The 57,671-nt window shown below is 57.8% G+C and carries 40 protein-coding genes and 2 pseudogenes (1 of these 42 running past the window's edge); 19 read left to right on the forward strand and 23 right to left on the reverse strand.

Annotated elements, in window-relative coordinates; genetic code table 11:
- Positions 1–52: 52 nt before the first annotated feature.
- Positions 53–283: pseudogene (locus tag AC07V9_RS02550) on the forward strand (IS630 family transposase); the annotation flags it as partial.
- A 31-nt stretch (positions 284–314) separates the two neighbouring features.
- Here the strand turns inward: AC07V9_RS02550 and AC07V9_RS02555 are convergent.
- The 6 genes from AC07V9_RS02555 to AC07V9_RS02580 all read right to left on the reverse strand — a co-directional run bounded on the left by AC07V9_RS02555 (position 315) and on the right by AC07V9_RS02580 (position 9,654).
- The gene (locus AC07V9_RS02555) at positions 315–2,870 is read right to left on the reverse strand and encodes a CHAT domain-containing protein (RefSeq protein WP_495014135.1); all 2,556 of its coding nucleotides are present in this window, start codon (positions 2,868–2,870) and stop codon (positions 315–317) included.
- Positions 2,871–3,084: 214 nt separating this feature from the next.
- Positions 3,085–4,956 carry a helicase-related protein gene (locus AC07V9_RS02560; protein WP_495014136.1) on the reverse strand — a complete coding sequence of 624 codons (1,872 nt, stop codon included), beginning with the start codon at positions 4,954–4,956 and terminating at the stop codon, positions 3,085–3,087.
- Between the two features lie 50 nt (positions 4,957–5,006).
- Positions 5,007–6,596 (reverse strand): DEAD/DEAH box helicase, encoded by a 1,590-nt coding sequence (locus tag AC07V9_RS02565; protein WP_495014137.1) that lies wholly within the window; start codon positions 6,594–6,596, stop codon positions 5,007–5,009.
- A complete protein-coding gene (locus AC07V9_RS02570) occupies positions 6,580–7,356 on the reverse strand; it encodes a Hachiman antiphage defense system protein HamA (RefSeq protein WP_495014138.1) in 777 nt (258 codons plus the stop codon). Before AC07V9_RS02570 ends, AC07V9_RS02565 begins: the two co-directional genes overlap by 17 nt.
- A gap of 14 nt (positions 7,357–7,370) precedes the next feature.
- On the reverse strand, positions 7,371–8,177 hold the full coding sequence (locus AC07V9_RS02575) for a restriction endonuclease (protein ID WP_248800156.1): 807 nt from the start codon (positions 8,175–8,177) through the stop codon (positions 7,371–7,373).
- Positions 8,178–8,460: 283 nt separating this feature from the next.
- Positions 8,461–9,654 (reverse strand): SIR2 family protein, encoded by a 1,194-nt coding sequence (locus AC07V9_RS02580; protein ID WP_495014139.1) that lies wholly within the window; start codon positions 9,652–9,654, stop codon positions 8,461–8,463.
- A 781-nt stretch (positions 9,655–10,435) separates the two neighbouring features.
- Between AC07V9_RS02580 and hyoA the strand changes: the two genes are divergently transcribed.
- The 3 genes from hyoA (at position 10,436) to AC07V9_RS02595 (ending at position 17,366) form a co-directional block, all read left to right on the forward strand.
- On the forward strand, positions 10,436–14,791 hold the full coding sequence (gene hyoA, locus AC07V9_RS02585; protein WP_495014140.1) for an NACHT domain-containing antiphage protein HyoA: 4,356 nt from the start codon (positions 10,436–10,438) through the stop codon (positions 14,789–14,791).
- 161 nt (positions 14,792–14,952) lie between these two features.
- A complete protein-coding gene (locus AC07V9_RS02590; protein WP_495014141.1) occupies positions 14,953–16,512 on the forward strand; it encodes an AAA family ATPase in 1,560 nt (519 codons plus the stop codon).
- Positions 16,509–17,366 carry an HNH endonuclease gene (locus AC07V9_RS02595; protein WP_495014142.1) on the forward strand — a complete coding sequence of 286 codons (858 nt, stop codon included), beginning with the start codon at positions 16,509–16,511 and terminating at the stop codon, positions 17,364–17,366. The genes AC07V9_RS02590 and AC07V9_RS02595 overlap by 4 nt, the downstream gene beginning before the upstream one ends.
- A gap of 248 nt (positions 17,367–17,614) precedes the next feature.
- On the opposite strand, the gene AC07V9_RS02600 is transcribed toward AC07V9_RS02595, so the two are convergent.
- Positions 17,615–18,502, reverse strand: a complete 888-nt coding sequence (locus tag AC07V9_RS02600) for a BrxR family helix-turn-helix transcriptional regulator (protein ID WP_495014143.1) — start codon at positions 18,500–18,502, stop codon at positions 17,615–17,617.
- 133 nt (positions 18,503–18,635) lie between these two features.
- Between AC07V9_RS02600 and AC07V9_RS02605 the strand changes: the two genes are divergently transcribed.
- The 4 genes from AC07V9_RS02605 to AC07V9_RS02620 all read left to right on the forward strand — a co-directional run bounded on the left by AC07V9_RS02605 (position 18,636) and on the right by AC07V9_RS02620 (position 26,138).
- A complete protein-coding gene (locus AC07V9_RS02605; protein WP_150652725.1) occupies positions 18,636–20,114 on the forward strand; it encodes a hypothetical protein in 1,479 nt (492 codons plus the stop codon).
- Complete coding sequence (locus AC07V9_RS02610) at positions 20,101–20,826, forward strand: hypothetical protein (protein WP_150652724.1); 726 nt, start codon at positions 20,101–20,103, stop codon at positions 20,824–20,826. The genes AC07V9_RS02605 and AC07V9_RS02610 overlap by 14 nt, the downstream gene beginning before the upstream one ends.
- Before the next feature lie 63 nt (positions 20,827–20,889).
- A complete protein-coding gene (locus AC07V9_RS02615) occupies positions 20,890–25,152 on the forward strand; it encodes a hypothetical protein (protein WP_495014144.1) in 4,263 nt (1,420 codons plus the stop codon).
- Positions 25,153–25,154: 2 nt separating this feature from the next.
- A complete protein-coding gene (locus AC07V9_RS02620; protein ID WP_495014145.1) occupies positions 25,155–26,138 on the forward strand; it encodes a hypothetical protein in 984 nt (327 codons plus the stop codon).
- A gap of 325 nt (positions 26,139–26,463) precedes the next feature.
- Here the strand turns inward: AC07V9_RS02620 and AC07V9_RS02625 are convergent, their stop codons facing one another.
- Positions 26,464–27,378, reverse strand: a complete 915-nt coding sequence (locus AC07V9_RS02625) for a LysR family transcriptional regulator (RefSeq protein ID WP_495014146.1) — start codon at positions 27,376–27,378, stop codon at positions 26,464–26,466.
- 473 nt (positions 27,379–27,851) lie between these two features.
- Here AC07V9_RS02625 and AC07V9_RS02630 point away from each other — a divergent pair, with 473 nt between their 5' ends.
- The 5 genes from AC07V9_RS02630 (at position 27,852) to pgm (ending at position 36,727) form a co-directional block, all read left to right on the forward strand.
- Positions 27,852–28,886, forward strand: a complete 1,035-nt coding sequence (locus tag AC07V9_RS02630; protein WP_495014147.1) for a zinc-dependent alcohol dehydrogenase family protein — start codon at positions 27,852–27,854, stop codon at positions 28,884–28,886.
- Positions 28,887–29,560: 674 nt separating this feature from the next.
- A complete protein-coding gene (locus AC07V9_RS02635; protein WP_495014148.1) occupies positions 29,561–31,066 on the forward strand; it encodes a hypothetical protein in 1,506 nt (501 codons plus the stop codon).
- A 49-nt stretch (positions 31,067–31,115) separates the two neighbouring features.
- Positions 31,116–32,513 (forward strand): aminotransferase-like domain-containing protein, encoded by a 1,398-nt coding sequence (locus AC07V9_RS02640; protein WP_495014149.1) that lies wholly within the window; start codon positions 31,116–31,118, stop codon positions 32,511–32,513.
- 98 nt (positions 32,514–32,611) lie between these two features.
- Positions 32,612–34,936: an ATP-dependent DNA helicase gene (locus AC07V9_RS02645; RefSeq protein WP_495014150.1), complete on the forward strand. Its 2,325-nt coding sequence runs from the start codon at positions 32,612–32,614 to the stop codon at positions 34,934–34,936.
- 144 nt (positions 34,937–35,080) lie between these two features.
- Positions 35,081–36,727 carry a phosphoglucomutase (alpha-D-glucose-1,6-bisphosphate-dependent) gene (gene pgm, locus AC07V9_RS02650; protein WP_495014151.1) on the forward strand — a complete coding sequence of 549 codons (1,647 nt, stop codon included), beginning with the start codon at positions 35,081–35,083 and terminating at the stop codon, positions 36,725–36,727.
- Between the two features lie 116 nt (positions 36,728–36,843).
- On the opposite strand, the gene AC07V9_RS02655 is transcribed toward pgm, so the two are convergent.
- Both AC07V9_RS02655 and AC07V9_RS02660 read right to left on the reverse strand, forming a co-directional pair.
- Positions 36,844–37,881 carry an LLM class flavin-dependent oxidoreductase gene (locus AC07V9_RS02655; RefSeq protein WP_495014152.1) on the reverse strand — a complete coding sequence of 346 codons (1,038 nt, stop codon included), beginning with the start codon at positions 37,879–37,881 and terminating at the stop codon, positions 36,844–36,846.
- Positions 37,882–37,981: 100 nt separating this feature from the next.
- A complete protein-coding gene (locus AC07V9_RS02660) occupies positions 37,982–38,467 on the reverse strand; it encodes a flavin reductase family protein (RefSeq protein WP_495014153.1) in 486 nt (161 codons plus the stop codon).
- A 379-nt stretch (positions 38,468–38,846) separates the two neighbouring features.
- Between AC07V9_RS02660 and AC07V9_RS02665 the strand changes: the two genes are divergently transcribed.
- From AC07V9_RS02665 to AC07V9_RS02675, 3 genes are all read left to right on the forward strand, one after another.
- A complete protein-coding gene (locus AC07V9_RS02665; RefSeq protein WP_495014154.1) occupies positions 38,847–40,265 on the forward strand; it encodes a purine-cytosine permease family protein in 1,419 nt (472 codons plus the stop codon).
- A gap of 128 nt (positions 40,266–40,393) precedes the next feature.
- Positions 40,394–41,647, forward strand: coding sequence for a serine hydrolase domain-containing protein (locus tag AC07V9_RS02670; RefSeq protein ID WP_495014155.1), 1,254 nt, complete (start codon positions 40,394–40,396; stop codon positions 41,645–41,647).
- Positions 41,648–41,866: 219 nt separating this feature from the next.
- Positions 41,867–42,397 carry a GAF domain-containing protein gene (locus AC07V9_RS02675; RefSeq protein WP_495014156.1) on the forward strand — a complete coding sequence of 177 codons (531 nt, stop codon included), beginning with the start codon at positions 41,867–41,869 and terminating at the stop codon, positions 42,395–42,397.
- Between the two features lie 103 nt (positions 42,398–42,500).
- Here AC07V9_RS02675 and AC07V9_RS02680 read toward each other — a convergent pair whose 3' ends face one another.
- From AC07V9_RS02680 to AC07V9_RS02705, 6 genes are all read right to left on the reverse strand, one after another.
- Positions 42,501–43,193, reverse strand: coding sequence for a YoaK family protein (locus tag AC07V9_RS02680; protein WP_495014563.1), 693 nt, complete (start codon positions 43,191–43,193; stop codon positions 42,501–42,503).
- A gap of 163 nt (positions 43,194–43,356) precedes the next feature.
- On the reverse strand, positions 43,357–43,827 hold the full coding sequence (locus tag AC07V9_RS02685) for a DoxX family protein (RefSeq protein ID WP_495014157.1): 471 nt from the start codon (positions 43,825–43,827) through the stop codon (positions 43,357–43,359).
- Positions 43,828–43,843: 16 nt separating this feature from the next.
- Entirely contained in the window at positions 43,844–44,593 is a 750-nt protein-coding gene (locus AC07V9_RS02690) for an HvfC/BufC family peptide modification chaperone (RefSeq protein ID WP_495014158.1), read from the reverse strand.
- Positions 44,590–45,420, reverse strand: a complete 831-nt coding sequence (gene bufB / locus AC07V9_RS02695) for an MNIO family bufferin maturase (protein ID WP_495014159.1) — start codon at positions 45,418–45,420, stop codon at positions 44,590–44,592. The genes AC07V9_RS02690 and bufB overlap by 4 nt, the downstream gene beginning before the upstream one ends.
- A gap of 51 nt (positions 45,421–45,471) precedes the next feature.
- On the reverse strand, positions 45,472–45,741 hold the full coding sequence (locus AC07V9_RS02700) for a BufA1 family periplasmic bufferin-type metallophore (protein WP_495014160.1): 270 nt from the start codon (positions 45,739–45,741) through the stop codon (positions 45,472–45,474).
- A gap of 139 nt (positions 45,742–45,880) precedes the next feature.
- Positions 45,881–46,786, reverse strand: a complete 906-nt coding sequence (locus tag AC07V9_RS02705; protein ID WP_495014161.1) for a LysR family transcriptional regulator — start codon at positions 46,784–46,786, stop codon at positions 45,881–45,883.
- Positions 46,787–46,908: 122 nt separating this feature from the next.
- Here AC07V9_RS02705 and AC07V9_RS02710 point away from each other — a divergent pair, with 122 nt between their 5' ends.
- Positions 46,909–47,667, forward strand: a complete 759-nt coding sequence (locus AC07V9_RS02710) for an SDR family NAD(P)-dependent oxidoreductase (protein WP_495014162.1) — start codon at positions 46,909–46,911, stop codon at positions 47,665–47,667.
- 38 nt (positions 47,668–47,705) lie between these two features.
- Here AC07V9_RS02710 and AC07V9_RS02715 read toward each other — a convergent pair whose 3' ends face one another.
- Both AC07V9_RS02715 and AC07V9_RS02720 read right to left on the reverse strand, forming a co-directional pair.
- On the reverse strand, positions 47,706–48,635 hold the full coding sequence (locus tag AC07V9_RS02715; RefSeq protein ID WP_495014163.1) for an AEC family transporter: 930 nt from the start codon (positions 48,633–48,635) through the stop codon (positions 47,706–47,708).
- A 243-nt stretch (positions 48,636–48,878) separates the two neighbouring features.
- Positions 48,879–49,726 (reverse strand): annotated as a pseudogene (locus AC07V9_RS02720) (SDR family oxidoreductase).
- A gap of 86 nt (positions 49,727–49,812) precedes the next feature.
- Between AC07V9_RS02720 and AC07V9_RS02725 the strand changes: the two are divergent.
- Complete coding sequence (locus tag AC07V9_RS02725) at positions 49,813–50,235, forward strand: winged helix-turn-helix transcriptional regulator (protein ID WP_495014164.1); 423 nt, start codon at positions 49,813–49,815, stop codon at positions 50,233–50,235.
- A gap of 166 nt (positions 50,236–50,401) precedes the next feature.
- Here AC07V9_RS02725 and AC07V9_RS02730 read toward each other — a convergent pair whose 3' ends face one another.
- From AC07V9_RS02730 to AC07V9_RS02750, 5 genes are all read right to left on the reverse strand, one after another.
- Positions 50,402–51,502, reverse strand: coding sequence for an SMP-30/gluconolactonase/LRE family protein (locus AC07V9_RS02730; protein ID WP_495014165.1), 1,101 nt, complete (start codon positions 51,500–51,502; stop codon positions 50,402–50,404).
- Positions 51,503–51,709: 207 nt separating this feature from the next.
- The gene (locus AC07V9_RS02735) at positions 51,710–52,936 is read right to left on the reverse strand and encodes a c-type cytochrome (RefSeq protein ID WP_495014166.1); all 1,227 of its coding nucleotides are present in this window, start codon (positions 52,934–52,936) and stop codon (positions 51,710–51,712) included.
- Positions 52,933–54,696, reverse strand: coding sequence for a GMC family oxidoreductase (locus tag AC07V9_RS02740; protein WP_495014167.1), 1,764 nt, complete (start codon positions 54,694–54,696; stop codon positions 52,933–52,935). Before AC07V9_RS02740 ends, AC07V9_RS02735 begins: the two co-directional genes overlap by 4 nt.
- A gap of 6 nt (positions 54,697–54,702) precedes the next feature.
- Positions 54,703–55,449 carry a gluconate 2-dehydrogenase subunit 3 family protein gene (locus AC07V9_RS02745; RefSeq protein WP_495014168.1) on the reverse strand — a complete coding sequence of 249 codons (747 nt, stop codon included), beginning with the start codon at positions 55,447–55,449 and terminating at the stop codon, positions 54,703–54,705.
- 453 nt (positions 55,450–55,902) lie between these two features.
- Positions 55,903–56,079, reverse strand: a complete 177-nt coding sequence (locus AC07V9_RS02750) for a hypothetical protein (protein WP_495014169.1) — start codon at positions 56,077–56,079, stop codon at positions 55,903–55,905.
- 52 nt (positions 56,080–56,131) lie between these two features.
- On the opposite strand from AC07V9_RS02750, the gene mrdA reads away from it, so the two are divergent.
- A protein-coding gene (gene mrdA, locus AC07V9_RS02755) for a penicillin-binding protein 2 (RefSeq protein WP_495014170.1) crosses the window boundary here: on the forward strand, positions 56,132–57,671 show its 5' portion. 395 nt of this gene lie beyond the right edge of the window; the window shows 1,540 of its 1,935 coding nt (coding positions 1–1,540); its start codon is at positions 56,132–56,134; its stop codon lies off the right edge, out of view.

A 57,671-nucleotide genomic window follows, 5' to 3' on the forward strand; every position in this document is an offset into this window, starting at 1 on the left:
TGTCCACTAAAAAATGGTGTCCACTATCTTGGCTAATTTGGAGGGCTGTCAGGAGAGGGTGCTGGCCGGACGGTTACCTGACACCAGCCATTGGAGCATTCGCACCATCAGTCAGGCGACCGGTATTTCTCCTGTCAATGTAATGCGCATATGGCATGCTTTCGAACTCAAGGCTCACCTTGAAAACACCTTCAAGCTTTCGACCGATCCAGCATTCGTCGACAAGGTTCAGGATATCGTCGGGCTCTATCTCAACCCGCCTGAGAAGGTTCTGGTGCTATGCACCTCAAGAGCGATTTACGGGCATATTCGGTTCAGAGGAGCCCGTGTATCGCCATGCCTGAGGTATGGTAGGGATGAGCAAAAATGCCTTTATCAGGTTGGTTTTGCATCGGCTGCAGTATTTTTGTGAGCATGTCGGTTGGCAGATGCTTTTCCAGCAAGGATTCCAAGTCGCTTTTACGCATACGATGTAATCGTGCGATAGCACTGGCTAGTGCAGATGATGGGGCCAGGCCGGAGTGCAGCGCTTCACCCACCGAAATCGAGAGGGCGAAGCTTACGATGTCAAAGACCTTCCAGGAACCTGCTAGCGCAACTGCATGTCCGTTGAGCAGGAACAGGTTTGGGATAGCAACTGAATCGTTTGTGACAATTTCCCCTATTCCATTTTTCGTGGATCGCGAGCCTGAGTAGCAGGTATTGAGGAGCGCGATTTTCAAGCGAAGATCGGGTGCAGCTGCCTGCATAGAGGACACCTTGATGAGGTGTGGCTCGCCAGGGTTTCCAAGGTGCGCGAAGTAGGCGTCCTGAAAAAATTTCAATGAATGCCCATGGGTCGACACAACCAAAGCGTCGTATGGTCGCAAGACATCCAGCAGACTCCCTTCTCCGTTGGTGTGTAGAGTGGCGGGGGATCGCAAGCCCGCGGCCCTGGAGAAGGCAGCTGCTTCATAAGGTGCGAGGTGCAAGTCGCCTTCAGGGTCGATGATCGCTACCGGAGCCACAACTGGCTCGACGGGGCCGGCGCCTTGTAGAACCGGTGTCGGCACCATACGAAATTCAAACGTCCCCTTTTCCATCTTGGTCGCTAGTTCGGCATTACGTAGCACTAACGCCATCAGAGGCAGTTCGCAGTGTCGATCCTCCAGGAATCGCACTGTTTTGCACCCACTTGCGCTGACTTGCTGGAACACCGGATCAAGCAAAGGAGCCAAGCAGTTGATGGCCTCCAGGAGCGAGCGTTGGAAGCCCGCGCGGTCAAGGAATTGCTGGGCGTGATCCACTTGCGCCTTGCTCCAATTGGTCACCACGTCCAGAGGAATTTGAACCCGCCGGTATTGCCCCTCAAGGAAGTACCATAGGAGGACTTCTTCCTTGGAGGAAGTCATCAGCATCACACAATGGTGTTCCTGAAGGCGCTGAAGGCAATGAACAACCTGATGCTCGGAGGTGGCCAGGTCGAGCGGTCGCTTGCCTTTGGCATAGATAAGTGCGGCTACATTCGATAGTTCATCCCAGGCTTGCGCAGCATTCTCCTCATTCCAGGCGTCGTCTTTCTGCTCATGCCCTCCGAAAAGGTGAGGCGCTCCAATTTCCCGGATACGCATGAGGGTGTCGTCGATCTTTTTGAGTACAGCAGGATCGACTGAGGCGTCGGCACGTGTGCGATCAGCCCACATGAGGATCGTAAGCCAATCACCCATGGCGTTTCCTTTGAGCGAAATCAACGGGGCTAAAACGTCATGGGTAAAGCCTGACGCGGGCAGGGAGGCGAGCAACTCTTCAATTCGCCAGAAATATCGGGCTCTCAGGCCCCGGCGGTGGTGAAGGCGGAGAACATCCTTGAGGACACTGTCGAGGCACGTCACAACTTCTTTGAGTCGGCTAATTAACAGAGGTGTATCACCGAGGAGTTGGACAATCTTTGCATCGCTCAGCGCCATTTCAAGCAGGCCTTCAGGATCCTTAAAATCCTGGTTTGCATGCTCGATAGCAATCTCCATCATTGACGCTGCTTGAGCAATGAGGCCGCAGCGACGTAGACAAATTGCGTAATTGGTGCGTACCTGGGGAAGAACATCTGTCGGCAAGTTCGAATCGCCCAACGCTAGCTCGTAACATCTGATGGCGTTTTCGGGATCATTCAAGTTCATGTAAGCCACTCCAAGGTTCGCCATGACCACGGCTGGAACTGGCTCCCTGGATTGGGTCAGGATGTCGATAGCTAGGTTGGCAGCATCGACCCCTTGCTGATATTCCTCGGCCTCGCAGTGAACAGCCAGCATGGTGAGATGACATTTGGCAACCAAACTACTGCATTGCATCTGCTCTGAAATGGATTTTGCACTGGTTACACACCTAGTAGCTGCCTGCGGAGCTCCGTGCCTGGAATACAGATTAGCCGCTTGGAGATACAGATCGACAATACGCTCTGATTGCTCGTACCGGCTGAAAAACGCCGCTACAGAGCTCATTATCCGGGGACGCTGGTCGATGCTGACGCCGAAGGTATCAATGTCCCCCAAGATATCGTCTGCCAGTTCTAGGATGGTGTCTTCGCTACGCTCATGATCCATTTGCGCGATCGACTCAAGGACAGTAAGGGCCGTACCAACATCTTTACGAATCAACTCTGTTCGAGCGTAAAGCTCCATATAAAGGATGGCTTCATCGGGCCTCTCCTGTGCGAGGTAGACATCTATAGCAGCCTTCGCTAGGGACACTACCTCTGACGGATAGTCAACGCAGCTGCGCATGAGGGCGTTGTAAACCTCGATGATGTAGATGCCATTGCAATCGAAGTAATCCTCATCTACAAGCCTCGCGAACTCCGTTGGTGGTAGTGAGAAGAGTTGACTCAGGTCCATATCGCTAGTCTCTCCAGGAGCTGAAGCTGAGCGGGCGTGGAGGTTGCTCCGGCTTGCAGGGCAAAATTACGAGGGGTTAGAGCACGCATATTCCACATAGGGCAGCGCTAGTCTACGCAGTCCACATTTTTCCAACGCTCGGCAGGACATAAAATTTTTACGATCGCCGCCCCACCGTTCACCCCAACCTTTTTGAGTTATGCAGTGGTCTGAATCACATATTTTGTATGTCATCTGGCCCCAAATAGACTATGTCGACCATGTTGCCGTTTCGTGCCATCTTCGCACGCACCAGTCCGGCTCGTGCGGGATTTAACGCAGCCTGAACCGTACCAAGCGGTGCGCCATCTGCTGCAAGAACGCGTGGTTGGCCGGCCCACTCGTAAATCTGAACAGGAGTTTCTGGAGGCGGGGGCGCGCCGAGCCATTCAACAGGTGCCTGATATTGTCGGTTAGCCCAAGTTTGTTGATCTCGGGGAGAGAAGCATTTCAAAAACTCTGCCCACATTGATTTTGTCTCTGCAGTGGGCCAATCGGGTGAGGCGCTCCAGATGGCGATAGCTTCTGAGTTGAGCCATTGCCGAAGTGCCAGGCCAGTCTGGAACGTTGCGCCCGTATCGTTGACTACTTTGATAGCTGCTAGTCGCGAATTGAAGCCCGCCTGGATGAGAATTGAAACCGAACGGTTCAGCGTCCCGGTTTCAACCGCGGCTGCGGCCAATCCGAGCTCATACTCATCGAGTAATAACCCGTCGACGGTGTCGCCATTCGCCGCCGCACGGACACGAATGGCCTCCATTGCCCAAGGAAGGCGAAAGACGAGCCCGCTCTCAAGGAACTGCAGTGTCTCCGATTCCTGCCCTACGGCAATTGGGGCAATAGGCTGTCCCAACAGCCATGCGCGTAAAATATCTCGCCAATTGAGCGGTATGGGGTCGGGTGTAAATGGGTAGAACGTGAAAGCGCGCTCGGCAATGCCGGTTATTGCTGCAATCGCAACTTCTGCGTTAGTTGTAAGGATGCCTCCGTTCGCTTGTATAAGAAGCGGGTTGACGTCCATGGCGATGGCATCAAGTGAATGTCCGGTTTGCAATCCCACTCCCGCCAGGAAATAGCCTCGACGTTGCTCCGCCGTCGACTGGTTCCAAATGAGCCGGGTACGTGAAACGAGGCCGGCCTTGAGTGCCTGCTGTGCATTTTCGTGTTGCCGCAGCAGGCGACGTTGCCAGAGAGAGGACTGAAGAATGGAATCCAGTGCAGTTTCAATATTTGCGTCTGGGATGTCATTCTCGCCAATCAAACTGAGGATAGCAGTGTCGAGTGTTGCGACGTGACGTTCCCAGTCGGCTATGGCACGCTCGCGATCCTCCAGCTTCTCATTCGCGACTTCGGGGAAGGACCAAGCTGCAGCGTTGTTAACGACATATTCGGTAAGTTGATTAAGGTCCCCTCCGATGCGGGCATGCATACGGCTAAGCAGCGTGACGACGAGCCGCACTAGGCCGCTCTCCATATTACGCGCTCCAAGATCGTTGATTAGAGCCTCCCAATTACGCCGCTTTTTCATGACGTCTTCGAACATAGGGAAGAGCACTATGCCTTCGATGTCGACATACGCTCGACCCGCTCGTCCAATTACATTCTTGAACTCTGAAATCTCGATCCTTTCACCGGCGCGATGGAGAGAATTCATGATGACGGCTGTAGCTGACAGGTTGAGTCCTTGGGCTAATGTTGGCGACGAAATCGTTACTTTCACTACGTTGTCGCGTAGTAGCCGTTCTACCTCTTTGCGATAAGGGGTCGGCAAGGCGCCATGGTGCAAAGCAACGCCGAGACGAAGGCATGCGAGGATAGGACTGTTCGGTCCGAGCCATTCCTCCCCTAGTGCGATAGCGGTGCTGAGGACTAAGGGGTCAGCCTCAAGCAATGTTCGGATCGCCCCACGTTCATGGAGATCGACGATGGCATCTGCGTAAGGCTCAACGCTGCGACGCTCAGGGCAAAAGATAAGAACAGTCTGTCCATCGTCGACCAACCGCCAAGCTGTGGCGATACAAAGCTCTCGCTGATCGCAAGGAAACAACTTGGTACGTCTACGCTTGGGTGGCGCCCAATTTGGTGGTGCTGCTCCCGTCAGGACCTCTGTATCCAGGGGCGTTCATCGCCGACTCGTAAATTCAGGCGCGCGGTAGGTGATGACCATACTACCTCGCCGAACCGCAGTCTTGTCGGGCGCCAGTCGTGCCTAACGAGGCCGCCCGGCTGGTCTCGTCGTAGCCATCCGGCGAAATCATCTAATTGCTCGCCATCTGGCAGAATTGCAGATAAGCAAACAATTCGCCGCTGGTGCGCATCCGGGCGACGAAGCAACCGCTGGATCTGTACCTCATAACGGACTTCACGCTCGTTGAGGCCAATCATATGGCCTTCATCAAAAACGATCAGGCCTACATTATCGAGAAGTGACGGATCGTTGCGAAGTGCGAAATCGAGTTTCTCGGGGGTCGCAACGACAATGTCACGCTCTCGAATCGCATCCTCATCAAACCCACTGACCCCGATGCTGCCGTATAGCGCAGAAATTGTCATACCGAGCGGAACAAACGTCTTCTGCAGAGTCGCTTCTGTCTGGGCTGATAGCGCGCGCAGTGGCGTAATGAAAGCCACGCGCTTGCCGCTGGCCAGGCAGCGCAAAATGCACAGTTCGGCGATACGAGTCTTACCGGCGCTGGTGGGAAGTGATACGACAAGGTCATCAGTTTGGTCTGCCGCACGAGCAGCGGCCTCGATTTGAGATGGCCACAAATCGATTTCTGCCTTCGGACGCTGATGTAAGAGCGCGATAAACAACTCTCGAAGCCGTGGCCATTCTGCCGCTTCACCACCAGCGGAAAGAAGGGGTACCCTCTCGTGGAAGGTACTCGACCAGAGGTCGTTCAAGAGGTGGATTGTTACACGGTGGACCCACCACTGAGGCAGTAGGTTGAATTCGCTACAAATGCCTAGGTTAATACGAAGTCGTTCTAGTGCTTGGTCGAGCAACGCTCGCTCGCCGCGCTCTGAGGCGAGGAGAAATAAGGACATGGCTGCCATGAATGAATCGGTCAGCGCTGTGTCGAGCCCGTCGAGCAGGAAGTCGTGACCATCCTCTACAAAGGCTTCTGCAACCTCTACTTGATTCAAGTCAGCCTGAATCTGAGCAGTGATATTGGCATCACTGCCTTGTCCAGATGCTCGATAACCGAGCACGCTAGAGCTAAGGGTATCGAGGTCTCGCCGCATCAACAGGGCGAGCATCCGTTCTGTGGGCGCGAAATTGTGGTCGGCTTGGACGATTGCGAGAAGTGAATAAGCGCGTGCTGAAAGATGCGCCAGATGATAGCTCGCAGCTGCCATGATGAAGTGGAAATCGCGGTCAACCTCTTGCTGGCTTCCCTTGGCAATAACAGCTTCAAGAGCGGTGGCAGCCTGCTCAAAGGCAACACGCGCCTGGGCAGGTTCGCCGCCAAGCTCGCGCAGACGAAGGCCAAGCCCGAGAAGCGTATAACCGTAGGAGTTCAAGTCATAGCTAAGTTGCGATGCGAAGGCCGGAGCGTCCGGCGGGAGTATGCCATCCCGCCATATGACTGCGCGCGCTTGGCCTCGTGCGATAAGACGTCCCCGGAAGCCGGCGGTCGCTGCTTCCGCGATATCGGCTGCAATTGCCTCAGGCGTTGTTGGCATTAGCGATCACTCCGTCGTAAACCGCACCGATGAAGGCAGCATGACCTTCTACGTGCAACCCAACCCCCCACTGATTGATCGGCCCTGGATACCCGTGGAGAGCGGCAACTAGCATATTGCCTGGCGCATTACCAGAGAACGTAAAAAGCAGATGCCGGACGTTCTGTATCGGTATGCCATGCTTGAGCAGTGCTTCATCGATTGCGTCGGCGAGAGGTAAGTCGTTCAGCTCAAAGAGACGTTCCGAGATAAAGGACAGCGCATGGGGAGACGGCTTCCCGCCATCCTTATCTAACCCGGCTCTGGCTTCTGTGAGGGTTCTAGCGGTGAGAGTTGCGCGGCTCTTTGCTTCGACTTTTAAGAAACATAACTGCTGGGTTTGGGGGTTTAGAAAGATACCGATAACGTCATCGCCACGCATTGCCATATTGCGATGGTCTTTCCAGCGGAGACGTTTGATGGGAGCGTGATATACGCTGAACTCAGCGATCCACTCTGTTGCATAGATCTCGCCTAGGTCACCGGATCGGATCGATTTAGTCGTTGGGAGCTTTCCTTGTATCAACGCTGCAGCAGCAGGCTTGCCGAGACGGGCGAGTGCACGTGCCACATGTTCTTCTGATGCATAGTGCTCGGGCACGATGGCCGTCGTCGCATTGATTCCTACCGGAAGGTTGGCCGGAAATGCAGTTAATACACTACGGAAGTGATCACCCACATGCTCATCAACCGACTGGCACCAATCGTTGAATTGCGCCACGTTCTTCCTCCCTGTTAGCGTGGAAATAGATCGCGGACGCGAACGAATGGTGAGCCGGACTCCGCAGCACGGCGAACCTTGCGCGCAAGGATCTGAGTAAGTGAGATCTCACGATCCAACATATCGTAAAGATCTAGGCCGTCCATGCAGATCACCCGCTTCCCCCGTCCGAAGGCGGTAAGACCGTCCTCTGTAAAACCGCTATTGCTGACGAAAAGACCACGTGTCCACGCTGCTTTTTGCTCGATCTTGCCATGGAAAGTATGTAGCTCCGCGACCCCGATGGGCTGGCCGTGCCATTTGGCTTCGAGCAAGTAGATGTCACTTTCAAGTTGGAAGCTACCATCGATCTGCTCGCCTCGTAGCCGAAAAGGTTCGTGGGCGGCAAGGCCGAACGCGTCGAATAATTTCTTGAGAAAGGCCTCGAAAGCATAACCGCGCGCCTGTGCACTGAGCGATGTGACTTGCAGGAGCTCTGCCTTGATCTTTGCAAACGTTAGCCTATTAACCACGCTGGCATTTGAGTTTTCCGCTGTCGGCGGTGGAGGGGAAAAGCTTGAAAGCCGAAGGATGAGCGCTTGATAGCGGGACTCTGAATTGATGACAGGGTCTTGATCGCCAGTGCGAGCTAGGTACTCAGCACGGTATTCCCAAAGTGCTGTAAGGGCGCGAACCGCGGTGACGTCATTGCACATTTGCAAGAAGTAACGCAGGCGCTTTCCCTTCGATCTGCCATTCACCGTGAATTTGGGATCGTCGATGTCGATCTCCAATTCAACGGCGAAAAAGCTCGAGAAGCTGGAATCGGAGAAATCCAGCACGTAGCCTGGACCGCGGACGAAGTCGACGAGGTCATCTATAAGGCGTAAGTCGATGGGGCGTATTGAGCTAATGATAGGTTCCTTCCGATGGATCGCATTCAGCTGTCAACTGATCTTCTCCTAACATTCCAGAACAATGCAACTGGGGGCGCCTAAGCTCTTGCTCAGCTATGTTGACGATTTGCCGGTGCCGCTCAATCCGTAAATGATGTTGATCTTCCCATCCTCAAAGGAATTCACTGGCTTTCTAGAGGCGCGAACTCGCGTCATAGGGGGCCTCTCGTTAAGTTGCTCCGGTCGCTTCGACGATGGACCAAAGCGCGTCAGACTTGGCCAGGCATGACTGGAGGCCGTCGGACCATACGGCACTCTTCCCGCGTGGATCCATCGTCCAACCGTCCTTCGCTCTGACGTCTTGCTCTCGAACCTGAGTCAGGTCCACATGAAGTTGATGGAAGAGTTCAATGTCGCGATCCTCGAGATCAAAGCCCTTGATCGCGCCAACGAAGTCGTCAGGCATTTCGTCTGCATTTTCGCCTGGGGTAGCCATTTGGCGATGCCAATATCCGATGTAGAGCAATGGCAGCTCCGGGCGCTGTGAGCGTGCGGCGTTGATCCAGGTGTTCAGGTGGCCGTCCGCCAATCCACTGCCGATCACTATGATCAAGTCCGCCTCCACAACCTCGCGGCTCAGGCCCGCGTAGTAGAAGGCAAATGGCAACTGTTGCAGACGGCTAAGTTTATCTAGGCCGGTCAGAATTGCTCCGCGTTGGAATGTTGTGCCATCCATTCGGCTGACGCCGGAGTTTGAAGCACTAATGCACTTCATGGCTTCACTCCGCTCGGGATACCAGACGATGTCCCCAATTGGGCCAGATGGGAAGTCCAAGCATTCGGCCATATGGATCGATCCATGCAGGTGAAAAATGCCTGGAACATCCCAGTTGGCCCAGTAGTCAGGCGCACTGACGCGCAGGAAGCTGCCACGGTCGTCAGTAAAACCGTTGAAGTAGCTATCGCCGGTTGCCTGCTGCACGAAGTCGTCGTAGTTGGTCGTGTAGATCCGAGGAACGAAACGATCTTCTAATTGATGGAAGAAGTTCTTCATAGAGTCCAGCGGCTTCTTCGGTGCGTCGCAGAACTTCGAAGTTTCCCGGTAGATGGACTCGAGCATGCATCGGCTGGCGGCACGAAGCGCATTCTGAGATTGTTTCATGACAGGTGTCAGGAACGGCAACATGACAGGGCTGAATTTGGGTACAGCTCCAGGCGTACGGTGGAAGGCATCGAGCTCGTGCAGGACATGGTAGACCCGCTCGAAGTGGGCCTCAGCGGCATCACCGTGATAGTACTCAATCAGCGCCTTCTTAACGTCCTCATAGGCTTGAGAGCCGCCGGTACGCTGGCACCACTCGTCGCCGGCAACATCCGCGTCGATGACTTTTCCAAACCCCACTGTAGTCGGAATGCCAAGCATCAACGGATGCTCCTGCTCCCATGATGACCACGGCGCGCTTCTTCGCTTTCCCTGACATTCCCAATTCTTCCTACTACATAAGGGGGGGGGGCGACATTGTCCCCGGTCGCCGCGAGCCGCCCTGCATGCTAAGGCACTCCTCGGGAAAGAGTCTGCAACTCTATCCCACAGAGCAGCGGCATACCAAAAAAGATGAAGACCAGTGCTGCTGCCAAGAGATACCGCGTGCTTGGCGTGAAAGGAATGTTTGGTGGGGGGGCGGTTCGATGTGGCGCTCGGTACGGAGCTCCGCTTGCTCGCTCATAAAGGCAAAAATGACCAGATCAACAGCCTGCCAAACTATGCCTAAAAACTCTCAGGCAAGCCAAAAAACATTTTGACTTGGCTCTAGCATGATGGTTTCAGGCTAAAAATATTTGGTCTTGCCCCCAGTATTGCCCCCAATCGCCGCCGGTAGGTTCCTGGTGTAGATGTCTCTTGTAGGTAGCTCTTGTTGGTGCCCAGATCGGTAGCTAGGGTGCGGTTCTGCGGTTCATGATGCATTCCTGAAGCAGGGACTTTTAGCTCACTGGATCATCGGTTCGTGTGACCAGACCACCAGGATTGCAGAGTCGATTTACGCGTTTATTGGGAGGATAGTGATCAAATATCCGAACAATTCACGTCCCGCCATGATCCGCAACCTGGGCGACATCTTAGAAGGGCTCGCTATTTCAGGTAGCATGGTGGAAGCCTCTGCGGGCCCGGCCGGGCCTGCCCATGAACTGTTTAGGACTTACATATGAACAGGCATTCGGACGCCTTCATTCAGCTCGATCGTACATTCTCCAAAATCCTGCTCGCTTCTGATGCTACCGATGACACCGACCTAGGCGGCCTCCATGGTGGGCAAGGGGAACTCTCCTGGCTTGACCTCCTGGGTCACAATCGAGTGGTTCTGTTGTCCGAGGCGGGTTCAGGAAAAACTGCTGAAATCCGTAATGTCGCTTTAGAGCTTCGCAGCCAGGGCAAATTCGCATTCTTTCTTCGCATCGAGAACGTAACCGCGGACGTTGAAGACGCCTTTGAGGTGGGCACGCATGAAGAGTTCGAGGCCTGGATCGATTCAGGCTCTGAGGGCTGGCTGCTCATGGATTCTGTCGACGAGGCTCGGCTGAATGATCCAAAAGATTTTGAACGGGCAGTTAAAAAGCTTGCCCGCCTGACCCGCAACATTGCATCCCATATGCACGTACTCATCACCGGACGAAGTACAGCATGGCGCGCAAGGACAGATCTTGCGCTTTGCGAGACGGCCTTTGCATTTGAACCTGCAGCTCGGCAAACATTTGTCACAACGGATGACGGCTCTGGAAATGTTGTTCAGACGGTACCAAGCCAATCACAACCGGATACGGCGTTCCTCCTGGTGACGTTGGATGACATCCATGGTGAGCAGGTTGATCGCTTCCTAACGGCCACTGGCGTTCAAGACATCAAAGCATTTCGTGCAGCAGTGGATCGCAAAGAAGCATGGTCGCTCACCACACGCCCTCTGGACTTCCTGGAACTCGTCGACTTCTGGCTTGAGCACAACCGAATAGGCTCCCGCTTGGAACTGATGCAGAGCAGCATTAACCGCCGCTTCGAAGAACGAGACCAAGATAGGGCGGAACAAAAGCCCATCGCCCCGGATAGACTCAGGGAGGGTGTTCGCCTGATCGCAGCGGCCACCACACTGGGGCAAACTTCTGCAATTCGCGTCCCGGATGGAGACGCCAATAAATCTGGAATTCCGATTCGCGACGTCCTTAAGGATTGGAACGACACAGAATCAGCAGCATTGCTGAGCCGGCCAATTTTTGAGCCTGGTATCTACGGGACAGTGCGTTTTCACCATCGAACTGTCCGCGAATATCTAACAGCCGAATGGCTCCACACGCTCATTCTTGGTGCGGCGTCACGAGTTAAGATCGAGAACCTATTCTTCCGGACGCAATACGGGCTGGAGGTGATCAATCCATCCATGCGCCCAGTGCTGCCGTGGTTGGCGCTGTTAGATGAGCGCATATGTGCTCGGCTAGAGGAAGTTGCTCCAGAGGTGTTTTTTGAGGGAGGCGATCCAGGACAACTCCCTCTGAGCACTCGTCGTAGAGTGCTGCGCAAAGCGTGCGAGCACTTGGCGCAGCCGGCTCACAGCTGGACGATGACTGACTATTCGGCCGTACAGCGATTCGCGCACCACGATCTCACTGAAGACATCAAAGAACTTCTGGCGCAATATGGTACCTACGATGACATCGCCTGGTTCCTTCTAAGAATGGTCTGGCAGGGCGAGGTGATTGGCGCGCTCGAAGAGACGAAGCGATTTGCCCTCAATTCCCCGCACAAACACACCCGCATAGCTGCAATCCGAGCAGTGATCGATCTTGGGACGCCGCAAGATCTCGCAGACATCCGCATAGGCCTGTTGACGGGTGACTCGAAGGTGAACCGGGACTGGTTAGCTGAGCTTGTGGATGGACTGCCGCTCGACAACCAGTGGCTTCCCTGGCTGGTGGAGGCGCTAGAGCGATCCGCGGACAAGGAACGTTTTAGCGGTAGGGACGACTTGGCGACCAAGCTTTCATCATTGGCAGCAGAATCGCCGCTGGAAAGTCTTCCCAACTTCATTCGCGGAATCAGTGCGCTGCTGAACAAACCACCCACTGAGACCCAGGGTTTCAGCACTATTTCTCAGGGATACAGCTGGCTTGTCGAGATTGCCGGCGTAGGCGTGCTTCGTTTGCTCCAGGCACGCGATCCGTCAGCGCTCGACGAGTCAGTTCTCGCGATCCTGAGTATCCTTGCCCAGATGCATAGCCACGAAGAGCGGGCCGCTCGTGAGCTTGGCGAAGCACTCAGGGAAATCGTGACTACGTGGCCTCAACTCGACTACCAGCTTTTCTGGTACGACGTTGCCTTGGCTCGGAAAGGACAAGTACATCGCGAGCCTGTAGTTAATGTTTGGCAATTACTCGGTTTCCAGCCATTTTGGTCGCTGAATAGGGAAAACTTCGACGTCGCCTGTGATCAGATCGTTAGCCTGACTGAAAATGACGACCGCCTGATGGCGCTCAGCATGGCATTCAATATCTACTCGCAACATGGAACTCCACCCTCGTGGAAGGTCAAGCTCCAACAGGTGACCGAGACCCACGTCGACCTCCGCGAGAAGCTTGAGCTGCTGCTGCATCCACCTGAACGGCCCGTGGAGGAGTGGGAAACCCAACAGGCTCGGTGGAAGCAAGAAGCGGCCAAACGCAAAGCTGAAGAAGAGGGAAATCGACAGGCGTGGAGAGAAGGGCTCGCGGCCAATGTGGGGTTGATTAACAGCTCTAATCCAGGCGTCATGAACCGTAATCAGGCGTATCTGATGGAACGGATGCGTGAAGACTCCTCGTCATTGAACACTCGAAGTACCGGGCATTGGCAATCACTCATCGCGGAATTCGGCACGTCGGTGGCACAGGCATTCCGAGACGGTGCCGTCAGATTTTGGCGGGAATATCGTCCGAAGTTGCCCTCCGAAGGGGCTGCGCCGAATTCAACGCCATATCAGGTGATATTTGGACTGATTGGTCTGGCTATCGAGGCTGAAGAACAGCTATCTACGTTCTCACAGATGTCCACTGAGGACGCAAAACTCGCTATCCGTTACGCCCTGCGCGAGCTGAATGGCTTTCCAGATTGGCTTGGGGAGCTGGCTAGGATTCACCCACTGCAGATCCAAGAAATTGTGTTGCGCGAGATCGAATATGAGTTAGACGCAGAGTATTCGGACTCTTACAACAACGAGGCGATTCGCAAAGTGCGCTCATCTGGTGACTGGATGTGGGAGGTCTTAGCTGTCCCACTCCTAGCCCGGCTAGGACACCCCATCAAAACCCTCGAGGCGCTGCAGCGAGTGTTGGGCATCGTACAGAACTCGTCAGTTGATGATGAAACCTTGGCGGATCTTGCTTCCAAGCGAGCAGTGGAAGAAGTCGACCTGGAAATGGCGCCGAGCTGGTACGCCGTGTGGATCGGCACGAATCCTGGGATTGCTATCCTAGCGCTGGCTGCCCGAATCGACTCGCTGCCATCAGACGCAGAAAAGGCGAAGTTCGCGATGCTTTGCTTGACGGCCATCGTGGGGAGCCACACTAACAGCCGCTGCCGCCAGAACTACAAAACGGTAGAGCATGCCAAGACTCTGTACCTGCTGACCCATACTCATGTACGGATCGAGGATGACATTGACCGGACGGGGGGAGGTGTCTACTCACCAGGCCTGAGAGACGACGCCCAAGACGCTCGTGATGGACTTCTGGCATTCATTCGCGAGACGCCGGGGAAGGAAGCATTTCTTGCCTTGGAGGAAATCGCCCACGCACATCCCGCGGAACGGCTGCGGCCATGGAGCGCTTATTACGCGCAGCAGAAAGCTACGGCTGATTCGCAGACGCCACCCTGGGAACCCGCAAAGGTCATCGAATTCCATAACTCATTGGAAAGCACGCCGTCCACCCATCGAGAACTCTGGAACTTGGCCATCGATCGGCTGCTGGATTTGAAGCATGATCTCGAAGATGGCGACTCGAGCTACGCGGAGCTTTTGTTACTGACCAATCAGGAAACCTCCGTCCGGAAGTTCATTGGTAACTGGTTGAGAGATCGCGCGGCCGGGCGGTACGTCATTCCGCAGGAAGAGCAGCTGGCTGACGACAAGCGCCCTGATTACCGATTCGAGAACAGCCAGGTGTACGCGCCAGTACCCGTGGAGCTGAAGCTGTCGCAAAACTGGAGTGGGCCTGCACACTTCGAACGGCTCGAGAATCAGCTCTGCAGAGACTATCTGCGCGATGTCAGCTCAAGCTGCGGCATCTTTTTGATTGTCGATCATGGCGGCCAGGCTACCTGGGAGACCCCGAACGAGGGGCCGGTAAGGTTTGAAGGCCTCGTCACGGCACTGCAGGAGCACTGGCTGACCATTGCCTGGAGGTTTCCCAGCGTTGAGGACATCCAGGTCATCGGAATTGATCTTACTAAGCGAGGGGGGCGGGCAGCGTTGAAAGCCATAGAGGCCAACCGAGCTCAAGTGGAGGCGACCCGAGGGGGCAGTGGGATGAAGCCTTGAGTTAAGCGGGGCTCTGGTCACTGAGAAATAAGTGCCACGACCAAGACGCAATGTTTTATAGGTCTGATTGAGTGACGATGGCAAGACTCCAATCGTCACCAGCTCACTGAGCATGATGAGATCGCTCATTCGAATTCATGTTGATGTTTATAAGGACTTAAATGGACTTTTACGTTGTTGGTCGAGATGATCGATTTCCCCCGACCGCCAGAAACTGCGCATATTTAAAATATGACCGATGGAACGACTATGATTTCGTGACGATGTTTTACGTCATCATCTACGACCAAAGCGGCGTCGAGCATGACTTAGGGAATGTGAAGATAGGTTTTCGCGGGCAGACCAAAGACACCAGTACCATGTCGAAGCTGCAGCGTCACTTTCCTGAACTGTCGGATGAGTTCTTTTCTCTTGGCAATAACGTTGAGTACTACAACAAGCTTGCCAACAGCGTACCTAAGCCGCTCGCAAAAGAGTACGTAGCGGGCATGAGAGATCTCGCGGCAAACCCTGAATTGCTTGAAAGCGTGATCGATGAGGAAGTTCTTTCTATATCACTGCTACGAGACGTGAGTCTGCCGAGCATCAAGCAGCAGTTCGTGCGCGTCTTGAGCGGTGGTGCGGTACGTACGAACTATGACTTCATTTATGAGAAATCAGGAGGGGAGGATACGGCAGGCATTGAGCTGAAATTCAGTGTGGAAGCCGACTCGGCACCTTCCAGCAATGTCCATGCACTCATTGGGCGAAATGGCATTGGTAAAACAACGATTCTCAACGGGATCGTAAAGGCCGCTCTCGGCCAGGGGAATACTCAAGATAGGCTGTACCATACTGGGCAGTGGCATATGGAGCGTATTCCCATCACGCGTGAATATTTCAGCAGCGTCGTCTCTGTGTCCTTTAGTGCCTTTGACCCATTCAGTCCGCCGCCAGATCAACCTGACCCATCAAAGGGCACATGCTTTTATTACGTGGGCTTGAAATGCCCCACTGAGCATGGTTACGAACTGAAGGGATCTTCGGAGCTTAAAAGCGAATATGTAAAGGCACTGCAAGCGTGCTTCAGAGATGATTATAAAAGGCGCATGTGGGAAAAAGCCGTAAAGAGCCTGCAGTCGGATGACAATTTTGCCCAGATGGAAATGCTGACCCAGGTGGAGCTGTCGAGTGCCAAGTACATTGATGCAGCCGAATTGCTTTTTTCCACGCTCAGCTCGGGGCATGCCATCGTCCTCCTGACCATTGCCAAGTTGGTTGAGCGGGTAGAGGAGAAAACACTGGTTCTGCTGGACGAGCCCGAAAGCCACCTTCATCCGCCTTTGCTGTCCGCTTTCATCAGGGCCCTGAACGATTTGATGCTCGATCGCAATGGCGTGGCAATCATTGCCACACATTCGCCCGTCGTGCTTCAGGAGATTCCGTCCTCCTGTGCCTGGAAAGTCAATCGAAAGGGGCTCTCTGCCGCCGCCAAACGCCCGCAAATTGAGACATTTGGAGAAAATGTTGGCGTACTGACGCGCGAAGTCTTCGGCTTGGAAGTTCAGCTGTCCGGTTTTCACACCATTCTTCAGGCTGCGGTAGACGAAGGCGAAACGTTTGACAAAATTCTTCGGAAATTTGATGGGAGATTAGGCTTCGAGGCCCAAGCTATCCTGCGAGCGCTTATTGCAGACCGTGACTCGAAGGCGAAGGACAGTCATTCGAAGGCGACCCCATGAAGAGAATGAATATTAAGGACTACGAGCCTGACTTCTCCTTCCGCCAATGTGTATCGGCAATTAACGAAGTATCTGACAGAGATCGGATGCTGAGCGAAATAGAATTTTTCAAGACCGCGGCGCTGGCTTACCTTGAGCATGCAAAAGCAGGCTCAGCCTGTACGATTCCTCCTTTACGAACAGCGAGAGGGGAGGATCCAATTGTCGTCGCTGACATAAAAAAGTCCGAGCTTGTCAAACTGTATGAATACTACATGGTGAAACGAGAGCCTGGACGCTCCCTTTATAACGCCATTCTAGTATCTGCTCATGATGTTTGCCCTCTTTGTGGGCTGGCTACGGATGTTAAGACACTCGATCATTATCTGCCAAAGGCAAACTACCCGCAGCTTTCCGTGCTGCCTTACAATCTCGTGCCTGCCTGTAGGGACTGCAATACTGATAAGGGCAATCCGATCATCACCGATCCTGCGCAACAGCATATCCACCCTTATTACGATCAGGCGTGCTTCCACGAGGACACATGGATCAAAGCCGAGGTCACTCACGAAACGCCCTGCGCTATTCAGTATAAAGTGTGCCCGCCTGATGAGTGGCTGGAGGTGAATAAAAAACGAGCTTCGAATCACTTCGATTTTTTCAACATCGCACGGCGTTATCGAGTGCGCGCTGCCGAAGACTTGGGAACCCTGGTTGATCAGCGAAGAGGCCATATGAAAAACCTGGCGCCTGAGGTGTTCCGTGAGCAACTGCGTTCCGTTGCGCAAAGCCAAAGCCTGCCCGCTAATCATTGGAGAAAGGTCATGTATAGGGCTTTGGTGGATGATGAATGGTTCTGCAGTGCTGAGTTATGAATCGAGCCGTAGTTATCGCAGCAGGACTGATGGCCCGGGAGCGTAAGCTTTGACCACCAAGGTGGTCGTGAACAAGTGAATGAGTGGCAGGGCGCCAAGCCAGCGCCCGATGCTTTTGTCCAGTTTGAGTTGAGGCGCCTACCACCTGGTACCGCGCCGCAACTCATGACCGACGCACATGAGTCGAAGGACGACGGAGCATCCACCGTCTTTTCAGAGCAGGTCTGCATGTCAACCTGCGGGCGATACTAGACCGCAGTTGACTCTGAAAATCCAGGGGCAAGCAGTGCGTTATCCACGCCTACAAGCACCTCATGATTCCTGAGCCACAGTCGGTACTCTGGGCCTCTGAGGCTGTGATCAGGTGAGCAGTCAACACTCCACTGGCGCAGGGTGTAGCCGGCAGTCAGCGCTTGAACAGTCATCCTCAGCACGCCCTCCTGCATCTTGTAGTCCAAGTGAGTTACTTCAGGCCGAGGTTGGTCAGGATGATGCACCATTTCCAGCATCACCTGATGGTTCCATTGGTTATCGGATTCCCGCGTTTCATAGTCCAGTGGCACGTCGTTATCGAGAATCCGCGGCTCGATGATCCAGGTGACAACAAAGTCTCGGAACTCTTGCGTTTTTCGATCAAAGCCACGTACATGCCATCGCAGCCCGTTGTCTACCAGCACATGCGGCACAATTACGCGCTCGCTTGCACCGCTTAAAGACTCGTAGCGGATGAGTAGGGGCTGCCGTTGAAAGATGGCCCGCGTCACTACGCCCAGCGTTTCAAGGCTTGGATTACCCAGGCGTGCGGGCTGCAGAGCAGGCACCCCTGCGGCCCACACACCAGGAAAACCGTCCGCAAACCCCTGAGACAGCCAAGTCATTACCCGTTGCGAGCTGAAGCTGTACATGGGCTTGAAGCTCGGGGTTATGAAAAAGGTCTTGGCTCTGACGTTGTAGCTCAAGTTGCCTGGATTCAAGCTGGTATACAGGGCCAGATCCCGGGTCGCTGACGCAGCCTTTATCTGGAAACGCCTCACCAGCATCTGCCGTCGCACTTCCCCGAGAAACCACAGGTTCAGCTCGATGTAGGCAAGGCGCTCCTGCTGCGCCTGCGAGTGATCTGCAATGTCTTTGGTCATCAAATCGTCTACGTTCTATTTTCTGGTTGCGATGCTTAGAGGCATAAAGCTAGTATCCGTCACACCACCTCATAATGATTCGGTTCTGGCTTGGCCGGTGCCAACGGCTCGACAAGGAATTCGTGGGCTGAATATGAACGACCTTTCTAACATGGCAGAGCCTCCTAACACGAGGAATGGTGACCTGGTCGATCTGACAGCCCACCAACGCAACTTGCTGCTCTTGCGCCCGATATTGCGCCTTGACATCAATAAGTCGATGCACCGCGGTGACGATGATTCCAAGGTGTTGGAGGGGCTGGATACCAATTACCTCTGCCTTGCCTCGCTTTTCTACATGATGGAAGGTGCTGCAATTAATCAGGGGTACACCCTCACCGAGGTACGTGATCACTTGATGGTCACCGCCGGCAGTATGCGCGCCGAGCTCAGCGAGCCCGCCAGATTGCGTGTGGCGGAAGTCGTGCTGGATACGTTGAGTAACGCCACCAATAAATACGCAGCACACCGTGAATCGTATTTTCACGCGCCCTCCGGTGAGACCAAAGAGTTCACCTTCAAGCTGGTTCGCTTGGAGCAGGATCATGAAGGTACCGTGCGCTTCACCCCGACCGAGCAGGGCTATGTAGTGCTCATGGGGATGCTAGATCTTGAAATTGAGGATTATCAGGTTCTCATCGAAAAGATGCTGGTTCACCTCATCGAAAACGGACGTTTTGAGCAAGCACTGGAGCTCGCGAATCGCGCACGTTTGCTGTCAATTGAGCACCGACAAATGATCCGAGAGATGATTCGCCAGGCCAATCGTTCACCGGGCACTGTAAATTGGCGCAAAGACATCAGCCCGCGGTTGAGTGAAGCACGCCATCACGTCTCAGAGCGCCAATCGGTCGATCATCACATGATGGAGTCGCTTGCCACCAAAATTCGCGGCATGGACAACCCGAACGCCATCGCCCCACTGGCCAAGCTCAACCTGCAACTGCAACGCGCCAACCTGCAGCGTTTGAACCTGCTGAATGACATTGGAGGGGCGGGTGATCGTTTTCTTCAGGGGCAGGCGTTGGGCTTTCGGGCTCGGCGCCGCTCTGGCTTGCCCGACATAGACCTTCAGCTGCTGCCAGCGCTCATGGAAAAGCCTCTGAGTGCAATCTCCAGCGTCACAGAAGACCTTTTACTCAGCTTCTACCCTGCAGTCCCCCCCAAGATTTTTGATTTGTCGACCTTATTGGATGCGCTTTTGGAGCGACGGGACGCTTACGTGTACGAGGGCGACGAAGAGGAAGTCGATGGGGAAATTGCAGAGTTTGTGCAGATCCCCAATCCCTTCTCGACTGAGGTTATTGCAACGGCCCTTGCATGGCTCGACGTGAAGATGCATTCCGGGCAGACCTGGCACCTTGGGCAACTGATCGAACTCGCTGAGCGTGAAGGCCTGTCGTTCGTGGAGCGTAAAGCTGTTGCCTACGAGCTCTATCGAGCCTACGCCGACAGCGAGTCACGCTACCCCCATCTTCATGCCCACGTGAGCGGTGAGTTCGAAACTTCCGTGGTATCAGGCGACGACCTGAAATATGTCATCAAGCAGGAGAGCAGTAATGAGCAGCAGTGATAGCCAGGATGCAGCCACGCTGCTCTACAAGGCAATGGCGGTCGCGGCCAATCCTGCAAACGACGCAGACTACCGGCATTTGGTGGCAAGGTTTCGCGGTGAACGCCTGTTCGCGGAGGTGGTCAACGGAGTCGCTGCCGGCATGGAGTTGGTCATTCTCGACGTGAGTGAGCGAGGGTTGGTGATTGCTCCTACGGGCAGAAACAGCCGCTTTTCACTGCGCCCGTCTGACTTGCGGCGATCCATGTCAGAGCAGGACAAGGTAGCCATGGTACTGATCCATCTCGCGATTGCTGCAGTGTTCTATCCCACTACAGACCACATAGAAGACGAGGGGCGAGCCCCATTTCCGAGCACCTTGGCCGAGATAAGAGACAAGGTTCTTGCCATCGCGAATTCCCTGCGTTCATCCGCTGAAGGCGATAGTTACGCCGCGGAACAGCTTCGCCCGGGCTGGAGCTTCCTTCTGGATCTTCCAGTGTTCATACCTGGTGCTGAGCGGGCGTCAATGAAGTCTGTGGATGGGATCGTGAGGGTTTGCCTGCTTCGGCTGCATGACTATGGGTTGGTCAGAAAGGAGGGCAATGAGGAAATGCGCGACAAGACCATCTTTACGCCCACACACCAGCTACGCGTGCAGTTGCGCGAATTGACCCTACCGAACCTCTTTAAAGCTGTCGCCGCAGCTGCCGCTCCCTCCAATCAAGGATGACCTATGCGCATTTCAAGGATCTACGTAGACCGGTTCGGATCCCCCACCAGCTGGTATGAGGAGATGACGTTCGACCTGTGTGACCCTGCAACAGGCGAGCCGATCGACAGTTGCATGAACCTTGAGAATGCTGGGGGCAAAACCTCACTGCTCTCTTACATTTTCAGCTGCTTTGAGCCCAAGCAGGAGCGCTGGTTGCAGCATCTGCAGTCCAAATCCCACAGTTTCAGGGATTACTTCTCCCGCGATGTCAGGCCATCCTTCATCGCCATTGAATGGGTGATGCCTCCACGTAGCGCTAACGGGCAGTCTTACCGAGTGGTCATCGGTCAGGCAGTTCAAGTGAAGGAGGCCGCAGACCGGGCGTCAGAGGTTGATCGCCGTTTTTTTGCTTTTGAAGCCAGCTCTGGCCTGGCATGGGAAGACTTGCCGGTTCCGGGCCTTTCCCTCGCGCCGGTTCAGTCGATGCAGGCCTTCTTGAATTGGGCACATCAAAACGCTCGGCTGGAGAGCCAGGGCGACTTCTACCTCACCCACAACCAAGGAGAGTGGGTTTCGCACCTGGAGCAGCGCCGACTGATCGACGTTGAACTGCTGAGCATGCAGCTGTCCTTTAACAGCCGTGAAGGGGGAAGCGAAGAGGGTTTTCTGTCTTTCAGCTCCGAAAGCGACCTCGTTACGAAACTGTTGAATTTGTCGATGAATCAAGAGCACACCAGCGCGCTCAGAGACATGGTCGTCCAGACGATGGATAGGCTTAAGTCAAAGCCAAAGTATGAAGCCCGCTTGTACGAACTGCAGCGCCTTCAGCAGGCCATGACACCCTTCGGAGAAAGCGCAGCTGCCTTCCTTGGAGCCAAGGCCGCTCTGTTGGCCGTGGAGCAGGATGCGGCTGACATCGTATTCACGATGCGTGATCAGATAAGTGCCCTGGATGTGCGGTTGACGAAGGCGAACAATGCAGTCGACCAGCTTGAGCAACTCGCAAGCAAAGCAGATGACGAGGCGGCTTTTGCCAAGCGTAATCACTTCTCGCTGCAGAGGCTCAAGCTGTCTCGTGAAGATCAGGCCGCCAAGCAGCGTACCGATGAATTGCAGCAGACATTCAAAGCTGGATTGGTGCGGCTTGACTGCCTCAACGGTGCGCTGGTCAAGCGAGACATCTTCAACGTGGAGAAGGTGATTGCCGAGCTGGAAAGTCAAACAGCTGCGCTCAAGGAAGAACTGAGGCCTTTTGAGAACGAGGCCTCTCAGAACGGCGCCATGCTTCGTTTCCTGATTCAACAGTACACTGACAGGTACCAGCAAACACGCTCTTCAATGCTTGCGCAGGAGACAGAACTGAAAGCGGGCCTCTTGCGCATCGCTCAACAGCGAAACCAGTGCAGCAGCAGGGTGGCTGAGCTCAGTGGCACGAAGGGGAAGATTGAAGAGCGTATTCGGGCAGCGAACCAGATACTGGACGGGTTGATCGAAAATGGCTGGCTGCTGCCAACCGATATCGACGTGAGCTCAGCGATTACGCGTCTGAGGACAGTCATCACCGAGCTTGAATCCACGCTCGATGAGTTGCGTGAGCAGCGGCTGGTGAAAAAAGCATGTTTAGATGATGCGCAAGCGCAAACCTCTTCGGCCCAGCAAGACATCACTCATGCGCAACATGCATTGACTACGTTGAAGCAGCGCCTGAACGAATATGATCGTAACGTTGAGAACTTGCACAATGACCCTGTTTTGACCTTGTTGGTCGACGGTCAATGTGATCCTCACTCGTCCGCACTGGTCACTCATGTTCAGCAGTTTATCGAGTCGACCCGAAGCGAACTCTCTAACTGCGTCATCCGCCTCAAACAGCTGCACGAACAGCAGGAGTCGATCGAACAGACCGGCTTGGCCGGGCGCAGTGATGACGTTGATAGGGTAGTACGTGCGCTCAACTCGGCTGGCATACGCTCTGCCAGGGCAACCAACACCTATGTCGCTGATCTGCGAACCGACGCTGAGGAGGCGAGGGCGCTCGTCTTGTCAGATCCGGCGCGGTTTCTCGGTGTCAATGTCGCGAAGGAAGAGTGGAACAAAGCGATTCAAGTCGGACAGTCCCTGCAGCTGCCCCTCTCCCTGCCTGTGACGCTGGCAGTGGCGAGCCTGGATGCCGAACCTGCTTCTGAAGATCGTTGCGTCTTCGGGCCAGAAAAGGACTCGCTTTTCAATAAGGCCGCTGCCGCCCAGTTGTTGGTAGATTGCCAGGCCCTGATCGAGCAGACCCACGTCGAGCATGACGCTTTCTCTGCCCGGGAGAGGCAAGCTCAGTCGGCGCTTGCCTCCCTTCAACGCTTTCAGCGCGATTACACGCGCGAGGCTATTCAACAGATCGAATTGGAAGTTGAGCAACGCCAAGAAGAAATCGAGTCTGCGACGGCGAAGCGGACTGCGCTGATTGAGCTCACTGACCGCTTGACTCATGAGCTTGAAGCGCTGAGTGCGCGTATCGAAGCGCTCCCGGCTCAGATTCAGGCCCACGAGAACGGCCTCAAGCGTCTGTCTGATTACGCGGCCAGCTGGGAATCCCAGGTTGAAGCGGGGCGTCGAGAACTGCTAGAAATCAACCGAGAGATGAATCAAATCACCGCGTTGCTGGATGAGCTTCGGGAGGATGAAGGCGTTCACTCACTGAGATTGGAAGAGGTTCGCCTGGATCTGGTTGACGTTGCCGCTACTGTCTCCGAGCTACAGCGTGAGTTTGGGCAAGTTACGCGGTATGACGCCGATTTCGACGCCGAGGGCTGTCTACAAGAAACGGGATATGACCTCAGCGTCATTCGGACGCTGTATTCAAACGCCATGAGGATGCTGACCGCGGAGGAAAACCATAAGCTCGGCGTCGTCAGTTACCAACTGAGAGACCAGCGCGACCGATCTACTCAATTGGCAGCGCTATTCCTCAAGGAGTATGGCCGTCTTGACGACGCGTTCATCACGGAGCTCGCCCTGAGTGAGATCGACATCGGAGCAGAAATCGACTCGCAGAAAAAGCTGAACACACGGCTTGATGGCGAGAAGGAGAGAGCGGTTCATGACGCAGCTGTAACGGGCTCAGTGTTGAACAGTTTCATCCGCGAGCACGCCCCTGAAGAGCCTTCAGAAGACATGCGCAGACTCGGTGATGAGGAAGTCTCCAATGCCTTGGAGCGTGAGTTGGCTGCTGCGGTGGCGCGAGGCGCTGAGGCCGAAACTCTTCGCCGGCAAATCACTCAACAACGTATCGGCAGCGCCGCCGATGAGAAGCGCAAGGATGCCCTGGTCGTCCAGGTCAATTTTGTAGCGTCGGCATTCCCTGCTACCAATGCCGAACCCAAACTGATCCCGCTGGACGGAGATATCCAACGGCGCGTAACCGCTTTGGTAGAAATGCGAACCGCGCGAGATGCAGCAGTGAAAAACTGCAGTATCGAGACAAGCAGGGCGCATCGAGACTTGGTCAGGGTCGCCACGCACAGCGATTTCATTGCCGTGGAGCCTGAGGTCTCGATGCACATCAGTCAGGACGATTTTGACAAAGCATGTACCGACCATGATCGCTTGGCTGAAATGATCCATGACCGGATTGCTTCGGTCATGGATCAGCTGAACGAAATGATTCCTGACTTCGAGAGCTGCGTGAATGAGGTCTACAACCAGGCGACGTCGGCGAGCTCTTTGGTCAAATATGCCTCAGGAATCACCATGCCCGCCGGAACGCCTTATGTGGGTGGCAAAGAAATCCTGAAGATGTCGGCCAACCTTTCTGCGAAGAGCTCGGAGCAGCGCAAGCTCGAAATCCGCCACTATCTGAACAGTCAGATCGAGGATGGCGTCGTCCCAAGCAGTGGGGCGGACATCATCACGCAGTGCCTGTTGCGCTTTACGAACGAGAAGTCGTTTGGGCTGCACATGCTGAAAATGGAGCAGAACATCGATTTTCAGTATCAGCCTGTGAATGCCATGAAGAAGTCAGGTGGCCAAGGGACTGTCATCGCGACGTTCCTCTACATGCTGGTCAGTCATATGCGTGTGAGCACACAGACACAAGCAAAACGCGGCGGTGGCGGGCCCTTGCTTCTGGACAACCCCTTCGCAAACGTCCAGACCAGAGCCCTCATCGATGCGCAGAGAAAGCTGGCAACCAGCCTCGGTATCCAGCTGATCTGCTTTACCGCCAATGCGGATGCCAACATCCTCGAAGGGTTCAGGCGGATCATCCGGCTTCGTAAGGCCGGCGTTAATAGCAAGACAAAACGCACGCATATCGAGATGGCCAGGGCGACCTTTGCTGAGGCGGCGGTATAACCATGAGCGCTGCATTTTTGAAAACGCTTGGGCTGGAAGCAGGGAAGCGCGTGACGCTACCGACGCTCAGAACCCTCTGGCTTGCAGCTTATCCGGAGCAGGTCGAGACGCCGAACCGGGATGCTCAGTTGCTCGAAGCGTTGCGGCTAGGAGAGTCTGAGGGTTTGCTGAAATTACCCGGCGCGAGGGGCTTCGAAAAGCTTGGCCACCCTCCAATGCCCAAGGCCATTACCTTGTTGCGAGAAGAAAAGCAGAAGTCGACATTCGACTACAACAGCGTTTCATGGCTGCCGGAGATTGGGTTCTGGCCTAGCCTGTCACTGAGCGAGCAAGCAACAGCTTTTATGGTCAACGAGTGGCTGATCAAGCGCCGCGGTCGATTCCTGCAGGTGCCGTTGCGTGAGCGGTCGCTGGAAATTTTCGGGGATGAGAAATTTCTCGACGCCCGGGTGCGCAATGGAGCGCTCTTTGGTGGTCGCATGCCCTTAAGTGTCATCGGAGCGATGCGGGTTGAGCACCCGCTTGCTTACCGACCTTCAGACGCCGTTGGAGCACCTGTGCTCGTGGTCGAAAACCACCACACGTTCTGGAGCCTGGGAGAGTGGAACGAGCAGGCCAAGCGCTACAGCGCCATCGTCTATGGTGGTGGAAATACGATTTGCGCGTCCGGTCTGGCTTTGCTGGAGGTCATGAGAGAGCGAGATGCCCAAAGTGCAGAATACTTCGGTGACATCGATCCTGAAGGTCTGAATATTCCCTTGAAATTCAATCGTTTGCATCGACTTCAATTGACGCCGAGCATTGGCTTTTACCGCCTATTGCTAGAAGTGGGGCGGCGCCGGGATTCTGTGTCACTGAACGCTGAACACCGACATTTAGTGAAATCTTGGTTGCCGGATTTCTCTGGGCAGATCACTGAGCTCTGGGAGGAGGGGTACTGGTTACCTCAAGAAGGTGTAGGGCTGGAACAACTGATGGAAAGCTGATACTCAACGCCAACGCGTAACGCTGGAAATAACGTAATGAAGGTTCTAGGACGGGGAATCCGAGACTCGACCTCAGCCATTGTTTCGCTATCCTCCGGATCGCAAATGATAGGGAACCTCGCTGTGAACATTGCTGATCTCATTGACAACGGGTGAGTTTTCGATGAAGGAGACTGTTGGACCTTAGGCTGGGGGCATCCTTTTCAAACCATCCAAAGCATGCCCTCAGATGTGCCCCCAATGTAGCAATCTACCGGAAGTGAATGGAGCTCCATGGTTTGTGGAAAGGCAGAAATGATCAGCCGAACAGCCTGCCAGACGACGTCTAAAGACTCTCAGGGTCGCCAAAAAACATCTGAATCCGCGACCGCAACCAGCGCTCGCCCGGGTCGTTATCCTGCGAGCCACGCCAGGCCATGTGCAGCTCGAAGGTGCGGGCTTCCAGTGGCAGCTCTTCAGCGCGCACGCCGCCAGCGGCGGTGAGTACATCGGCGGTGTAGTCGGGGACGGTGGCGACGATGTCGGTGCCGGAAATCAGGGTGGCCAGGCCGTTGAACTGCGGCACGGCGAGGACCACGTGGCGCTTGCGGCCGATCTTTTCCAGGTACTCGTCGATAAAGCCGCCCAGATCGCCCGCGAACGACACCAGGGCGTGGGGGCGGGCGCAGAAGTCATCCAGGGTGATTGCCCCGGGCATCGAGTCGGCGCGCAGCAGTTTTGGCTTACTGCGGCGCAGCACCTTGCGCTTGGCGTTGGCCGGCAGGTCGTCGGTGTAGCTGACCCCGATGGAAATCTCGCCCGATGACAACAGTGCCGGCATCAGGATGTAGTTGGTGCGACGCACCACCAGCACGATGCCCGGGGCTTCGGAACGCAGGCGCTTGAGCAGCGACGGCAGCAGGGCGAATTCGGCGTCATCGGACAGGCCGATGCGGAACACCGCTGTGCTGGTGGCCGGATCGAAGTCGGCGGCGCGGCTCACTGCGGTGGAAATGGAGTCCAGCGCAGGGGAGAGCAGGCCGAAGATTTCCACGGCGCGGGCGGTGGGCTCCATGCTGCGTCCGGTACGCACGAACAGCGGGTCGTCGAACAGGCCGCGCAAGCGGGAGAGGGCCGCGCTGATCGCTGGTTGACCGAGAAAAAGCTTTTCCGCCGCGCGCGTGACGCTGCGTTCATGCATGAGGGTCTCGAACACGATGAGCAGGTTGAGGTCGACGCGACGCAGGTCGTTGCGATTCATGACGGGGGTCTCGGAGACATTGGGTCGATACTTTGGCCGCCAGAACGGCAGCCTGTGTTCAGCTCGGAACCGAATAGTAAAGGCAAAGCCGGATTCTGCGCACCGTTAAATTCAGGCGCAAGCATACAAACGTGTTAGCCATCACGACCATTGATAATGTCTCGCTGAACCTTTGAGTGATGCGCCCAGACCAACCCATAAGCGCCCTCAGCGCCCAAAGGCTCGCGCGACGCGGCATTTATCACGCCAGCGGACGCAACGTTCATCCGGAAATTGCCCCTCGGGTTGCAATGTCGGGGTGAGAGAAGAACAATGTCCGCCTTGAATACGTGAGCATTCGATGGTTATCTAATGAACGCCTTTCAACAACAGAATCGATGACAGGCATGTCGACTATTAATAGCCACTGATAGTGTTACCGGCAGCGCCCGGATAGAGTTCATGGCATCAAGGTTCATAAGGCGAGGTTCGAAATGTCCCGCACGATCCGTTTTCATCAGTTCGGCCCGGCCGAGGTGCTCAAAGTAGAAGAGCTGCCCGTGGCGCAGCCCGCACCCGGCGAGGTGCAAGTGCGCGTCCAGGCGATCGGTGTCACCTGGTACGACGTGCTGTGGCGCCAAAATCTGGCTTCCTCCCAGGCGCAGCTGCCTGCCGGCCTGGGTTCTGAAATGGCCGGCGTGATCACTGCCGTCGGCGAAGGCGTCGATGATCTGAAGGTCGGTGATAAGGTCGCCAGCTTTCCGTCCGCCAACCCCAACGTACACCCGGTGTACGGCGAGCACATCGTGCTGCCGCGCACTTCCGTGACCAAATACCCCGACATCCTGACCCCGAATCAGGCGGCCGTTCATTACACGCCGATGCTGGTAGCGTACTTTGCGTATGTGGAGCTTGCGCGTGTCAAGGAGGGTCAGGTCGCGCTAATCACTGATGCAGGCCATTGCGCAGGCCCTGCGTTTCTGCAGCTGGGCAAGGCACTGGGGCTGAAAGTCATCGCCGCAATCAAGACCGATGACGAAGAAGGCACAGCCCGCAAATACCTGACGTCGCTGGGTGCTGACAAGGTCGTGGTGACCGAAGAGCAGGACCTGCTGCTGACCGTCAACAAGTACACCGACAAACGTGGCGTCAATGTCGTGCTCGATGGCCTGGGCGGCCCGCAGATGTCGATACTCGGTGATGTGCTGGCGCCCCGTGGCAGCCTGATTCTCTATGGTCTGCAAGGCGGCAACCAGGTTCAGTTTCCGGCCTGTGCCGCGTTCCAGAAAAACATTCAGTTCTTTGTGCACTGCGTCGGTAACTTCACCGGCAAGCCTGAGCTGGGCATTCCCCAGGACAAGGAAGCGGTCGAGCGCGCGCTGCTCAAGATCAACGAGCTGACCCGCGACAAGTTGCTGCTGCCACAAGTGACCAAGGTGTTCCCGTTCGAACAGATCGTGGAAGCTCACCGCGTAATGGATGGCTGCCCCGTGGGTGGTCGTGTTGTGGTCGAAGTCGAATCGGCCTGAGTGCAATTCACCGCGCTCCATTGAGTAGTCGGCGCCTCTGGCCAGGCGTCGATGTAGAGGATCAAGTCACCGATCAAGGTGGCTATCCGGTCAAAGTCACCCGCCACGCAGCACCCGACAAAGCCTTCCCGAATAATCTGGAAGGCTTTTTTGTTTATTGCTTTAGTGACTTTAAACGGATTTAATCAATTACAAAGTGCCGTCTCAGCGCGGTATTCAATGTTTTTGTCGGAAGCTTTATAAACGCACGCTGTTTATAAGTGCGCGTGTTTATGTGGAAATCTGACAGGAAAAGCACCCCCGATCTGTGCCTTGTAATTGCAGAAGTGCCTGCCGATAATGGCCCGGTCATTCATACTCAAGGAACGAGTCATGTCCCATTTATTACAGTGTCCGCAAAAGACGTGGTCAGGCTCACCCGTCTCCGGTTTCTGTTTAGTAGTTCCCCGCGGTCCGGCCCTGACGTGTTCGGGTGGTCCTGAAGGCTGTCCCGGAGCACCCCGCCCGGTGAGGGTTTCGCGAACGTTTTCATCACCTTTTCATCTTTTCGGAAGATGTCCGTCAATGAGTCAAAATTGCACTTGGCCGTATTGACGCATTATGGATTCTTCATACAGTCGAGTGCAGATGATATTCAGATCGTCGCCGGGGTCTGATCATTCAGGTATCAAGTTATGAGTTCTCTACACGAACAAGCCATGAACTATGTCTATCAACAAGTCTTGCAGCGCCTGTTGAGTTATCTGAACAGGGCGGAGCGAACCGCACTGCAACTTTTGATTCAACGCCTTATTGTCGCAGCCGGAGGAATCGAACGGATCGGTCAATACCGGATACTGCTCGCCTTCAGCGGCGGAAAGGACAGCGCCTATACCTTGGCGCTGTTACGGGCGGCGCAGCTGAGTATTGCCTGCCGGGCGCCAGCGACTTTTCAGCTGCGCATCGCCAACATGCGCCACGCGGGTATGACATCGGCGGTCATGGATAACATTCATCGCTGCTATTCGGCGTTGTTTCTGCATGACGATCCAAGGGTCGAACTGCTGGTGGTCGATCAGCACTATGTGCAAACGTTCGAGCCGGACTTGCCGTTTTCTTCAGCCGGCCGGGAGCAGAATCGCTCAGACATGCTGCTGGCCGGGCACCTGACGGCAGGGGACGCGCGGACGACCTTCTGCAACAGTTGCTACCTGGGCGTGGCCGAGTTTCTCGGGCGAGCCGTGTGCTGGGGTGATGGGGCGGATGCGGTGCTCAGCGGCGATTCGCTCAGGGAGCAGAAACAATACGCCACCTGGGTGATGCGCTTGGCCCAGCGAGACGGGCAGGCGGTTGATCGCTGGCACAGCCTGAGCTTCAGCGCCGCCCTCAGCACCATCGACAAGGTGGGCCGCAGCTATTATCAGGAGTTGTATGGGGAGGATGCCCAGCCGGCGGATTTCAGGGTGCGGCCCAAGGGTTATCCGAATCGCTCTCTGACCCCGGCGTTTCTTACGGTGGCCGACCTCATCGGCTTCCGCCTGGAGGAACGCTGGGCGCTGCTGACCGATTTCATGGGGTTTCGATTCGACGATCTGGCCTTCAGCTTCAGCGAATCCGATTGCGCCAACCCCTTGCTGATGGCCCACATGCGCGGGCTCAGGGCGCAGTTCGTACAGCGTCGCGACTACGCCGATGGCATCCGCGAATACCTGGAACTGGCCGCCACCATGATGCGCCGCAAACGCATGCCCAAGCGCCTGATCAATCAGGCCATGGCCGCCTATGACAGCCCCGATAAGCTCGAAGAACGTCGGCTGCTGGCAGCAGGCTATGCCCAGGAGGCGTTCGGCCTGAGCGAGGCCCAGCTGGTCTGCCTGATGTTTTCACCTTTCGTCGACCGCGGCGCGACGCTTGAAGCATTTTTGCGCTGTTGCCACCCCGGCATGCTGATCGCGCTGGCGGATCTGCACCGGGCGTTGTCTGGCGAGTCGGCCCCCGATCAAGTCATTCAATGGCTGGTGGACGTCAGCGGTCTGAGCCTCAAAGGCCTGCAGAACCTCTACGCCCGCCAGCGCGTGGATTTCAACGACAAGCGCTCGATCATCGCTCGGGTGCGCGCCAGCGATCCGGACAAGGGACGGGTGATGACGGTCGATTCGCAAACCGGCGAGTCGGTGGCAGAGCTGATCTCCGGTCGCTGAACCTTTCTTTCAATGACCCTGCGACTTGCGCATGGATGGGGTGTGTCCGATGGAAAATAACAAGTCTGATTTTGCCTATCAGCGGGTATACCGCTACCTGTCGAGGCTGACCAATGAATTGCCCGAGGGCCCGGCGGTGAAGCTGCCGTCCTTGCGTCTGCTGGCGCGGCGTTTGCGGGTGTCGATCTCGACGGTGCAGAACGCCTATTCGCTGCTGGAAAAGGAAGGGCGCATCTGCTCGATGCCAAAATCGGGCTACTACGCGCTGCCGCAGCCTCGCACCGACATTCAGTGCGAAGGCGAAGACTTGCTGGAGCGCTATCAGGCCAGTGCACGGCGTGCCGACATGTTCGTGATTGGCGCCGATGAGCCGACGCTGCTGCAGTCCCTCGATGGCGCACTGCTGAACCTTGAACGCGATCTGATGCGCCATTACCCCTGTCAGACCGATCCACGTTTTCAGCCGTTTGGCGACATCGAACTGCGCTCGGCCCTGGCGGCGTACTACACCACCTCCACCGAACATTGCTGGCATCCGGATAACGTGTTCATCGGCCCGGACAAGACCGGCGTGCTGAAAACCGTGATCAAGGCGCTGCAATTGCGCGATTGCACGGTGTTGGTGGAATCGCCCTGCGGCTGGAGCGTGCTGCGTACCCTGCAATCCTTCGGCATTCGCGTGATCGAGTGGTGTGTGAATGCCGAGGGCGAGATTGAAGTGGACGAACTTGACGCTTCGCTGCAGCACGGCGATGTGAAAATGGCGATTCTGTCTTCGCGAATGGAGCCTTTGCGCGGTCGGGTCATGCCCCGGGAGCAGCGCGAGCGGCTGGCCGAAGTGTTGAACCGGCATGGCCTGTGGGTGCTGGAAGACGACAGCCATGGCCAATTGTGCATCGATGAAAACGCCGTGCCGTTGCGCGATCTGATCGACCCTGAGCGCTTGCTGATCCTTGGCGCTTTCGACAAGACCATCGGCTTGGAGGCGCCGTTCGGCTACCTGCTGAGCCGCCACTCGCGTCCCTTGTGGCATCAGCAGATGCTGCTGCGTTCATTCCGTCTGCCGCCCACGCGCCAGAAGGCCATTGCGCGCTTGTACAGTTCGGGTCAGTTGGATCGGCACCTGCATGGCCTGCGTGGCTGTCTGGATGAACGCATGGATCACCTGACGACGATGGTCGAGGACTACCTGGGCGAGGACTTCAGCTTCCAGCGCCCGCGTGGCGGGGCGACGCTGTGGCTCGATTGCCGCTATCGCGTTGACATGGGGCGGGTCTTCGAGCGCCTGCTTGAGCAACGCATCGTCGTCGCGCCGGGCGAGCTGTTCAGCGTACGCGGCCTGCATCGGCAGAGCCTGTGCCTCAGCGGTGCAGCGGACTGGGAACAGAACATCGAATCGACGATGGTGCTGATTCGTAACGCCGTGCTGCAGGAGCGGCTGGTGTAGCGCTCTGCGGGGCCGTCGATCCATTTCCGTTTGCCAGGCAGGGCATGCAGCTGTTATCTGTATGCCTGTCCAGTGTTCGACTCCCGGCCCATTGCGCAGTGACCTCCATTCCCCCGACCCATCCCGCCCCCGATGAGCAACCTCAGGCTCTCTCGCTGGTCGACGCCGACAGCCGCTACACCGTCGCGGTGCGCGCGTTGTGTGAGTTCACGGCCAAGGTCGGTGACCTGGATTTGCGTTTCACCCCGTCGCCCACCGCCCAGGAAGGCATTGCCGGCCATCGCACCGTGGCATCGCGGCGCGGGGCGGGTTATCAGCCTGAACTGGCGTTATCCGGGACCTGGCAAGGACTGACCGTGCGCGGCAGGGCTGACGGCTATGACCCCGCGCTCAATCGGCTGGACGAGGTAAAGACCTATCGCGGCGACCTGGACAAGATGCCGTCCAACCACCGGCAGTTGCATTGGGCTCAGGCCAAGGTTTACGGCTGGCTGATCTGTCAGCAGCTGCGACTCGAGGATGTGAACATCGCGCTGGTGTATTTCAACATCGTTACCGAGCAGGAAACCCTGATCACCGAACGCCACAGCGCGGCGCAATTGCAACTATTTTTCGAGGCGCAATGCTCGATTTTTCTGCATTGGGCGCGCCAGGAAGTGGCCCATGTTCAGGCGCGCAACGGTGCACTGACCGAGCTCAAATTTCCCCATGGCGCATTTCGCAGCGGCCAGCGGGTGCTGGCTGAATCGGTCTACAAGGCGGTCAGCACCGGGCGTTGTTTGATGGCCCAGGCCCCGACCGGCATCGGCAAGACCATTGGCACGGTGTTCCCGATGCTCAAGGCCGCGCCGACGCAGAAGCTCGATAAAGTGTTTTTCCTCACCGCCAAGACCCCCGGTCGCAAACTGGCGCTCGACGCCTTGAGCGTGATCGGCCGCAGCGCGCCGCACCTGAAGCTGCGGGTGCTGGAAATGGTCGCGCGGGACAAGGCCTGCGAATTCCCGACGAATGCCTGCAATGGCGACTCCTGCCCGCTGGCCAAGGGGTTTTACGACCGCTTGCCCGCCGCGCGCAGCGAGGCGGTCGCTCACCTGTGGCTGGATCAGTCCGGGCTGCGCGAGGTGGCGCTGCGGCATCAGGTCTGCCCTTATTACCTGAGCCAGGAGCTGGCACGCTGGTCCGACGTGGTCATCGCCGACTACAACTATTATTTCGACCTCAGTGCCTTGCTGTTCGGGTTGTGCCAGTTCAACCAGTGGCGCGTCGCGGTGCTGGTGGACGAGGCGCACAACATGGTCGAGCGGGCGCGGCAGATGTACAGCGCCAGCCTGGATCAATACACGCTGAGCCAGGTACGACAGAGCGCGCCCGAGGCGCTGAAGAAATCCCTGCAACGTGTGAATCGTGAGTGGAATGCCCTGCACAAAGAGCAGGTCGCGCCGTATCAGGCCTATGCCGCCACGCCGACCCAATTCCTCGCCAGCCTCAACCTGTGCACCGCGGCGTTCGGCGATTACTTCAACGATCACCCGCACGCCGCCAATGGCGAGCTGCAGAGCTTCTATTTCGAGGCGATACAGTTCGGTCGCATCGCCGAGCTGTTCGACGAGCATTTCCTCTTCGACATCAGCAAGCGCGAGCTGGGTGGCAAAAAGGCGCTGTCGAAACTGACGCTACGCAATGTCGTGCCGGCGGGTTTTCTTCGCCCCAGGCTGACCACGGCACGCAGCACGGTGATGTTTTCCGCAACGCTCAACCCCCGGCACTTTTATCGCGACCTGCTGGGCCTGCCGGACAACACGGTGTGGGTCGAAGTCGAGTCGCCGTTCCAGCGCGAGCAACTGGAGGTGCACATCGTCAGCCGCATCTCCACCCGCTACGCCCATCGGCAGGCGTCGCTTGCGCCCATCGTCGAGCTGATGGCCGAGCAGTTCAAGGCGCGACCGGGCAACTACCTGGCGTTCTTCAGCAGCTTCGATTACCTGCAACAGGTGGCTGAACTGATGAGCGCGACCCACCCTGACTTGCCTGTCTGGCTGCAGTCGCGGGGCATGGCGGAGGTCGATCGTCAGGGGTTTCTCGATCGTTTCACTCCCCAGAGTCAGGGCATCGGTTTTGCCGTGCTGGGCGGAGCGTTCGGCGAGGGCATCGATCTGCCGGGCGCGCGTTTGATCGGCGCGTTCATCGCCACCCTGGGTCTGGCACAGATCAACCCGATCAACGAGCAACTTAAACAGCGCATGAGCCTGTTGTTCGGCGCCGGTTACGACTACACCTATCTCTACCCTGGCATGCAGAAAGTGGTGCAGGCGGCGGGCAGGGTGATTCGTGGGCAGGACGATCGCGGGGTGGTGATGCTGATCGACGATCGATTTGCCGAGCGTCGGATTCAGCAGCTTTTGCCGGCCTGGTGGCAGCTCTAGAGCGCCCGGCATAATTGTCTCAAGGGTTTACGGATCGATAGCCGAGCAAGACGGTCCAACTGCCAGTAAACTGCCGCGCGACTGGTTTTTTATTTCGCCGAGTGTCTTTTTTAATCACGGTTTTTCCATCCACGGAGGTTTCGCATGAGTATCAGTCCATTCGCAGGCAAACTGGCGCCTGCAGAATTGCTGGTCGATCTTCCTCGTCTGGTCACGGCGTACTACACCGGGCAACCTGATGCCTCGGTCGCCACCCAGCGGGTTTCCTTTGGTACCTCCGGCCACCGTGGCAGCTCGTTCGAGCTGAGCTTCAACGAGTGGCACGTGCTGGCCATCAGTCAGGCCATCTGCCTGTATCGCCAGGCCCACGGTATCGACGGTCCGCTGTTTCTGGGCGCCGATACCCACGCGCTGTCCACGCCCGCTGCCGCTTCGGCGCTGGAAGTGCTGGCGGCCAACGGCGTCAACGTGATGATTTCCGAAGGCGACGAGTACACGCCAACCCCGGCCGTTTCCCACGCCATCATCTGTTACAACAAGGGCCGCACTTCGGGCCTGGCCGACGGCATCGTCATCACCCCGTCGCACAATCCGCCGGAAAGCGGCGGCTTCAAATACAACCCCACCAATGGCGGCCCCGCCGATTCGCACATCACCAAGTGGATCGAGAACAAGGCCAACGAATTGCTCGCCGAGAAGATCGTCGGCGTCACCCGCATGACCCACGAAAAGGCCCTGCGCGCTGACACCACGCACCGCCACGACTACGTCAACACCTACGTCGCGGACCTGAAAAACGTCATCGACATGGACGCCATCCGTGGCGCCAACCTGCGCCTGGGCGTTGATCCGCTTGGCGGCGCGGGCGTGCGTTACTGGTCGGCCATCGGTGAGCATTACGGCCTGAACCTGGACGTGGTGAACAAATTCGTCGACCCGACCTTCCGCTTCATGAGCGTCGACTGGGACGGCAAGATCCGCATGGACCCGTCGTCCAATTTCGCCATGCAAAGCCTGATTGGCCTGAAGGATCGCTTCCAGGTGGCCTTCGCTTGCGACCCGGACCACGACCGCCACGGCATCGTCACGCCAACCGGGGGCCTGCTGGCGCCGAACAATTACCTCGCGGTGTCGATCGATTATCTGTTCCAGAACCGTCCAGACTGGCGTGCCGATGCGGCAGTCGGCAAGACCGTGGTCAGCAGCGGCATGATCGACCGCGTGACCCAGCGTCTGGGCCGTCGCCTGTATGAAGTGCCGGTGGGCTTCAAGTTCTTCGCCGAGGGCCTGTACGAGGGTTCGTTGGGCTTTGGTGGGGAGGAGAGTGCCGGTGCGTCGTTCCTGCGTCGCGACGGTTCGGTCTGGACCACTGACAAGGACGGCCTGATCCCGGCGCTGCTCGCTGCTGAAATCCGCGCGCGCAAAGGGCGTGACCCAAGCGAGATGTACAAGGCGCTGACCGATGAGCTCGGCGAGCCGGTTTCCACTCGGGTTGAGGCCAAGGCCAACTTCGAGCAGAAGGCGCTGCTGAGCAAGCTGTCGCCGGAGCAGGTCACCTCCACGGAGCTGGCGGGCGAGAAGATCGAGCAGATCTTGAGCAAGGCGCCGGGCAACGATCAGGCGATCGGCGGGCTGAAGGTCATGACCGAAAACGGCTGGTTCGCCGCGCGACCTTCGGGGACCGAAGACATCTACAAGATCTACGCCGAAAGCTTCAAAGGCGAAGATCACCTCAAGCGTCTGGTGGCTGAAGCCCAGGTGCTGGTAGATGCCGCGATCGCGCCGAAGTAATGTGATGGGGTGACGTTCGCCATTGGCGAGACGCACTCCGCTCCGTACAAAAAAAACGCCCGGAGGCCTGTGAAGGCTCCGGGCGTTTTCATTGCCGGTCAATGAATGCTGGTCAATCAGCGAAAAGCTGGCACCACATGCTTGATGAACAGCTCCAGGGATTTCTTCTTCTCGGCGTGGGGTAGGCTGTTGTCGCACCAGAAACTGAACTCGTCGACGCCCAGTTCCTGGTAGTACTTGATGCGCGGAATGATCTCTTCCGGCGTGCCGATCATGGCGGTCTTGTGCAGGCTGTCGAGTGTGAATTCCGGGCGCTCGGCGAACTTCTCCTCAGGGCTGGGGGCCAGGAAACCGTTGACCGGGGTGGTCTTGTTGCCGAACCAGGCATCGAAGGTGCGATAGAACTTCGCGATGGCCTTGGCGCCGACTTTCCAGCCTTCCGGGTCGTTGTCGGCGTGGACATGGGTGTGACGCAGCACCATCAGTTGCGGGCGCGGGACGTCCGGGTTATTGGCCAGCGCGGCTTCGAACTTGTTCTTCAGGTCGACGACTTCTTCATCGCCCTTCATCAATGGGGTGACCATCACGTTGCAGCCGTTTTTGACCGCGAAATTGTGTGAGTCCGGGTCGCGGGCAGCGATCCACATCGGCGGGGTCTTGATCGGCTTCGGTACGCTGGTGGAGGTGGGGAATTTCCAGATTTCGCCGTCGTGGGCGTAGTCTCCCTGCCACAGCGCCTTGACCACTGGCACCATCTCGCGCAGCGCCTTGCCGCCTTCGGAGGCCGGCATGCCGCCAGCCATGCGGTCGAACTCGACCTGATAGGCGCCACGGGCCAGCCCCACTTCCATGCGCCCGTTGCTGATCACGTCGAGCAGGGCGCATTCACCGGCCACCCGCAGCGGGTGCCAGAACGGCGCGATAATGGTGCCAGCGCCCAAGTGAATGGTGGTGGTGCGGGCCGCGAGGTAAGCCAGCAGCGGCATCGGGCTTGGGGAAATGGTGTATTCCATGGCGTGGTGTTCGCCGATCCACACCGTGCTGAAACCGCCTTGCTCGGCCATCAGGGTCAACTCGGTCAGGTCTTCGAACAACTGTCGGTGGCTCACTGACTCATCCCAGCGTTCCATGTGCACGAACAACGAAAATTTCATGACGCTTACCTCGGTTTTGTTCTCGCCGCGGGCAGTGCCGCGGTCGGGCATTTATCGGTATACCGTAGTAGAAGGGAGTTCCCACCCTCAAGCAGGAACTTCAGGCCAGAGCGGGCAGGGCGCCCATTTTTCCGCGGCAATACACCATGGGGCTGGCAGGCTGCTCAGGGACGATCAGGTGCTTCACCGCACCGACCATGATCGCGTGATCGCCACCTTCGTATTCGCGCCACAGTTCGCACTCAATGATGGCCGTGGCGTTGGCGATGAGGGGATTGCCCAGTTCGCTCAGCGTCCACTCGATACCGGCAGCCTTGTCCTTGCCTTTGCGGGCGAAGGCATAAGCCTCGGCCTGTTGGGTGCCGGACAGCAAATGAATGGCGAAGCGTTTGCTCTTGATCAGGCTCGGGTACGAGTCGGAGCTGTAGTTGGGGCAGAACAGCACCAGCGGCGGGTCCATCGACAGGGAGCTGAACGCGCTGGCGGTCAGGCCGACCACTTCGCCTTCGTCGTTGACGGTGGTGATCACGGTCACGCCGGAGGGAAAGGAAGCTAGGACGTTCTTATAGGCGGTTGCGTCGATCATGTTGCTACCTCTGCGGTTCGGTGCCGAAGGCGATGAGTTTTGTGTGTCTGATGGTATACCGTAATACTAATCCTGCAAGTGTTTTTTCGGTCATTGATATCGCCTAGCAATTTCCGAAGCATCCCCTTGAGCCCTTGTTCAGCGGCGCTTCAGAGATTGCTGAACCGGTTTTTCCACTGCTGTCTGGGGCTTGCAATCGGTCAGAAGTTAGCAAAGGAAGGTTGTAAATTGTTGGCATACCATAATATGGTTATGTCGCTCGTGAGTGCAGGGAAGTGTTTGCGGCGATGAACGCGTGCATCGGGGCCTTGAGCCTGCGAGTGCGCCTTCCTGTTTAAGCTCGACACACAAAAACAAAGACAAGCATTCAGGCGAAACGATGACGACTTCCGGCTCCCACGGCAGCAACACCGCTCCATTGATCGAAAACCACACCGTCGATTACGTCCCTCTGGCCGAACGCCACGGCAAGGCCCGGGATTTGTTCACCCTGTGGTTCAGCACCAACATCGCGCCGTTGCCCATCGTCACCGGGGCGATGGTGGTTCAGGTGTTTCATCTCAACCTGCTCTGGGGCCTGATCGCCATTGCTCTGGGCCACATGATCGGCGGGGTGGTGATTGCCCTTGCGTCAGCCCAGGGCCCGCGCATGGGCATCCCGCAGATGGTGCAGAGCCGTGGCCAGTTCGGCCGCTACGGCGCACTACTGATCGTGTTCTTCGCGGCGTTGATTTACGTTGGCTTCTTCATCTCCAACATTGTCCTTGCCGGGCAGTCGATCCACGGCATGGTGCCAAGCGTGCCGCTGCCGGTGGGCGTGGTGATCGGCGCCCTGAGCGCCACGGCCATCGGCGTGATCGGTTACCGCTTCATTCACACCCTCAATCGCATTGGCACCTGGGTCATGGGCGCGGCACTGCTGGCTGGTTTCGCCATGATCTTCAGTCAGGATTTACCGCTGGATTTCTTCAGCCGTGGCAGCTTCAACCTGCCCGGCTGGCTGGCGACGATTTGCCTGGGCATTATCTGGCAGATCAGCTTTTCACCCTACGTGTCCGATTATTCGCGCTACCTGCCAAGTGATATCGGCATCGCCAAGCCCTTCTGGGCGACGTACTTCGGCGCCACACTGGGCACGATCCTGTCATTCAGCTTCGGTGCAGTGGCGGTATTGGCGACCCCTGAAGGCACTGAGGCGATGGCGGCGGTGAAGCAGTCCACAGGCGTGCTCGGGCCGATCTTGATGCTGCTGTTCCTGCTCAACATCATCAGCCATAACGCGCTCAACCTGTACGGCGCGGTGTTGTCCATCGTCACCTCGATCCAGACCTTTGCCGGCGGCTGGACGCCGAGCATCAAGGTGCGGGTGATCCTCGCCAGCGTAATCCTGGCAGGTTGCTGCATCACGGCGGTGGGCGCGTCCGGGGATTTCATCAAGGAGTTCATCGGCCTGATCCTGACCCTGCTGATCGTGCTGGTGCCATGGGCTTCGATCAACCTCATCGACTTCTACCTGATCAAACGCGGCAGCTACGACATCGCCTCGATCTTCAGCGCCGATGGCGGCATCTACGGGCGCTTCAACCTGCACGCGATTGTGGCGTATTTCATCGGCATCGTTATGCAGCTGCCGTTTGCAAACACGTCGCTGTATGTGGGGCCGTATGCCAATTATCTGGAAGGGGTGGACCTGTCGTGGTTGGTGGGGCTGCTGGTGACCTGCCCGCTGTATTACTGCCTGGCGACGCGGGGGCGGGCGGTGCGGGGCAAGGTCAGCTGGGAACCTGTTCGACGCTGAACCTGTAACACCCTTGCACCCTGCCCAAACTCTGGAATCCTGCTGGCAAACCATGTTAAACCGCCTTCGGTGAATCGAGTGCCAAACAGGCAGTCGTCCGGATTTCCATGCAAAAGCAAGGATGTTTTATGTTTGCACGAGCGGCGTCCCGACCCTTCCGACGCATCCAGCCTCTGAGCTTATCCCTCGGGATGTTCGCCCTCGGCGCCGTCCCGGAAGCCTGGGCGTTCGATGACTACGAATACCCCCATGCTCACGAACCCATCGGCACGGTCGAGCAGATCTACGAAGGCACCATGCTCCCGGACCTCGCGGTCAGCACTTACCGCAACATCGACCGGCTGTTCCCGACGCGAACCATCGAAGGCAGTCGTCACCCTTACGTCTTGCCCAAAGCGCACAAACAGCTGGAAAACGTGCACTTCACCTACGAAGGCAAGAAATACGACCTGTTCGATTACATCGCCGTGGACAGCGTCACCGCCATGCTGGTGATCAAGGACGGCAAGATCGCCTACGAAACCTATCAGCGCGGCAACACCGAGAAGACCCGCTGGATGTCCATGTCGATGGCCAAATCCATCACCTCGACCCTGGCTGCAGCTGCCTTGCACGACGGGGCGATCAAGAGCCTTGACGATCCGGTGGTCGACTACGTTCCAACCCTCAAGGGCAGCGCCTACGAGGGCGTGACCCTGCGTAACGTGATGATGATGGCCTCCGGAGTGAAGTGGAGCGAGGCCTTCACCGACCCGAACTCCGACCGTCGCGCGCTGCTCCGTGCGCAGATGTCCCAGACGCCAGGCGCGACCATGACGCTGATGGCCGGCCGACCCAAGGCCGCCGAGCCCGGCACGGTGAACAACTACAGCACTGGCGAGACCCAGGTGCTGGCCGAAGCGATCCGCAACGCAGTGAAAATGCCGCTCGCCGATTATCTGGACCAGAAAATCTGGCAACCTTTTGGCATGGAACACGACGCCAAATGGTGGCTGGACTCCCCTGAGGGCATGGAAATCGGCGGCAGCGGCATCAGCGCCACGTTGCAAGATTTCGGGCGTTTCGGGCTGTTTTTCATGAATGGCGGCAAGATCGCTGGCAAATCGATCCTGCCCCAAGGCTGGGTCAACGAGGCGACCTCGCCCAAGACCCTCAAGGATGGCAACGCGCTGAACTACGGCTACATGTGGTGGCCGGGCCGAACCGATGCCTCGATCAAGGACGGCGCTTATTCGGCCGTCGGCATGCAGGGACAGAACATCTACATCAACCCCGCGCACAAGGTGGTCATCGTGACTTTCGGCGATCAGCCCAAGCCTTTGCGCAGGAATCTCATCGCACCGCTGGCATTCTTCGATGCCGTGGTTGCCGAGCTCAATTGAGGTGCGCTTGATGAACAGCTCTGAGCGTCGGTACTGGCAGAATCAGATATTGAACGGCCCGTCGGCTGAATTCTCCTCTACTCAGACGCTCGCAGAATGCAGCGCAGACCGGTCATCTCAATCGGGCGGTGGCTCATTGCTAGCGGTGAGACCTTCTGATATACCGCCTTTGCAGCCGTCAAGAATTCACGACGGCGTTATAGGATCGAGGTCCTCCGCGTGAATCAACCGTCAAACTCCGGGCTTTCGGTGGAAGAGCTCAACGCTATCGCCGAAATTGAGGCCACAACCAACATCTTGAAGCTGATCGTACGAGTCACAGGCTTGCGCTTCGCCGCCATCGTCAAGTTCTGCGAGAAAGACTGGGTCGCGTGCAGCGTGAACGACGAGATCTGCCTGGGCATTAAAGACGGCGAGCAATTTCCTCTTGAACACTCCATGTGCAGTAACCTGCTAGCTAACCCGTCGAGCCTGGTAGTGGGCTGCGTCAGTCAGAGCCCGGTGCATAGAGGCAATGTCGCCGCCGAGCGATTTGGTTTTGAAAGCTCGATCTCGATCCCGATTTTTCTCAGAGACAACAGCCTGTTCGGCTCTCTGTGCGTCCTGGATCCTGAGGCAGACCGGTTGCAGGACGGGCAGGCGATCGATGTGCTTGTGATGTTTGCAAAGCTTGTGGCGAGCATATTCCAGTGGCATTACGATCACTCGCATGAAGAAGCTGTGTTCACTCGACCCCAGGTTGCCGTTTGATTTGGGATCACGATAAACCGCCCGCGGGCGGTTTTTCATGCCAGGTGACGGGAGGAGGATGCACAGGCAGGCGCCGGTTTGCTGATTGACGGCTCATGCGTCGTCAGCGAGGCATGAAGCTGAGCTGCCATTTGCGAGGTATGCTCGCCGATACGGCGGCCAACACAAGTGTGGACACGCCGCTTACTGCCATGGCCTTGATTCCGAACGACTGAGCCAACAGTCCTCCAGCAATGGCCCCGATCAGCATGCCGCTCCAGGGAATAAGTTGCACGCGCCACCCATTGCGGCGCTCGCCCAACAACCAGCGGCCCAGACCACGACCGAATCTGGAAAGGGCGCCGGTGACATAGGTGAGGCCTATGGGAAGTCCGTTCACTTCCTCGACCACGGCGTTGATCATGCCCATCGCAATGACCGCCAGAACGAAAGCGGCCGGAACTGGGTCATTGATTGCACACGCACAGAGCATGACACCAATAAACATAAGCAGTGGCCAGGCGCGTCGTCTGGAAAACCGTGCGGCTAAAACCCCCACTGCGTTTCCAACCACGAAGGCTGCTATGAGCATGCAGATATGTATCGCTAGCGCGTGGTTTCCAGCGCCTATCGAGACTGCAAGCCGCGTGGTGTTGCCGCTCATGAAAGACACAAAATCCCCCATGACCACAAATCCTATCGCGTCGGTCATTCCCGCGATCATGGACAAGAGCGCTACGAAACAAAGTCCGATTCTTCCTCTCAGACGAAAAAGTCTCCTGCGGGCCACACTCGCGGTTGTCGTTTCTGGAAGCACGGCCACCTCACAGACTCATGCAGAGCTATCGGACTGGCGTACATATAGCTTGGCTGACGCGAGTACCGCAATCCCCTGGGGCAAAGGTGTAGGGCGCAAGGCGCCCCGTAGGCATTTGACAAGCAACCTCACTCCCACAAATATTGACTCATGCTGCGGGAGTTCAGCGAATTCCCAACCTGTGATCAAGCGACAGCTTGCCCGCACCCTTGGCCAGGATGACCAGCAATAACCCCGCCCAGCTCAGGTGAGTGACCCAGGCATCCGGGTAGACGAACACTTCGATCACCAGCGTCATGCCAAGCAGGGCCAGTGCGGACAGTCGCGAAAACAGCCCCAGAATCAGCAATGCCGGAAACAGATGCTCGGCGTAGGTGGCCATGTGTGCAGCGATTTCCGGCGCAATCAACGGGACTTTGTATTCATTGCTGAACAAGTAGTACGTACTGTCGGTGATTGTCAGAAAACCTTCGACCTTGGTCCTTCCGGACATCAGGAAAATCCCGGCAATGGCGATGCGCGCGACCAGCGACAGCAGCGAATCGTTGAGCAGCAGCGTCAGGCGCTCGGCCAGACGGTTCCAGCCCGAACGAAGGCCGGAACGGGGCAGAGGGGGGGCGTGCAATGTGTCCATGACGTTCTCCAGTGGATCATGAAAGTTCGTGCGCGGCGAAGACATCGGCGCCGACCAGTCGAGTAAGCAATTGGGGAATATCCAGCGAGGGCTGAAGGTCGCTGGCGTGTTGAGCGGCCTCGGCCAGCGGTCTGCCAGCGGCGCAGGCATCCAGAAACCCACAGCCGCCGACGTCCAGTGGCTGCCAGCCGACGACGCCTGCACTGCGCACCAGCAGCGCACCTTCCCCTTGCCAGTCGAGTTGTCCAGGCATGTCCAGCGCCAGGCGGTTGTGATGCCAGATGCTGAACACCGGCTGATCGGCGAACCACAACCAACGAGCTGCCGCGCGCGGCTTGAGGTGCAATGTTGCCAATTGTTCAGGGGGGATGCTGGCGATTTGGTTGATGTCTATGCCGGGCTCGTCGGCTGCGGTGTGGCAGATGCCCCACAGCCTGTCGAGCCGCGCCACGTTGCCCAGATACGGCAGGTTTTGTGCGTGTTCGAAGTGATCGAGAAATTCCGCAAACCCTGCGCCGTGATAAATCAGGCGTGCATCGACGGGGGGCGACCGATGTGCATAAAGGGTCGCGGCAGCCACGAACCATTCAGTGCCGACGAGGCGTTCGACGCTCGGAAAGTTGGCCCGCAAGGCATCCACCGCGCCTTTCCTCACCGTATTGCGATATACCGAAAAACCGGGCTGCGTGCTGACCGCGCGCAGGAACGGTGACTTTACGTCATACAGGGCGTCGATGAAGGCATTCTGAAAGTTGCGCAGTTTCATGACACGCGCTCCAGCAGCGACTGCACCCGGTCTCGCTCCAGCAGCAGCTCGGCGAAGGTCGGCAGATTGTCGTCTCGCTCGATCAGCGTTGGTCGGTGGCCGACCCGTTGGATGAGTCGCTGATAGAGCGCCCAGACGTCCTCGGCAATCGGTGCATCGTGGGTGTCGATCAATAATGGCGTTCCGCCAGGGTCGGCGCTGTGCCCGGCCAGATGGATTTCCAGAATCGCACTGCCGGGAAACGCGTCGACATACGTGTTGGCGTCATAGCCCATGTTGTGGGCGCTGAGAAACACGTTGTTGATGTCCAACAGCAGGCCGCAACCCGTCCGCTGGCTGAGTTCACTAAGGAAATCGATTTCGCTGAAGGTGTGGTCGTTCAGGCGCACGTAGTGACTGGGATTTTCGATGGCGATGCGTCGCCCAAGAAAATCCTGGGTGCGTTGAATGTTGTCGGTGATGCGCTGCAAGGCTTCCTCGGTGCGCGGGAAGGGCAGCAGATCAGGGTGATATTGACCCCGCCAGGTGGACCAGGCGAGGTGTTCGGAAACGAGGGCTGGCTGAACCCGGTCGATGAGCGCCTTCAACCGCTTGAGGTGTTCGGTGTCTGGCGGGCAATCGGCGGCCAGTGACAACGAAACACCATGCAACGAAAGCGGATGACGGCTGCCGACCCTTTCCAGCCACGCCAGGCGAGGGCCGCCGTCGATCATGTAGTTTTCCGGATGGACTTCGAACCACAACCCCGTCGCTGCGCAATCGTACGCAGCTTCGTAGTGGTCGGCCTTCAGGCCCAGTCCGGCACCCAGGGTTGGCGATGTGTTCATGATCGACGTCTGCCTTTGCGGTGGTTATTACCGTGTTGCGATTGACCTGGCTTACATCGGGGTCAGGGAGCCGGTGCCGTGAGGGGTCTTGATGGAGGTGCAGGTGCCGGCGGGGACGCTTTTCCAGGCGTTGCCCTGGTAGTCGGTTTTGGAGGTGCCTGCACAGGTGGTACCGGCGCCGGCTTTGCAATCGTTCTTGCCGGCCAGCGACACGCCGTAGCATTTTTCCATGGCCGGTGCGTTGCTGGTTTCAGCGGCGTTGACACCGGTGGCGATGGAAGCGAAAGCCAGAGCAACAGCAGCGAGTTGGATGTGTTTCATGGTGTATCTCCAGTGACCTGATTGAGTGAGGCTGGCGCATCAGCTCGAGGGTGTGCTGTGCGCCAGATCCGAGAGATAGTTCGCTGCCAGTTGAAGATCGGTTACACCCGCCTGAAGATTTTTTTCAGCAGCGGTTCACTCAGGGCGTCACCCCGTATTCCAGAAGCAGTCGCGCCATCCAGTCCATGAACACCCGGCACCGCTGCGGGAGGTGGCGGCGGTGGGCGTAGAGCAGTGAAACCGGCATTGGCGCGGGCCGATAATCGGGTAGCACTTCGATCAGTTCGCCACGTCGCAACTGATAGTCATGGGACAGGCAAGGCAACTGCACGATGCCCAGCCCGCCGAGGCAGGCCGCCTCATAGGCCTCGATGTAGTTGACCGTCACGCTGCAAGGCATCGCAATCTGGTGATCCTTGCCGTCGCGGCTGTATTCGAACATGGCATTGGCCGCGCCGAACGCCGACACGTAATTGACCAGTCGATGCTGCTGGAGGTCCTCAAGGGTCTGCGGGATGCCAAAGCGCTCGGCGTAGCCTGCGCTGACGCAGTTGATCATACGCATCTGACCGATGCTTCTGGCCACCAGCGAGGTGTCGGGTAGTTCACCGACCCGCATCACGCAATCGAAACCTTCGCGAACCAGGTCGACACGCCGGTCCGTGCTGCTGATTTCCACCTCGATGCGCGGGTAGCGGTCAAGAAATTCGCTGAGTCGCGGTATCACCAGACGACGCGCCACAGCCGTGGGCATGTCGACCCGCAGGCGCCCGCTGATCGCCGTATCGTCCTGGCGAAACAGGCTCTCCAGCTCGTCCATTTGCGCCAGCAGATCCTTGCTGCGCTCATACAGCGCCTGACCGTCCGGGGTGGCCTGGACCTTGCGCGTGGTGCGCTGCAACAGGCGCGTGTCAAGGAGTTGTTCCAACGCGCGAATCTGCTCGGAGACTGTCGAGCGCGGCAGGCCCAGTGCGTCGCTGGCCAGGGTGAAGCTGGAAAGCTCGGCGACCCGGACGAAGGTCTTGAGCAGGTCGAGTTTGTTCATGGCTCACCAAAGATTGTTCGTTGAAAGCGAAAAGTGCTGTCGAGTGTTGCCGGTTTATCCCGACCTGTGCCGAACAATACAGTGGCCCCACTGACTGCATACCGTCAATCGAGGGAATACCCATGAGCAACAAAATTGCGATTATCACCGGCGCCAGCCGCGGCCTGGGCAAGAGCACCGCCCTGCACCTGGCTCGCCTGGGCATCGACGTTATCGGCACCTATCACAGCCGTGAAGACGAGGCACAACGCGTCGTTTCCGAGATCGAAGCGCTGGGCGGCAAGGCAAAAATGCTGCAGCTGGACGTCGGCGATAGCAGTCGATTCGAAGCATTCGCCACGCAGGTGTCGGCATTGCTGAGTGCGTATTTCAAGACCGAGCGCGTGGATTTCTTGGTGAACAACGCGGGCGTCGGCATGTACGCCAGCTGTGCAGATACGACTGAAGCGCAGTTCGATCAACTGATGAAAGTGCACTTCAAAGGGCCGTTCTTCCTGACCCAGACCCTGCTGCCGTTGATTGCCGACGGCGGGCGCATCGTCAACCTTTCCTCGGGGCTGGCGCGTTTCTCGCCCGTGGGCTATGCCGCGTATGCGTCGATGAAAGGCGCGATCGAGGTCTGGACCCGTTACCTGGCCAACGAACTCGGTCCTCGTGGCATCACCGTGAACGCCTTGGCCCCTGGCGCTATCGAGACCGATTTTGGGGGCGGCACGGTGCGCGACAACGCCGATGTCAACGCCTGGGTGTCGGCCAATACGGCCTTGGGCCGCGCCGGCCTGCCGGACGACATTGGCGCGGCGATTGCGATGTTGCTGGGGGATGGCGGGCGCTGGATCACAGCCCAGCGTATCGAGGCGTCAGGCGGGATGTTCGTCTGACAGGTGCGTCCGAAAAGTCTGAAAAAGCTGCTGATCTATCAACTATTGATGTAGTAAATGCACAGGGACAGGGTCACCAGTGAGCCCAGCGTCGAGATCAGGATAGTGCTCGACACCACTGACGCCTCGCGTTTGTAGTACTCGGCCAGCATGAACGGCCCGGTGCCGGTGGGCAGGGCGCTGAGTAACAGCGCGCTGTTGGCCCACAGTGGCGGCAAGTGGAACACCTTGAACGCGAGGAACCAGGTCAACAGCGGGTGAGCGATCAGCTTGATCAGCACAAGAAGGCTCGTGCCATGGCGCGGGCCTTGTTGTTTGTGGGCGAGGAACAGCCCCAGAGAAATCAGCGCACAGGGCGTGGTTGCAGCGCCCAGCAGGCTCAGAAACTTGTCCAGCGCACCGGGCAGCGGGATGCCGGTCGACGCCCAGCAGGCACCCAGAATCGGCGACACCACCAAAGGATTTTTCGCCAATGCGGTCAACACCTTGAACACGATACGGTGTATATGGGCTTCACTCTGCAGACCGATTTCGATACAGACCAGGGCGATGCCGAACAGCACGCAGACCACTAATAAAGACGCGATCAGCGCAGGTTCCAGACCGCTCTGGCCGAGCACCATCACGCACAGAGGAATGCCGATGTAGCCGGTGTTGGCGTAGGACGCACTCAAAGCATCGATGCTGGCGTCGGCGAAATGCCCAGCCTTTTTGCGTCGCACCAGCAGGGTGACGACGAACATCGCCAGGGTCGACAAGGTGAATACCGCGACAAAACCGGGATGCCAGATCTGCTCCCAGGTCGCCGTTGCCGTGGCCGTGAACAGCAGCGCAGGCAGGCACAGCCAAACCACCATGCGGTTGATTTCCGATGCGGCGCTGGGGCCGAGGCGGTTGGTGCGGCGACACAGGTAGCCGACCAGAATCAGGGCGAAGATGGGCAACAGCACGTTCAAAACGGAAGACATCGAATCTCGGCTCAGACTTATTTCGAAAGGACTCTTTGAAGAGGAACTTCAAACAGGCGCGTTGAAACAAGCGGCAAAGAGTAAAGTCGCCAATCGTTAGCGTCCAACCTTTCTCGCCTTTGACGCGAGATTTTGATGTTGCAAAGCCTTGAGCCAGAGCGGTTCAGGGGCGGATGCTTCACGACGTGCCGAGGGTGGCGTCAAAAATGCCACCGCCGGCAAGCCGTGCTGCTACACCAGGCGTTACTGCTTCAAGGCAGCGGTCACACTCACCGCCAGCGGCGTCGTCGCGCGGCCAATCAGCGTGCTCAGCTGACGCTCATCATCGAACAAGGCGCCTTTGGCTGCTGCCGCATCGGAGTTGGCCAGCAGCTCGGCGACGAACTCGGGCAGCCCGGCGTTCAGCAGCGCGCCTTTGTAATCGGCTTCCGGCAAATCGGTGTAGACCACCGGTTTGCCCGACTGGCGCGCGACTTCGGCCGCGAACTCGCTCAGTGTGTAGGCCGTATCGCCAGCCAGTTCGAAGACCTTGCCCGCCTGGGGTTCGCTGGCGGTCAGCACGGCAGCGGCAGCGGCTGCATAGTCGTCGCGGGCGGCGGAGCTGATGCGGCCTTCGCCGGCACTGCCAAAATGCGCGCCATGGGCCAAGTCCCCTTGAATGCCGGCAGTGTAGTTTTCGTTGTACCAGCCATTGCGCAACACCACCGACGGCACGCCGGATTCGGCGAGGGCCACTTCGGTCTGGCGATGTTCTTCGGCCAGGCCCAGCAGCGAGGTGTCGGCATGCAGCACGCTGGTGTAGCCCAGCAGTTTTACGCCTGCACGCTTGGCGGCGTCGATCACCGCCTTGTGCTGGGCGACGCGCTGACCGACTTCGCTGGAGGAAATCAGCAGGACCTTCTCGGCACCGGCGAAGGCGCTGTCCAGGGTGGCTGGCTGGGCGTAGTCGGCTGCACGCCCAGGGCGGCGAGGTCGGCGGCTTTCTCAGGGCTGCGCACGGCAGCGACGATGTTCGATGCGGGAACGCTTTTGAGCAGGTGTTCAATAACCAGGCGGCCCAACTGACCCGATGCACCGGTGATGACGAGCATGATGATTTCCTTCGATAGGGTTGAATGTGTGCCCAGCATAGAGATCATGCTAACCTTTCGTAAGTACGTACAAAAAGGTAAGTGTCATGACCGATGGTTCTGTTCCCTCCGCTGAAAATGTCTCGCTGCTCGAACGCATTCGCATGGGTGAAGTGCTGGCGCGGGATTGTCCCTCGCGGGAAATCCTCAATCACGTCTGTAGCCGCTGGGGCGTGTTAGTGCTGGTGGTGTTGCTGGATGGCATGCATCGCTTCAGCGAGCTGCGTCGCAAGATCGGCGGGGTCAGCGAGAAGATGCTGTCGCAAACTTTGCAGAGTCTTGAGCAGGACGGCTTTATCGACCGTAAGGCCTTGCCTGTCGTCCCGCCCCATGTCGAGTACACCTTGACGCCGATGGGTGAGGAAGTGGCCCTGCTGGTCGACGGGCTGACCACCTGGATCGAGCGCAACCTGCCACGCATCATGGAAACCCGAGAAGCGCGAGCCGCGGAAACGGCGGACATTTCGTGATCAGGGGATCAGGGATCAGGGCGGCGCGGGGCGTTCGAGTGCTGCCTGCGTCGCTCAGCTGCTTGAGTGTGCAGGGACGCCCGAAAATTCCGCACTGGCACGCCGAATTCGGCGGGGGTGATGGCGTTGACTCGACACATCCTGCGATGTGCCGAGCCTGATCCCGTCAGGCGAATGTGGCGCCGCGGGTGTTGACGAACAGCGAATAGACCGAATGGCTGCTGGCCATGAACAGCCTGTTGCCCTCACGCCCGCCGAAGCACAGGTTCGGGCAGCGTTCAGGCAACGAAATATGGCCGATCGCCTTGCCCTGTGGGTTGAAGACGCGCACGCCGTCGAGTTTCTCCAGGTCGGCTTTCGGGTCGCCGTTGCCACCCCAGCCACACCACAAGTTGCCGGCTTCGTCGCATTTCATGCCGTCGAGGGCGGCGTAGTCCAGCCCTTCGATGTGCTTGCGGCGGGCGCCAAGGGTGCCGTCGTCATTGACGGCGATCGCCCAGACCAGCCGGTTGGGCTTGGCGCGCCCTTCAACCACGTACAGAATTTTTTCGTCAGGGGAGAAGCACAGCCCGTTAGGGCCGTTGAGGTCGTCGATCACCCGGGTGACCTTCAGGCTTTCGCCATCGATGCGGTACACCGCGTGCGGCTGGGCCGGCGTGATTTTGTGGCCTTCGTAGTTGTTGCCGGTCTGGAAAGGTGGATCGCTGAACCAGATCGAGCCGTCGCGTTTGCAGACGATGTCGTTGGGTGAGTTGAAGGATTTGCCCTCGAAGCTGTCGGCCAGCACGGTGACGGTACCGTTGGGTTCGGTTCGGGTGATGCGGCGGCCTTCGTTGCTGGTGGTCGAGCCTTCACACACCAGCAGTCGGCCCTGGCGATCGCGGCACATGCCGTTGGAAAAGTTGGAGTGTTCGCGATAGACCGAAAAGGTGTCGGTGATTTCGTCCCAGCGCATGATGCGGTTGTTGGGGATGTCGCTGACCAGCAGGTAACGGCCATCGCCCACCCACACCGGCCCTTCGGCCCAGCGCATGCCGGTGGCGAGCTTTTCCACGCTGGCGTTGAAGATGCGCAGATCGAGAAAGCTGTCGTCGAGGATGTGAATCAGCGGGTCTGGGTAGCGTTGGCTCAGAGGCTCGGCTGCAGCGGCGAGTCGGGGCAGGGCGGCGCTACCCAGGGTGGCCAGGGTGGCTGAAACGGCGAAGGAGTGTTTCAGGAAGGTTCTGCGACTGTTGCCTTCAGGCACGTCGGAAGGGGTCGAATCCATGTAGCGATCTCCGTTGAATTATTTTTTTACGGGTCGCCAGTAATACCTTGTGATAGGACATCGTACAAGCGTCAGCAAACATTATCGCCAAGGGCTTGGGCGGATTGCAGCCTGTGTTCGGGTGAAGCGTTCTGGTCGATCACGATAAAAATGCCTGACCCCATGACGGGAGCCAGGCATTTTTTGTACCGCCAAATGCGTCGACGCTTACTTCGGCGTCAACGCCTCACGCACGTCCTTCACACTGGCGCTGGACACCGCAGGCGCGGCGTTGCCCCAAGTGTTACGCACATAGGTGAGCACGTCGGCGACGTTTTCATCCGACAGGTTCCAGCCAAATGCAGGCATGGCCGGCGCGGTGGGCGCCGCGTCGGTGGCGCCCGCACGGCTGCCGGCCAGCACCACGCGAATCAGCGACGACGGGTCGTTGCTGTTGATTAGCGGGGCCATGGCCAGTTTCGGGAACAGGTTGGTAGCGCCTTCCCCGTTCGGCGTGTGACAGGCCGAGCAGCGGTCAGCGTAGATCGCCTTGCCGGTGACCATCGCCGGGTCGTTGGCAGCCAGCGGTCTGACGGCTTCCACGGGCTTGGCGCCATCCTTCAGGTAGACAGCGACGGCCATCAGGTCCTGGTCGGTCCAGTGCTGCGACGAGTGCTCGACTTCCTCGGCCATGGGGCCGGAAGCGATGTCGAAGCGGTTGGCGCCGGTCTTCAGGTACTTGACGATGTCGTCCTCATTCCACGCCCCAAGGCCGTCAGTGCCGGTGGAGGTGATATTCGGCGCAACCCAGTTCTGCAGGTTGGCGCCGGTGAGGAATTGATCGTTCTTGTCACCGCCGATGAGGTTTTTCGGGGTGTGGCAAGTGCCGCAATGGCCCAGGCCTTCGACCAGATAGGCGCCGCGGTTCCACTGCTCGGACTTCTGCGGATCGGCCTTGAATTCGCCCTCCTTGAAGTTGATCAGGTTCCAGCCGATCAGGCTGGTGCGCACGTTGAACGGGAAGGGCAACTGGTTGGTTTCGACCTTGTTGTCCACCGGATCGACGGTTTTCAGGTAGGCGAAAATGGCCAGGTTGTCTTCACGCTTGACCTTGGTGTAGGCCGTGAACGGCATCGCGCCATACAGGCGTTTGCCATCCAGACCGTGGCCCTTGGACATGGCGTTCTGGAAGTCTTCGAAACTCCAGCGCCCAATGCCGGTGACCGGGTCCGGGGTGATGTTGGCGCCCGCCAGTTTGCCGAACGGGGTGTCGAGAATCACACCGCCGGAAAACAGCGGTTTGCCCGGCAGGGTGTGGCACGCCGTGCAGTCGCCAACGGTGGTCAGGTAGCGGCCTTTTTCGACGATGTTGTAGGAATCGGCGCCAGTGGCTGCATGAGCCATGGATACGGAGAGTCCGATGACGCCCGCACAAACAGTCAGAAGAGTCTTCATACGCTGATCATCTCCCCTGGACGCTTGAGGTAGCGGGTGCGGATGGCGTCCGCCGCTTTGAAGGCCAGCGCCGCCACGGTGCCGGTCGGGTTGTAGCCAGGGTTCTGCGGGAAGGCCGAGGAGCCGACCACGAACAGGTTCGGTACGCCCCACACTTGCAGGTATTTGTTCACCGAGCTGTTCTTCGGATCGGCGCCCATGATGAAGCCGCCGACGATATGCGAAGACTGGTACGGCGCGCTGTTCCAGTGGCCCTGCTGAGAGCTGGGCACCATCTGCCGCGGGTTCATGCTCTTGGCGATTTCCGCGACCTTGCCGGTGACGTACGCGGCCATCTTGCGGTCGTTCTCGGGGAAGTCGAAGGTGATGCGCAAAAGCGGACGGCCCAGCGGATCCTTGTAGGTCGGATCCAGCGACAGGTAGTTGGTGCGGGTGGCGTAACTGCTTGCTTCACAGCCGATGGACATGTTGGCGGCGTAGTTCTTGACCGTCGCTTTTTTCCATTCCGAACCCCAGGCCGGAGTGCCGGGCGGGAGCGGGCGCGAGTCGATGGGCGCGGCCCCGATGGGCGTAACCCGGGTGCTGCCGCCGCCGACGAAGCCCAGACCCGAATGGTCGAAGTTGTCGTTATTGAACTCGTCGATGCCCATGCCGATGGCGCCGCCGCCGATGAACGGGTTGAAGTTCTTGTCATCGAAGAACATCCGCACGCTATTGGCGGTCTGGTAGGCGTAGTTGCGGCCCGTGGTGCCAGTGTTGGTGACCGGGTCGTAAGGCTGACCGACGCCGGAGAGCAGCATCAGACGCACGTTCTCGAAGATGAACGCACTGACCACCACCAATTCGGCAGGTTGTTCCCATTCTTCGCCGTTGGCGTCCATGTAGACGATGCCCGTGGCGCGCTTGCCGCTGCTGTCCATGGTCACGCGCAGGACCTCGCAGTTGGTCATGGCCGTGAAGTTCGGCTTGCGGATCAGTACCGGCAGAACAGTGGTGATGGCGCTGGCCTTGGAGTAGTTGGCGCAGCCGTAGTTGGTGCAGAACCCGCAATACGTGCACGGGCCCATGGCCACGCCCAAGGAGTTGACGTACGGCTTGGAGACCAGTGCAGACGGCACCGGGAACGGCTTGTAGCCGAGGTTTTTCGCGGCTTCGGCAAACAGCGTCGGCGCGTAAGTCTGCTCGGTCGGCGGGTTGGGGTATTCCTCCGAACGCGCGCCTTCGAAGGTGTTGCCGCCTTCCTGGATCACGCCCTTGATGTTGCCAGCCTTACCCGAGACACCCGCCAAACGGTCGAACTTGGTGTAGAACGGCTCCATTTCCTCCCAGTCGGTGCCCCAGTCCTGCAGGGTCAGTTCCGGCGAAATTTCTTTGCCATAACGCTCGGTGAGGTAGCTGTGCAGACGGAATTCGTGGGGCTGGAAGCGGAAGGTAATGCCTGCCCAGTGATTGCCCGCGCCGCCAGTGCCGTTACCGGGGTGAAACGATCCCCAGCTGCGCATGGGTAGCGCTGTCTCATTGATGCTGTTGCGGATGGTCGTGGTGTTCTGCCGCGTTCTGAGCATCAGGTCCTGACGGCGGTTGTAGCGCAGTTCATCTGCCGCGGACGCGACATTGAAGTCTGCCGCGGTGTCGCGCCATGGGCCGCGTTCGAAACCGATGATTTTCAGTCCCTCATCGGCCAGCTCGTTGGCGATGATGGAGCCGGCCCAGCCGAGGCCGACAACCACGACATCGGTGGAAGGTAATTTTTTGGCCATGTCGAATTAACCCTTCTTGGTCCAGGCGGTGCTGCCGGAAATGGACAGCGGCACCAGGTTCAGCTTCTGGTTGTGCTGGGCGATGTAGGGGCGGTAGTCGTAACGCGCGCCGGGGAAGCCGATCATTTTCCACGACACCATGTCGCGGTTGCCGCCGTAGACCGGGTCGGCAAAAAAACCTTCCATGGTGTTGCCCAGCACTTGCTGGAAGAACAGCTTGGCGTCGATGCCGTCCAGGGCGATGTCGCCCTTTTCAAGACCGGTCAGCACGTTGTCCTGCTCTTCGGGGGCCAGGGCGGCGAAGCTTTTCTGGAACTGCTTCTGGCAGTAGGCCTCCAGGCCGGCCAGGCCCAGACGGTAGCGATCGCGCGGCACGAACTCGGACTGATCGCCCTGCATTGGCGTGCCTTTTTCGAACGGGCCCTGCATGTACAGACGGCTGAAGGTGCCGTATTCACCGGCCAATTGGCGGTCGATGAACACCGCGCAACCGGCGTCCTTGCCACTGACACTGAGGTCATCGGCGGGAATCAGGCGCGCAACGATGGCTTCTACTGCGCTCGCCTCAAAGGCGCTGAAAAACTGCCAGCCGGGCGTGTCGTAGTGCATCGGGCCGTTGTGGTCGAACGGAACCCACTCTGGAACGCCAACGACGGTGGCGGCCTTGGCCGTTGCGGCGGCGCCGACGGCCAAGGTGGTCGCTCCGGACTTCAGCAACTGGCGGCGGGTCAGGCCTCTGGATTTCTCTGTCATTCAAGGCTCCTGCGAACACGCCTGTTCAAGGGCCATGGCCAGCATGGTCCGCGAACAGGCGGTGTCGTAAGTGTGTTTCACGGTTTGACTCGACAGCTCAACGTGTCGAGCAGGCGTTGCGGCGGGTGTGACATCGGGTCTCTGGCAAGCCAGCGGGCAAAACGTGCACGCTAGGCGGGGAAGTGCCATAACTGGCTGGTCATCTCTTCCACGCGAAGCGCAATCATAGATGTGTTGCCGGTTGTTGCATCCCCTGAAAACGGTAAATGACTGTTACCGTTTTGGTAACAGTGCGTTTTTTGCCATTTCGTGCCCTGATCGCCGAGTAATCAGGGTGCAGATGTGCTAGATCGCTGGAAGGGCTGTGCTAGTGGCGTTGTTCTGTGCTGGGTCCTATGGGGGCCTGAAGCGGTGCAATCTGATCTGCTTTTCAATGGATTAGGTGATCCTCGCTCAGTGTTGGCATTGATCCGTTTCTCGCAATAAAAAATTCATCGATTTCTCACCTGTTTTCACGCCGAACCGCCAAAGCCCCTCGTCGCTTTTTGCCAACATGACAGGATTTTCATGAAGAACGGCCCATGGTGCGTGGCGCTTCTTGGTATCGTGCACGCCATTTGCGTCCCGCATGCTTGGGCCTGTTGCGTCTGTATCGTTCTTTTTTCTCCGAGTAGCTGTAGAAATGCCCGATCCCATACCGTTAAAAGACCATGAAAAGGAAACCCGGCTGGTCAACCACCGTCTGGTGGCCTGCGCTGCGTTCGTGGTCCTGCTCAGCATCGCGCTGGTCTGCCGGATGTACTTCCTGCAGGTCATCGAGTTCGCCTATCACTCGACCATTTCCGAAAACAACCGCGTTCACGTATTGCCGATTCCCCCTGAACGCGGGCTGATCTATGACCGAAACGGCGTGATTCTCGCCGACAACCGTCCCAGCTTTAACCTGACCATGACCCGCGAGCGGGCGGGAGACTGGCATGCGGTGATCGACACCCTGATGCAGATCCTCAACCTGCCGGATGAAGACCGCATCATCTTCGACAAGGCGATGAAGAACTCGCCGCACCGTTTCGTTCCGGTGACCTTGCTCTATGAGCTGACCGAAGAACAGATCGCCCTGCTGGCGGTGAACCAGTTCCGTCTGCCGGGGCTGGATGTCGAGGCGCAGTTCGTGCGGCATTACCCGCTGGCCGAACACTTCGCCCATTCCATCGGCTATGTCGGGCGGATCAACGAAAAAGAAGCGACCCAGCTGGATCAGGTCGAGTACCGCGGCACCCAGTCCATCGGCAAGACCGGTGTCGAGCGTTTCTACGAGAACGAACTGCATGGCCACGTCGGCTATGAAGAAGTGGAAACCAACGCCCAGGGTCGCGTCCTGCGGGTGCTGAATCACCACGATCCGGTTGCTGGCAAGAGCATCACCCTGAGCCTTGACATCAAATTGCAGGAAGCGGCCGAAGACGCCCTGGGCGACCGGCGCGGTTCGGTAGTGGCGATCGACCCGACCACGGGAGAAGTGCTGGCGATGGTCAGCAAGCCGAGTTTCGACCCGAACCTGTTCGTTACCGGTATCAGCTTCAAAGAGTATTCGGCGCTGCGCGATTCGGTCGACCGGCCATTGTTCAACCGCGTGCTGCGTGGCCTCTACGCGCCGGGTTCGACGATCAAGCCTGAAGTGGCAATCGCCGGACTCGACAGCGGCATCATCACGCCCTCTACGCGAGTGTTCGATCCGGGCTATTTCCAGCTGCCGGATTTCGACCACAAGTACCGCAACTGGAACCACAGCGGCGACGGCTGGGTCGACCTGAACGCGGCGATCATGCGCTCCAACGACACCTATTTCTATGACCTGGCGCACAAGCTGGGCATCGATCGCCTGCACGATTATCTGACCATGTTCGGCATCGGCCAGAAGGTCTCGCTGGACATGTTCGAAGAGTCCGCAGGCCTGATGCCGTCCAAGGAATGGAAGCGCATCACCCGGCGTCAGGCGTGGTTTCCCGGCGAGACGGTGATTCTCGGCATTGGTCAGGGCTATATGCAGGTCACGCCGTTGCAACTGGCCCAGGCCACGACGCTGATCGCCAACAAGGGCGTATGGAATCGTCCGCACCTGGCGAAGGAAATCGGCGGGGTTGCCCCGGTGGACGAGCACCCGATGCCGAACATCGTGCTGCGTGATCCCCGCGAGTGGGATCAGGTCAACAACGGCATGC

The organism is Pseudomonas sp. GW821-FHT02A11 (assembly GCF_059421985.1).

Coding starts and splice junctions, on each gene's coding strand:
- AC07V9_RS02555 (WP_495014135.1), bottom strand. CDS start 2,870: ATGGACCTGAGTCAACTCTTCTCACTACCACCAACGGAGTTCGCGAGG.
- AC07V9_RS02565 (WP_495014137.1), bottom strand. CDS start 6,596: ATGCCAACAACGCCTGAGGCAATTGCAGCCGATATCGCGGAAGCAGCG.
- AC07V9_RS02580 (WP_495014139.1), bottom strand. CDS start 9,654: ATGCTTGGCATTCCGACTACAGTGGGGTTTGGAAAAGTCATCGACGCG.
- hyoA (WP_495014140.1), top strand. CDS start 10,436: ATGAACAGGCATTCGGACGCCTTCATTCAGCTCGATCGTACATTCTCC.
- AC07V9_RS02590 (WP_495014141.1), top strand. CDS start 14,953: ATGGACTTTTACGTTGTTGGTCGAGATGATCGATTTCCCCCGACCGCC.
- AC07V9_RS02595 (WP_495014142.1), top strand. CDS start 16,509: ATGAAGAGAATGAATATTAAGGACTACGAGCCTGACTTCTCCTTCCGC.
- AC07V9_RS02600 (WP_495014143.1), bottom strand. CDS start 18,502: ATGACCAAAGACATTGCAGATCACTCGCAGGCGCAGCAGGAGCGCCTT.
- AC07V9_RS02605 (WP_150652725.1), top strand. CDS start 18,636: ATGAACGACCTTTCTAACATGGCAGAGCCTCCTAACACGAGGAATGGT.
- AC07V9_RS02610 (WP_150652724.1), top strand. CDS start 20,101: ATGAGCAGCAGTGATAGCCAGGATGCAGCCACGCTGCTCTACAAGGCA.
- AC07V9_RS02615 (WP_495014144.1), top strand. CDS start 20,890: ATGACGTTCGACCTGTGTGACCCTGCAACAGGCGAGCCGATCGACAGT.
- AC07V9_RS02620 (WP_495014145.1), top strand. CDS start 25,155: ATGAGCGCTGCATTTTTGAAAACGCTTGGGCTGGAAGCAGGGAAGCGC.
- AC07V9_RS02625 (WP_495014146.1), bottom strand. CDS start 27,378: ATGAATCGCAACGACCTGCGTCGCGTCGACCTCAACCTGCTCATCGTG.
- AC07V9_RS02630 (WP_495014147.1), top strand. CDS start 27,852: ATGTCCCGCACGATCCGTTTTCATCAGTTCGGCCCGGCCGAGGTGCTC.
- AC07V9_RS02635 (WP_495014148.1), top strand. CDS start 29,561: ATGAGTTCTCTACACGAACAAGCCATGAACTATGTCTATCAACAAGTC.
- AC07V9_RS02640 (WP_495014149.1), top strand. CDS start 31,116: ATGGAAAATAACAAGTCTGATTTTGCCTATCAGCGGGTATACCGCTAC.
- pgm (WP_495014151.1), top strand. CDS start 35,081: ATGAGTATCAGTCCATTCGCAGGCAAACTGGCGCCTGCAGAATTGCTG.
- AC07V9_RS02655 (WP_495014152.1), bottom strand. CDS start 37,881: ATGAAATTTTCGTTGTTCGTGCACATGGAACGCTGGGATGAGTCAGTG.
- AC07V9_RS02660 (WP_495014153.1), bottom strand. CDS start 38,467: ATGATCGACGCAACCGCCTATAAGAACGTCCTAGCTTCCTTTCCCTCC.
- AC07V9_RS02665 (WP_495014154.1), top strand. CDS start 38,847: ATGACGACTTCCGGCTCCCACGGCAGCAACACCGCTCCATTGATCGAA.
- AC07V9_RS02670 (WP_495014155.1), top strand. CDS start 40,394: ATGTTTGCACGAGCGGCGTCCCGACCCTTCCGACGCATCCAGCCTCTG.
- AC07V9_RS02685 (WP_495014157.1), bottom strand. CDS start 43,827: ATGGACACATTGCACGCCCCCCCTCTGCCCCGTTCCGGCCTTCGTTCG.
- AC07V9_RS02690 (WP_495014158.1), bottom strand. CDS start 44,593: ATGAAACTGCGCAACTTTCAGAATGCCTTCATCGACGCCCTGTATGAC.
- bufB (WP_495014159.1), bottom strand. CDS start 45,420: ATGAACACATCGCCAACCCTGGGTGCCGGACTGGGCCTGAAGGCCGAC.
- AC07V9_RS02700 (WP_495014160.1), bottom strand. CDS start 45,741: ATGAAACACATCCAACTCGCTGCTGTTGCTCTGGCTTTCGCTTCCATC.
- AC07V9_RS02705 (WP_495014161.1), bottom strand. CDS start 46,786: ATGAACAAACTCGACCTGCTCAAGACCTTCGTCCGGGTCGCCGAGCTT.
- AC07V9_RS02710 (WP_495014162.1), top strand. CDS start 46,909: ATGAGCAACAAAATTGCGATTATCACCGGCGCCAGCCGCGGCCTGGGC.
- AC07V9_RS02715 (WP_495014163.1), bottom strand. CDS start 48,635: ATGTCTTCCGTTTTGAACGTGCTGTTGCCCATCTTCGCCCTGATTCTG.
- AC07V9_RS02725 (WP_495014164.1), top strand. CDS start 49,813: ATGACCGATGGTTCTGTTCCCTCCGCTGAAAATGTCTCGCTGCTCGAA.
- AC07V9_RS02730 (WP_495014165.1), bottom strand. CDS start 51,502: ATGGATTCGACCCCTTCCGACGTGCCTGAAGGCAACAGTCGCAGAACC.
- AC07V9_RS02735 (WP_495014166.1), bottom strand. CDS start 52,936: ATGAAGACTCTTCTGACTGTTTGTGCGGGCGTCATCGGACTCTCCGTA.
- AC07V9_RS02740 (WP_495014167.1), bottom strand. CDS start 54,696: ATGGCCAAAAAATTACCTTCCACCGATGTCGTGGTTGTCGGCCTCGGC.
- AC07V9_RS02745 (WP_495014168.1), bottom strand. CDS start 55,449: ATGACAGAGAAATCCAGAGGCCTGACCCGCCGCCAGTTGCTGAAGTCC.
- AC07V9_RS02750 (WP_495014169.1), bottom strand. CDS start 56,079: ATGCGGGACGCAAATGGCGTGCACGATACCAAGAAGCGCCACGCACCA.